We start from the raw sequence: 57,671 nt of genomic DNA on the forward strand, positions 1-57,671 counted from the left end.
TGCCTGGCTGTTGATCTTCAACGCCTGCGTCCAGGCCTCATAATCCAGATGGCCGAAGGCATGGCCGAGACTGTCGCCGTAGACCCCCGCATTGTTAATGAAAACATCGATCGGGGTGTCCCGCAGTGCCAGCGCCAAATTATCGATCCGTTTGAAATCGGAAACATCCAGGGCATGCACGGACACTCCGGGCAATTCGGCCAGACCGACCGCCGTATCCGGATGCCGGCAGCAGGCCAGAACGCGCCAGCCGTCCGCTGCATATTGCCGGCAAAACTCCAAGCCCAAACCCCGGTTTGCACCGGTCACCAATACTGTCGCCATGGTATGCCTCTCATCTTTTCTGCCGGGCCATAAGACCCGAGCCGTCTTTTACTTTAGAAATGGCCTGCTTTGAGAGGCATGGACCCAAAACAATACGCCCAATGGCCTCTCCTACGACAGAACCTTCACACCGCCCTGAATCGGGCAGGGCGATACTGTACCCTGCCCGCTCCAAGACCGTTAGAAATAATCCCAGGGATATTCCGGACTTAGGATGGGACGATAGCCTGCCGGCGCCGGAAAAGGTGCCGAGACAAACTCGTAAACGCCGATCAGTTCACGGGCCACAGTCATGCCGAGCCCCTTGGCCAGGCCCACCGGAACGCCGACCGCGCCTTGCGCCCGGGTTTCCTTGACGATGTTGCCCGGAATCTCAAGAAATCCGCAGGTCATTCCGGCCAGGCCCCGGCCGAATTTTTGCGCTGCCGTATGTGCGCTCGCTTCCGCCGACATCCCGATCGCCATCACGGCAACAATAACCATTGTGTAAACACGTAATTTTTTCATCGGTTTCTCCTTAATATCAAATAGATTTTTGTTATTGCTATTACACCTTATCGCCCTGCCATTATTTCATTCCCTCATGTTCCTGAAAAAATCCTGCACTGCTTCCGAACGAACTCACGAGAGAATGAAAAACAGGAGTATAGTTCTTTTTATCCTGAAACGGCTCTTTCACTTGAGGCGTGCCGTTCAATAATTTTTTCCGTAATACCCAAAGAAATATAAAAGAGCCCCAAAAATAATCCTTTTTTGGGTCCAAGCGTAATCATTGGACCAGCAGGCCGTATTTGCCGTTCATTCTCCCTGCTTTTACAATAGTGTCGATTAACGAATCCAGCTTTCTTCAAGCATGAATAAATCCAATCGCTACCGCCGTGAAAACAGGACGGGATTCCTCGAGCACATCGGCGCCGGTTATTACCGCCGGCTCGCCGGCAAAGCCGGAGACGAAACCGGAACAAAGACGCAGCCCGAAGAAGATAACTCCGGCGACGAAGCCCTGCATTTTTTAGCCGAGATCATCACCGACTACGCCGCGATCATTGCTTTCTGCATCGGGGCGGCTTGCAGCGTTCCGGCGGTCGTGCTGGAGTGGCGCTATGCCGGGCACCTTTCGGCCTATCATTACTTCGCCTTGCAAGCCGGCATCGGCCTGATCTTTCTGCTGATCGAACTCGTCCTGCTGTTCTGGCTCGGCTTGAAAACCGTGCACAGCGTCGCCTGTCTGACCCGGCACCACCGACTGGAAGACTCCGGCCTGATGCCCTGGGACGATACCGTCGCCAACCTGCTGGCCCGCGCGGCGCTGGAATTGCCCGATCCCGTGGTCAAATACCTCGGCATCGACCCGATGAAGTACGTTTCCAGGCCGAAGCTCCTGCTCATCGGCTTTCTTTATAAGCTCAAGGTCTTCCTTTCCAGCTTCGTGATCCGGGTGATTCTGACTCGCCTTGCGGGACGATTCGGCTTGCGCGCCAGTTTCAACTGGGTGGCGATTCCGGTCACCGCCGTTTGGGATGCGGTGGTGATGTACCGGGTCGTGCGGGAAGCTCGTCTTCGCTTGTTCGGCTACCGCCTCGCCGAATACCTGACCGAAGAAGCCATTACGCCCGATGTTTCCTCGCACTTGTCGCTGAAGGCGCAGGAAGGCGCGGTTCGAGCCATCGCCACGATGATGGTGCTCACCCAGAATCATCATCCGAACATGCTGATTCTGCTGCACCGGTTCAGCGAGCGTTTCGCCGTCCGGGACCGCGCCGATTTCGACGACTGGGAAGTTTTTCTGCAGGTGCTGCACGACGTATCGCCCGACGAGCGGCTGTTCCTGCTGGACTTGCTGTGCATTGCCGCCGCGTTCGACGGTCATTTGTCGCCGCTGGAGAAACGCCGCCTGCCGGAAGCCTTCGGCAGCGATACGGCTCATTACATGGAACGGATCACGGCATTGATCGATTGCCTGTCAAACGGCCGTCTGCATCAGGCGAAATCCATTTGCCGGCTTCACTCCGGACTTTCTGCGGCAACCGGTTCATAACAGTACTGACAAAGGGACGAGCGCCTCCGTCCCATCGCTGAACGAAGGCGCCACGGTTATTCCCAATCGAGCCCGTCCACCCGCTGGAATCCGCGCGGAAGAACGGAGCCTCGCTGCGCCCGGCTGCCCGAATAATGCTCGATGTCCTGCCCTTTCATCGTCAACTGGCGCTTGCCCGAAGTGACTTTCAACTGCCCGTGCGCAGGCATGGCTACCGCTGCGACGACGGCATCCTTGCCGGAAGCCAGATCGGCCGAGGGAATCTGAATCAGCTTGTTGCCCTTGCCTTTGGCCAGTTCAGGGATTTCCGCAGCGGAGAAAATCAAAAGACGCCCCTGCAGCGTGGCGACGGCAATCAGATCGGTTTCGCTTCGCATCGGCGCGGGCTTGACCACTTTGGAGCCGTCGGGCAGCGAGATCAATTGTTTGCCCGCCTTGTTCTTGCTGAACAACTCCTTCAACTGAACCCTGAAGCCGTAGCCGTAATTACTGCACAATAGATACCAGTCTTCGGGATTGCCGGCCAGAAGATGCACGAACAGCGATCGGGGCGGCGGATTGAGGCGTCCGGTCAACGGTTCGCCATGGGTTCTGGCCGAGGGCAGATCGTGCGTGGTCGTGCTGTAGGCACGGCCGGTAGAATCGAGAATATAGACAGGCTGGGTGGTCCGGCACCTGGCGGCGTCGAGAAAACCGTCGCCGGAACGGTAGTTCAGGCTGTCGACGTCGAAATCGTGCCCTTTCGCCGCCCGGATCCAGCCTTTTTGAGACATGACGACCGTCAGCGGTTCGTTGCTGATCAGCGCCGCCGTTTCCATCGGCTGAGCCGCTTCTCTCTCGACGATGGGCGAACGGCGATCGTCGCCATATTTCTCGGCGTCGCGCTCCAGTTCCTTCCGGATCAGCCTATTCAGCAGCCTGGGGGAACCCAGCGTCTTTTCGAGCGCGGCCCGCTCCTGTTGCAGTTCGTCCTGTTCGCCGCGTATTTTCATTTCTTCCAGCTTGGCCAGATAACGCAGCTTCAACTCGAGTATCGCTTCGGCCTGGACGTCGGTAATGCCGAAGCGGGCCATCAGCACCGGTTTCGGGTGCTCTTCGGTGCGAATGATCGCGATGACTTCGTCGATGTTGAGATAGGCGATCAACAAACCTTCCAGAATATGAAGGCGCGCCAGTACCTTGTCCAGCCTGTGCTGCAACCGTCGCCGGACCGTTTCGGTGCGGAAGGTCAGCCATTCGACCAGAATCTCCCGAAGATCCTTGACCTTCGGCCGGCCGTCCAGGCCGATCATGTTGAGATTGACCCGGTAACTTTTTTCCAGGTCGGTGGTCGCGAACAAATGCGACATGACCGCATCGACGTCGATGCGTTTCGATTTCGGTATCACGACCAGGCGAGTGGGATTTTCATGATCCGATTCGTCCCGGAGGTCCTCGATCATCGGCAGTTTTTTCGCGAGCATTTGCGCCGCGATCTGTTCCATCAGTCTGGCTCCGGACACCTGATAGGGCAACGCGGTGATGACGATGTTGCCGTCTTCCTGCTCGTATCGGGCGCGCATTTTGACGGAGCCGCCGCCGCTCATGTACATTTTCCGCAGGTCGTCGGCGGAGCTGACGATTTCCGCATCGGTCGGAAAATCGGGACCTTTGACATGAGTGAAAAGCTGCTCGATCGAGCTGTCGGGATCGTCCAGAAGCTGGATGCACGCGGCCGCGACTTCCCTGAGATTATGCGGCGGGATGTCGGTCGCCATGCCGACGGCGATGCCGGTGGTACCGTTCAGCAGCACGTTGGGCAGCCGGGCCGGCAGCAGCTCCGGTTCTTTCAAAGTGCCGTCGAAATTGTCGGTCCATTCGACCGTGCCTTGTCCCAATTCGCTCAACAAGGTCTGCGCATAAGCGGTCAGGCGCGATTCGGTATAGCGCATCGCGGCGAACGATTTCGGGTCGTCGAGCGAGCCCCAGTTGCCCTGGCCGTCGATCAGCGGATAACGGTAGGAAAAATCCTGCGCCATGAGCACCATCGCTTCATAACAAGCAGTATCGCCGTGCGGATGGTATTTGCCGAGCACGTCCCCGACCGTCCGGGCCGATTTCTTGTATTTGGCCAGCGCCGTCAGGCCCAGCTCCGACATCGCGTAAACGATGCGCCGCTGCACCGGTTTCAAGCCGTCGGCGATGTTCGGCAGCGCCCGGTCCAGAATTACGTACATCGAATAATCGAGATAGGCTTTCTCGGCGAAATTCTTTAGCGGCAGTTGTTCGAAATTATCTTGCATTCCCACGTGTAATCTAATCCTCCGGTAAGGTCAGGGTATTCGTAAAAGTCTTCGGGCTTTGTGCGCTCGAGAGGTCATCGGAATGAAGCCTCTCTTACTCGATTAAGTATATGATTGGCCAAAAAATCGTATAGTTTATCTGATCGTTGGTAAAAATCGGCCCGGTTTTACCGGGAAGGCTCAATTCTATTTCTACGATTTTCTAATCATTGCCCGAATCCTTCGAATCGATAAAGTATTGTACATTTTTTTATAAAGGACTCGCATGCGATTGGGCAAATCCTGTACCCAGGCGCGCGTTCAATGCAAGAGTGAAGGTCCGGCGGTTGCTGTAAAAGAATAACCCGGAACGGAAACCGGGTCTTTTCAGGCAGGAGATGCGGCTTGATGCCACGAACCGATCTATTGAGAAACGGAAACCAGATTATTGAAAAACTGCTCGGTGCACTTCGCCCAGGAATAGTTCAGCGCATGATTTCGGCAATCCCCGGCATCCAATTGCAGCGCCTCGTTAACCGCTTTTTTCAAATTATCGTCGAGCTTGCCGACTTTGTCGTTGATGATGACGTCCAAGGGGCCGGTGACCGGAAAGGCCGCCACCGGCACGCCGGATGCCAGGGCCTCCAGCATGACGATGCCGAAAGTATCGGTACGGCTGGGGAATACGAATACATCGGCAGCGGCCATGTATCGAGCCAAAGGTTCTCCTGTCTGAAAGCCGACAAACACCGCATCGGGAAATTTGCTTTTAAATTCTTTCAACTGAGGGCCGTCGCCCACTACGAGCTTGGTACCGGGCAGATCCAGCTCCAAAAAGGCTTCAATATTTTTTTCAACGGCTATTCTTCCGGCAAATAAGGAGATCGGGCGAGGCCGAGAAATAAAGTCTTTATCCCGCGGACGATACAAATCGGCATCGACGCCGCGCGACCAGCGCACCATCCTGTTTTTGAATCCCCAGCTCTGCAAATTGGCTTCCACCGACGGCGTGGCCACCATGACTTGTTGCGCCGGCGCATGAAACCAGCGCAAATAGCGATACCCCCAGGCCATCGGAATTTTAAAACGCAAATGCACGTATTCGGCAAACAAGGTATGGAACGATGTGGTAAACGCCAGTTTTCTAGCGAGACAGTAGCGCCTCGCCGCCACGCCTAGCGGCCCTTCGGTGGCGATGTGAATCCGTTGAGGTTTAAATTCGTTCAGTTCCCCGGCCAGTTTTTCATAACAGGCCACGGCCAGTCGAATGGAAGGATAAGTAGGGCAAGGGATGGTTTTAAATTGATCCGGAGTCACCAGTTTGACAAGATGTCCCGATTGTTCCAGAAGCGTACAGGTGTTTTTAATGGTGGTCACGACACCATTGATTTGCGGATGCCAGGCATCGCTGATGAAGGCTATTCTCAATGTCATATTGTTTTCTGCCGGATAGTGGATGGAAGCAACCCTGCCCTATCCGTATCCGTCGGTTATTCCGCTGCTTTCCGTCGGAATTCCCGGCATTCGGATCGGCATGATTTATTGCCGACTGTCCATGCTATAGAACAAATATGACTGTTTAATGAAAAGTTTTCTTTTGCTTTCGATATCGCCTATCCTCACTCTGACGGGCCTTGTCGCCTTTGTCGTCAACAAGCTGCCTGCGGGCAATAACTCCTGAAATCGAGGTCCGGAAAAATGTTGTCCATGATTTCCAGCGCCGTCAAGTAACGCTCGTCGATAGTGCCGTTTCGGAGGCTGTCGTAAAGATAATGGAATCTCGCCAGATGGTCGGTAATCCGTTTGTTGGCGTAGTCGATGGTGGTTCCCGATTTCATGATGAAGGGCCAGTCGGAAGCCTGCGCCAGCAATATCGACCGGACGGCCTGGTTCAATGCCCTTTCCTGCAAAGGACTGACCGAGATTCCCCGCAATTCGGCGACAAAATTTTCCATTATTGAGCCGGCTTTATGCAAATGGGGATAGATCCAGTCGTTGCTTTCATTGATCCAATAACTGTAATACCCTTGATCGCCCCAGGTTGAAGCCGACGGCGTCGCCGTCTGCAGCGGCGCCGATTGATCCAAATAATTGCTGCAACTGACCGTCCGGATTCCGTTATTTGCGTCGCCGACCAGTCTCAGTACGTGCTCCAGCCAATGCGGACCCTCGAACCACCAATGGCCGAAGAGTTCGGCATCGTAAGGAGCGACGATTATCGGCGTTCGATCCATTTCTCTGCTTAAGGCCTCGATTTGCTGCCGCCTTTTGTCAATGAAATCCTGAGCATGCAGCCTGGCCTTGGCCAGGGCCTGCCGGGGCCGATAAATCTCCTTGGCCGGACTCTCGCCCGTTACCCGGTGGTATTTGATGCCGGTATTGATCCGGGTCTTCCCTTCCAGCAGATACGGCGCCAGATAAGTCAGATCCAGATCGAAGCCGATGTCCCGGTAATATTCCCGGTAGTCGAAATCGCCGGGATAACCCTGCCTGGAACTCCAGACCTGCTGCGACGATTCGGGATCCCGGCCAAAAGCCGCCACGCCGTTACCGCAGTCCAACGGCGCATAAACCCCGTTTTCCGGAGGCTCGCCGGCATTGGTGAGACTGTGCGAGTCGACAAAAAAATAGCGGATCCCGGCATCCTTCAGGATGTTTTCCAGGCCCGGATAATAACCGCATTCCGGCAGCCAGAAGCCGGCAGGAGCAAAGCCCAGATTGGACTTGAACGTGTCGATGCCGACCTGAATCTGATTCCGCACCGCGGTTTCACTCATGCTGAGCAGGGGCAGAAAACCGTGCGTGGCTGCGGTCGTGATCAATTCCAGACGGCCTGATCGTCGATGCTCGTCAAACGCCGACAGTACATCGCAACCATAGCGATCCTGATAAACGCTCAAGGTTTTGAGAAAGGCGCGGCGGTATAGGCGCGCCAATTGCTGAAATTCCGGCTGCTGGCGCGTTCTGATGATTTCTTTTTCGGCCAGCTCCAGCAACCGGTGCAAATGCCGCACGTACCGGCTTTGCAATAATTCGTCGCGCAGCATGGAAATCAGCGTCGGCGACAGCGAAAGCGTCAGCCGATAGTCGACCTTGTCCTGCCGGAGTCGGTCGAGCACGGCGAGCAGAGGAATATAACACTCGGTAACGGCTTCGAACAGCCAGTTTTCTTCAAAAAAACTGTCGTGCTCGGGATGCCTTACATAAGGAAGGTGGGCGTGCAGAATAATGCCGAGAAATCCTTTTGCCATGGAAGTTAAATGCTTTCCTTGATTCCGAGGCCGGAGGCATTTTTCCATGGAAAATGGGTATCTTCGACCAAAGCCGGTTCCGGAATCAGTTGTATTCCGATGTCCCGCTCCTTGATGAGGTCGATAAACCGAGCGATCAGTTTTAAAGGATATCTGTTCCTGTCGACCGGATGCAGAAAATGAAGTTTGGCATACCACCCCTTGCCGATAGGTTGCCGTTCCGGTTCCTGAGTGGCGAGAAGTAGATCCATTAATCCGGATGCTGCAAAGCTCTCTTCATTCGTATGGGACGGAACAGGCAGACTCCCTTTCCGGGCAGCCGGTAATCTTATGGCGTTTCCCTCTTGGCCGCTTCTTTCATCCTGATCAGGGACGGAGATGATCTTCGAGTGCCCTCGAGGCACCCGTATAGGGTTCGAGCAAGCGTACACATCGAAGCCGTGATTGGGCAGCAATTTACCGAGCGCCGCCGAATAAGCGGCATCGTCGAGCGGTAACCGCACTTTTTGACGGGCATTCAGTTCACGAATCGGCACGTCGAACCAGACGTTCGAACGGCTGTCCCCGGAACTGCCGTGCGGTAGCCAGTAAATGCGAAGGATCAGGTCGTTTCCGACCGATGCCTGCGAGCGGGTCTGTCCATTGTTCGGGCCAATGTTCCAATACGCGTATAAATGATAGGGATCGACCGGTAAGAGAAAAAGCTCCGGTTTGGCAATTTCTTCTTTGGGAGGAAACCTCAGGCTGATTTCCCGGCTGATTTCGTACAACTCTTTCGCGGTCAGCCCCTTTGCCGCCTGCCACGGCTCCTTAAGGCTTGCTGTCAAATTCCCGGAAGATCTCCGGGAATAAGCTCTGACATCCTCCCGCTCGAGAAAAATGTCCTCCGCAACGAGCGAGACTTTGCTCGGCGCAAACCTGAGATTGATTTCCTGACTGATTTCACGCATTTCTTCCGGAGTAAGCTTAATTCGGGATTTCTGTCTCGCCTCTGAAAATGTCATTACCAGCCTTGAAGATCACCTTAATTACCTGGACTGTTCCTGTTTCCCTACCAAAGCAGAGACCGCCTCTCCGTCTCCGACGCTGGTTTTGAATAGAGGACTTCTCGGTGTAGAGATGGAAGATCCGTGTTATTATCCGCTCGGTTGCAAAAACTGTACCCTTTGATGATTTTTTTTGCAAGGCATTTTGGTGATCGACTATGCCCCGCTTGTCGCCTGCAATGCGCCTCAAAAAAATATTGACAAGTCTGTTTAACAAAATAGACTTTTCCATTCCTTTTAATTTATTGCATAAATGCCGGGACATGACGAAAAAAGAATATAAAGTAAAGCACGGAAATGCTTATCCTCCGGGGGCTAAAGCCAACGGAGGCGGCGTCAATTTTTCCATATTCAGTCGCCATGCCACTTCCGTGGAGCTTTTACTTTTCGAATCGGTCGACAGTAAACAGCCTTTTCAAACGATCAAACTGAAAAAGGACAGAAACCGGACTTTTTTTTCCTGGCACGTATACGTCAAGGATCTCGCTCCCGGCACCTGGTATTCCTGGCGGCTGGACGGTCCCAACCACGTCCGGGAAAGCGGCTTGCGCTTCGACAAACAGAAACTTCTGGTCGATCCCTGGGCAAAAGCGGTCAGCGACAAACATTGGGACCGGGGACTGGCCTGTCTGCCTGGGGACAATAGCCTCGCGGCCATGCGCGCCGTCGTGGTGGACGACCATTACGATTGGGAAGGCGACAAATGTCTGGCGATGAGAAGCCAGAAAGTCATCATTTATGAATTGCACGTGGGCGGTTTTACCCGGCATCCTTCCTCGGGCGTTAAAAACCCGGGCACCTTTGCCGGACTCATAGAAAAAATTCCTTATCTCCAAAAACTGGGCATTACCCATGTCGAACTGTTGCCGGTCATGGCCTTCGACGAACAAGACGTTCCTGCCGGAACCGCCGCCCTGGGACTAAAAAACTATTGGGGCTACAGCACTCACAGTTTTTTCAGTCCGCATCCCGGTTTTTGCGTTACGCCCGACCAGGGTTCGCATGTCAGAGAATTCAAGGATCTGGTCAAGGCGCTGCACAAAGCCGGCATCGGCGTGATTTTGGACGTCGTCTTCAACCATACCGCAGAATCCGGGCCCAACGGACCGGTCATCAACTTCAAGGGCATTGCCGGCAATATTTTTTATCATCTCGATTATCATGATAAAACCATCTTTCTGGATTACACCGGTTGCGGCAACACTTTAAACGCCAATCACCCGCTGGTAGCCCGGTTCATCATCAGTTGCCTGGAATACTGGGTCAGAGAAATGCACGTGGACGGTTTCCGCTTCGATCTGGCCAGCGCCATGGCACGCGGCGAAGGCGGAATGGTGCTGCACGATCCGCCGGTGCTCTGGGGCATCGAATTATCGGAACAACTGGCCAAAACCAAGCTGATCGCCGAAGCCTGGGATGCCGCCGGGCTCTACCAGGTGGGCAGCTTTCCCGGTTATCGCTGGGCGGAATGGAACGGCCGGTATCGGGATTCGATCCGGCGGTTTGTCCGGGGGGAAAAGGGCGTCATTCGGGAAGTGGCGACCCGAATCTGCGGCAGCAGCGACCTCTACGAAGACCAGGGCCGCCTGCCGATCAGCGGCATCAATTTTGTCACCTGTCACGACGGCTTTACCTTGTACGACTTGTTCAGTTACAACGAAAAGCATAACGAGGCCAACGGCGAAAACAACCGGGACGGCTGCAATCACAATCTGAGCGACAATTGCGGCGTGGAAGGCAAAACTAACAAACCGGAAATATTGAAGCTTAGAAGGCAACAGGTAAAAAACGTCTTTGCCATCGTGCTGCTCAGCCAGGGCGTTCCGATGCTGCTGGCGGGCGACGAGTTTCTGCATAGCCAACACGGCAACAACAACTGTTATTGCCAGGATAACGATCTTACCTGGTTGAACTGGGACATGGCCCGGCAAAACGCCGACATGCTGCGTTTCGTTCAGCAGATGATCGCGTTCCGGAAAAGGCATAATTCCCTCATGCGCCGTAATTTTCTCACCGGCGACCCGATCGAGGACAATCACTTGCCGGACATCTCCTGGCAAGGCATCAACTGGGACGATCCGGACACCCGAACACTGGCCTTTACTCTGGCCGGAACCGAGGTTGACGAACCCGACCTTCACGTCGTAATGAATATGTCCGACAGTATCCAGTTGATCGAACTGCCTTATATCCAGGAGAAAGTATGGTGCCTGGCGATTAACACCTCGTTGCCTTCGCCCCAGGACATTGTTCCCAAGGAAGAGCAACAGCCGATCGCCAGGCACCGCTATGAAGTCAATGCGAAGTCGGTCGTGGTTTTTGAAAACAGAAGCGGCTGAGCCGCCGACAACCGGACAATCGCGCCGGCCAGCTTTCATGGATCAATAACGGGCGGCTCGATTTTTCTCTTTATGAAACTGCGGAAACTTATCCGGAAATTTTCTTCCTCACTCCCTTGCGTGCGTTTCCAGATGAGCGTAAGGCGGCAGCGATTGCAACCGCAGGTCCTCGACCGGTCCGCCGACGGTGAAGTGATACAGACTCTGGAAAGCATTGTACTGAAGCCCGAGAAGGCCGTGCACGCCGTCGTCGAAGAAGCAACCGATGCCGGTGCCGCGCACGCCCGCGGCTTCCGCTTCCAGATAGAGCGCCTGGCCGATCAGTCCGGTTTCCCAGAACAAATGGCGGTAGCGCCAGGGCGCTTCGCTGACCGGCCGCTGAAATTCCGCAAGCATGCCCAGGCTGAACGCGCCGTCGCCGGCAATATCCTGATGGCAAGATAGGATTTTGGCGGCTCGCCGACAGTCGGCCGAAACCAAACGGTAGAGCGGCGGGGCCTCTTCCTCGTAAGTAACGGCCAGCCACTCGAACTCTTCCTGAATGGCCTTGCGCAAGCCAGGCTCCGCTTCGTGAGAACGGGGCAGCAGATATAAACCGGGCTCGAGACTTTCCACCCGGTGCACGAACAACAATAAGTGGACACGCGGCGGCCAGCGCCAGACGTCAAAGGGAATCGGGCGCGCCGCACCGACCGCACTCAGCATCCGTTCGAAATCGGCCTGAGGCAGATAAGTCACGGCATCGAAACGCTGCGCGCTGCGGCGTTGACGTAGAATGCCGGTAGCGGCCTTCGTGCAGGAGCTTGGGGTAAAAGAATGCGTGGGCGGCCGATAATCCGGCTCCCTGGTGCCCGGCTTGCGCGCCGCTTGTGCGACTTCGTCGATCACCGGCCAACGATGGCGGTGAAACCCACTGAGCCGGTCGGCGTGCCCATGCCATTCCGCCTGCCGGACATTCTCCAGCAAGTGCGCGACCGTCGTAGCCTCGGCCGTATCCTGGGCCATCCGAAGGCGGCAAATCAGATCGGGCGATTCTTCTTCCAGCTCGTGAAAGTCTCCGGGCCGGTCCAGTCCCAGCAAGCGGCTTAATTCCTCGTCGCCGCTTTCGGCCATCAGCTCCAAAGACCAGCCCAACACCGCGGCGGCATAGCGCAAAGCCCCCAGGGCATGGCCGATGTCGTGCTGACAATAGCGGTAGGCGCGTTCGCCGTACTTCCATGCCTCCCGCCAATGGATCGACGTCAGGGCGATAAAAAAATCATCGCTCGGCAGATTTAGGGAAAGATCGCAACGTTTTTCCAGTACATGATCGTGGCTTACATAATGATACACGCCGGCCGGCAAGAAGGAGTCTGCCGTATGGATGACGTAAGCTTCGGTAGGATGCAGATTGCCGCTCGACGGATTGCAGCGCAGCGCCCAGCGGTCGGAGCCGTATTGTTTCCAGGCCGACAACCCGAAGGACAGTTCCAGCAACAATCCCAGGCTCGACAGATCCAGCGGTCGACCGGGAAGAGTTGCCGAATGATCCAGTTGAGCGAACGGCACGGTCAGTTCCGCTCCGGGCCGCGGCAACGGTACTTTTTCGCAACCGGTAAAACGCCGGAACGGGTTCGGTTGATCGGACCAGTCCAGATACCCCGGCCCCGGCGCGTAACGCTCCGTATGATGCTTGCTGCGTTCGTGGTAGGTAAAAACCGTTGCCGCGGCCGATGTGGATGAATTCATCTTGTTCATGATCTTTCGTCTCATTGAATGCCGTTTGAGCTTCTTGAAGAAGCATTTTCTCGCCGTTCGAATTTACCGTATTTGACTAACATGCCCGGCAATAACAATAAATTCAGAACGGTCGACGAAACCAGGCCGCCGATGATGATCGTCGCCATCGGCCCCATTATTTCCCGGCCCGGATTGTCGCTGTTAAAGGCAATCGGAAACATGGCCAGGGCCGTCACCAGGCCGGTCATCAAAATGGACGGAAGCCGCTCCTGAGCCCCCTGAACGGCGGTGGCCAGATTCCAGCTTTTCCCTTCGACCTCGGTTAAATGCCGGTAATGCGACAGCAGCATGATACTGTTGCGCACGGTAATGCCGAACAAGGTCACGAAGCCGACCACGGAGCCCACCGACAACGTCGCCTGGGTCAGTACGACGGCAGCGACGCCGCCGATCAGGGCAAACGGCAAATTGCATAAAGTCAGGGCAACGTGCCGAACGCTGCCGATGGCCAGATAGATCATGATCAGAATGCCGATGCCGGCGAACAGGGAATGAATGATCAGATCCCTGCGCGCCTGAGCCTGTTCGACAGCGGCTCCGGTAAATTCCATGTAGCTGTCGCCGGCGATCGACTCGTCCCTTGACAGGCGGGATTTCAACGTTTGCATGAACGCATCGAGGTCTTGACCGATGACTTTACAAGTCACGGTTTGCCGGCGCTGCGATCCTTGATGAAGAATATTGTACCGGCTCAGCATGGGGTGAATATCCGCAATCTGCTGCATGGCTATCAATTTGCCTTCTTCGGTCCTGATCGGCAACTGCGCGAGCGATTCGGATTGTTCCCTAAGTTTCGGCGCAAGCGCCACAGCGATATCGATCACTCTATTGCCTTCGAATTTACGTCCGACCACCTCGGTTTCATAAGCGGCCCGCAAGGTATCGATCACCGCTTTGGGCGTGACTCCCCAAAATCTGAGCCGATCCAGATTCATGGCCACCTGGAGCATCGGTGTAGCGGGAGGTGAACGTACCTGCACGTCGGCAGCGCCGTCGATGCCGCTCATCAGTTTTGCAATCCGCCGGGCTTTCAGGTCCAGCTCGTTTAAATCACTGCCATAAATATTCACCACGACCGGGGCCGTATAGCCTGAAATGGTTTCATCGATCCGTTCCGTTAAAAAGGTGTTGGCCTCGAAAGAAATGCCGGGGAAATCGGTCAGAATTGCTCGAATGCGCTCTAGAATTTCTTGTTGCCCCGAGCCCGACAACGATTGCAGCCGCACTTCGTACTCGCTGTAATGGCTGCCGTAAGTATCGGCGCCCCGCTCGGCACGGCCCGCCCATTGCGATACCGACTCGATGCCGGGTATTTGCAAAAGCTGCGTCGTTAATTGTTTCCCGATCCGGATCGATTCCTGCAAGGAGGTGCCGGGAAGGCTGCTGGTGTGGACAATAAAATGCCCTTCCCGAAGATCGGGCAAAAACTGGCTCTTCAATGTCGTAAATCCGAACACCGCCAGGACGCAAGCGATCGCACAGCCGGCCAGGATCCAATAAAAGCGACGATACACGGCATGAATCGCTTTACGATAACGTGGCAGCAGATATCGAATCAAAGGCGGTTCGCGCATCTCTTTGGAAGATTTGGCCAGCAGTACATGACAGAGCGCCGGAGTCAGCGTCAGCGCGACCAGCAGGGAAGCCAAAATCGCCAGAATGTAGGAATAGCCGAGCGGCGCAAACAAGCGGCCCGCGACACCGGGCAAGGTCAATAAAGGCACGAACACCAGAGCCACGATAAAAGTGGCATAGACCATTGAATTTCGCACTTCCAGGGAAGCAGTATACACAACTTCATGCACCGGCCTCGGCTGGCCGGCAAGACGATTTTCCCGTAATCTGCGGAAAATGTTTTCGGTGTCGATAATCGCGTCATCGACCACTTCGCCCAGCGCGATGGCGAGCCCGCCCAGCACCATGATATTCAAATTGACGCCGGCTTCGAGCAGTACGATCACGGCGCTTACCAAAGAAACCGGAATGGCTAACGCGGAAATCAGAGCGGTACGAAAATTGTAAAGAAACAGATATAACACGACCAGTACAAACAAGCCGCCAATCAATAAATGTCCGGATAAATTCGAAAAAGACTTTTCAATATAATCGGCGGGCCGGAACAGATGAGGATAAAACGTGATGCCCTGGCGACGAAACAGACCGTCAAACTTCTCCAGCGCGGCTTCCACCTGCCTGGAAACCGAGAGCGTATTGGCGCCGTATTGCCCAATCACCATCAGAACGACGCCCGGTTTGCCTATAATTTGTGCTGCACTTATCGGCGGTTCGGGAGCATAGGCTATCGTGGCGATTTCTCCGAGGGTAACCGTACGGCCTTGATGGGATTTAACGATAATCTTGCCGAAGAGCTCGGGAGTCGTGGGAGCCCCGGTGACCTGCAGAGTAAAGCGTTGATTCTGATTTTCAATAAACCCGCCGCCCTGCAGGTGGCCGGCCTGAGCCGCAGCCCGAATAATTTCATCCAGAGAAAGGTTAAACCGATAAAGTTGTACAGGATCCACCTGGATCTGCAATTGCTGGACCGCTCCTCCGAATACATTGACGTCCGCTACGCCGGGAACGGCCAATAAATGCGGAACCAACGTTGCGTCGACCAGATTACGCAGCGCCATGAGATCCTTTTTATCCGAATTCAACCCGATGGTTAGGACGGTGGCCGAAGACGACGACAACGGCACCGCAATCGGCGTGATGCCGGGCGGCAAGCGTCCCGTCAAGGCGGCCAGCCGCTCGCTGATTAATTGACGATTGCGGTAGACCTCGGTATTTTCGGCAAAGTTGGCCGTGACAATGGATAATCCCTGAATGGACTCCGACCGCACCGTATCCAGGCCGATCAAGCCGCTGATGGACATTTCGATGGGGCGAGTGACCAATACTTCAACCTGCTCCGCTGAAAATCCCGGAGTTTCGGTTTGAATAATCACCTGCTTCGGTGAAAATTCGGGAAAAATATCCAGACCGGCCGAAGTAAATCGAAATACGCCATAAACAAGAATCAGTACGGCAAGCGCGATAACAACACCATAATAACGTATGGAAAAACGGACCAGGGCTCCCAGCATGTTTAAACGTTCCAATATCTGCAAGTCGTGAGACAGAATCTGAAGTACGGAGTGGTACTTTGTATGAGAAAAGCCCGTATGCAAACGGCCTTCTCATCAATGACTCATTATTGCAAACTCTCGTCAAGAAGTGTTATTTTTGCTTGATGTCGCAGTATGAGGATGCCGATAACCTGTCCCGGCTTCTGCTCTGTTTCGTAACAATAAAAGGTGTATAAATGGCCGAGGAATGCCAAAATATTTTTACCGATATTCCAAATCGGCTGTCCGAGGAATTTTTCGATATTCTCCTGAAGCGGGACCATGTCCATATAGAAAGAATTATTTCCAGGGGACACAAGACACCCGAAGGCCAATGGTATGATCAAGCTTGGGACGAATGGGTGTTATTGCTTCAGGGAGAGGCCGTTCTGCAATATGAACAGCCAATGTCTATGATCACGCTGACTGCCGGCGATCATTTGTTGATCCCCGCGCACACTCGGCATCGGGTGGAATGGACTCCTCCGGACAGGGAGACCTTTTGGTTGGCTGTTCATTTACACGATTCTTGAGTGTATTTCTGAAAAACCTGATATCGAAGCTTGGAGAATTTGTTCCGAACCCGGGCCGCCTAAAGGTTTTTTTTCAGGCGAAAAAAAAACCCAGGGAGCGGGAGCTCTCTGGGTTTGGGATTAAGCGCTTGGCGATTCCCTACTTTCGCACGACAACCTGTCGCACTATCATCGGCGCTAAGCGGTTTCACTTCCGAGTTCGGGATGGGATCGGGTGGTTCACGCTCGCTATGGTCACCAAGCAAACGGGTGCGGTTGACGATGCGGGTCAACCTTCGGCGGGGCTCTCGCCCGGCCTTGGAAATCTGTAACAGTCGGTTCTCTCGCTTCAAAGCGTCAGCTGTTCCTGAAGGTGTCTTCTTCAGTCCACCCAAACCGATTGGGTGTTATATGGTCAAGCCTCACGGGCAATTAGTACACGTTAGCTGCACCCATTACTGGGCTTCCACACCGTGCCTATCAACCTGGTGGTCTCCCAGGGCCCTTTAGGGGACTTCAAGTCCCAGTGAGATCTCATCTTGGGAGGGGCTTCCCGCTTAGATGCTTTCAGCGGTTATCCTGTCCGTTCATAGCTACCCGGCCATGCCACTGGCGTGACAACCGGAACACCAGAGGAACGTCCACTCCGGTCCTCTCGTACTAGGAGCAGCTTCCCTCAAATCTCAAACGCCCACGGCAGATAGGGACCGAACTGTCTCACGACGTTCTGAACCCAGCTCGCGTACCACTTTAAATGGCGAACAGCCATACCCTTGGGACCTGCTTCAGCCCCAGGATGTGATGAGCCGACATCGAGGTGCCAAACACCGCCGTCGATATGAACTCTTGGGCGGTATCAGCCTGTTATCCCCGGAGTACCTTTTATCCGTTGAGCGATGGCCCTTCCATTCAGAACCACCGGATCACTATGACCTACTTTCGTACCTGCTCGACCTGTCCGTCTCGCAGTCAAGCACCCTTATGCCATTGCACTCATTGCATGATTTCCGACCATGCTGAGGGTACCTTCGTGCTCCTCCGTTACTCTTTGGGAGGAGACCGCCCCAGTCAAACTACCCACCAGACACTGTCCCCACCCCCGATCAGGGGGCCAGGTTAGAACTTCAAATAAACCAGGGTGGTATTTCAAGGTTGGCTCCACCAGAGCTGGCGCTCCGGCTTCACAGCCTCCCACCTATCCTACACAAGTCGATTCAAAGTCCAGTGTCAAGCTATAGTAAAGGTTCACGGGGTCTTTCCGTCTAGCCGCGGGTATACTGCATCTTCACAGCAATTTCAATTTCACTGAGTCTCGGCTGGAGACAGTGTGGCCATCGTTACGCCATTCGTGCAGGTCGGAACTTACCCGACAAGGAATTTCGCTACCTTAGGACCGTTATAGTTACGGCCGCCGTTTACTGGGGCTTCGATCAAGAGCTTCGCTTACGCTAACCCCATCAATTAACCTTCCAGCACCGGGCAGGCGTCACACCCTATACGTCCACTTTCGTGTTTGCAGAGTGCTATGTTTTTGCTAAACAGTCGCAGCCACCAATTTTATGCTACCTTTCTCGGCTCCATGAGCAAGTCACTTCACCTAACAAAGGCGTACCTTATCCCGAAGTTACGGTACCATTTTGCCTAGTTCCTTCAGCCGAGTTCTCTCAAGCGCCTTAGAATTTTCATCCCACCCACCTGTGTCGGTTTCGAGTACGGCCACTCGTAACCTGAAGCTTAGAGGTTTTTCTTGGAAGCAGGGCATCAATTACTTCGTCGCTCCGAGGAGCAACTCGTCATCACTTCTCAGGATTGAGCGCCCGGATTTGCCTAAGCACTCTCCCTACCAGCTTAAACTACCTATTCCAACAGGCAGCCAACCTAGCCTTCTCCGTCACCCCATCGCAGTTACGACCGGTACAGGAATATTAACCTGTTTTCCATCGACTACGCCTTTCGGCCTCGCCTTAGGTACCGACTAACCCTGCGTCGATTAGCGTTGCGCAGGAAACCTTGGGTTTTCGGCGTCAGGGTTTTTCACCCTGATTATCGTTACTCATGTCAGCATTCGCACTTCCGATACCTCCAGCCGACTTCTCAATCGACCTTCGCAGGCGTACGGAACGCTCCTCTACCGCGCATCTTACGATGCACCCGTAGCTTCGGTACACTGCTTAGCCCCGGTAAATCTTCCGCGCAAGCCGACTCGACCAGTGAGCTATTACGCTTTCTTTAAAGGGTGGCTGCTTCTAAGCCAACCTCCTGGCTGTCTGGGCCTTCTCACATCGTTTCCCACTGAGCAGTGATTTTGGGACCTTAGCTGACGGTCTGGGCTGTTTCCCTTTTCACGACGGACCTTATCACCCGCCGTGTGTCTCCCGTGCTCGCACTTGTTGGTATTCGGAGTTTGCATCGGGTTGGTAAGTCGAGATGACCCCCTAGCCGAAACAGTGCTCTACCCCCAACAGTGATACACGAGGCGCTACCTAAATAGCTTTCGAGGAGAACCAGCTATCTCCGAGCTTGATTAGCCTTTCACTCCAATCCACAGCTCATCCCCATCTTTTTCAACAGATGTGGGTTCGGCCCTCCAGTAAGTATTACCTCACCTTCAGCCTGGCCATGGATAGATCGCCCGGTTTCGGGTCTAATCCCAGCGACTGAACGCCCTGTTCAGACTCGCTTTCGCTACGCCTCCCCTATTCGGTTAAGCTTGCCACTGAGATTAAGTCGCTGACCCATTATACAAAAGGTACGCAGTCACCCCACAAAGGGGCTTCCACTGCTTGTACGCATACGGTTTCAGGATCTATTTCACTCCGATCTCCTCGGTTCTTTTCGCCTTTCCCTCACGGTACTGGTTCACTATCGGTCAGTAAGGAGTATTTAGCCTTGGAGGATGGTCCCCCCATCTTCAGTCAAAGTTTCACGTGCTCCGACCTACTCGTTTTCACATCGAACCCATTTTCGTGTACGGGGCTATCACCCGGTATCGCTGGACTTTCCAGACCATTCCACTAATCGAATCGACGCTTAAGGGCTACTCCCCGTTCGCTCGCCGCTACTAAGGGAATCTCGGTTGATTTCTTTTCCTCCGGGTACTTAGATGTTTCAGTTCTCCGGGTTCGCTTCCAGCACCTATGTATTCAGTGCAGGATGACTTGCTGATGCAAGCCGGGTTTCCCCATTCGGACATCCGCGGATCAGGGTGTGTTTGCAAACTCCCCGCGGCTTTTCGCATGCTACAACGTCCTTCATCGCCTCTTACTGCCTAGGCATCCACCGTATGCGCTTATTCACTTGACCATATAACCCCAATAAGTCTGAAGTTATCAGTCAGCTGACATTTTCGCTTGTTCTGCTTGAGAACGGGTTCGTATTCCCTTCTACGGCTTCCCCATGCCGAGATTCCTTACGAATCCCACACGCTTCCCCGTATCCGTTCACTCGAACTCGTCAGTCACTTCACCGCAGTGATACGGCGTCATGACTTTGTTACAGATTTCCACTTTGTTAAAGAGCTATCGATACGTTTCTGCATCAATTCGATAAAGTCTTTTATCCGAAGTTACCCTTCGCAAAACCTTATGGAATTGATGGTGGAGCCAAGGAGGATCGAACTCCTGACCTCCTGCGTGCAAGGCAGGCGCTCTCCCAGCTGAGCTATGGCCCCAGTATTCCAGGTTCCCTAGCCCGTCTTCCGGTCTTTACATGCACTTGCTTGCGTTCATGCAAAGATGGTGGGCCTAGGAGGACTTGAACCTCCGACCTCACCCTTATCAGGGGTGCGCTCTAACCAACTGAGCTACAGGCCCAGGCTCATTTCTCTTAGATCAAAATAATTTGTTGTGGATGCTCATGACGCGTCGGGCGTCTTTGTAAGGAGGTGATCCAGCCCCAGGTTCCCCTAGGGCTACCTTGTTACGACTTCACCCCAGTCATGAATCACAAAGTGGTAAGCGCCCTCCCGAAGGTTAGACTACCTACTTCTTTTGCAACCCACTCCCATGGTGTGACGGGCGGTGTGTACAAGGCCCGGGAACGTATTCACCGCGACATTCTGATTCGCGATTACTAGCGATTCCGACTTCATGCAGTCGAGTTGCAGACTGCAATCCGGACTAGGACCGGCTTTGTGGGATTTGCTGACTCTCGCGAGCTGGCTGCCCTCTGTACCGGCCATTGTAGCACGTGTGTAGCCCACCCCATAAGGGCCATGATGACTTGACGTCGTCCCCACCTTCCTCCGGTTTATCACCGGCAGTCTCCCTAGAGTTCCCAGCCGAACTGTTGGCAACTAAGGATAAGGGTTGCGCTCGTTACGGGACTTAACCCAACATCTCACGACACGAGCTGACGACAGCCATGCAGCACCTGTCTCAGAGCTCCCGAAGGCACTCTACGATCTCTCACAGATTCTCTGGATGTCAAGGGGTGGTAAGGTTCTTCGCGTTGCATCGAATTAAACCACATGCTCCACCGCTTGTGCGGGCCCCCGTCAATTCATTTGAGTTTTAACCTTGCGGCCGTACTCCCCAGGCGGTCAACTTAATGCGTTAGCTGCGCCACTAATCTTATCAATAAGACCAACGGCTAGTTGACATCGTTTACGGCGTGGACTACCAGGGTATCTAATCCTGTTTGCTACCCACGCTTTCGTACCTCAGCGTCAGTTTTAATCCAGGGAGTCGCCTTCGCCACTGGTGTTCCTTCCGATCTCTACGCATTTCACCGCTACACCGGAAATTCCACTCCCCTCTATTAAACTCTAGCCCTCCAGTATCAAATGCAGTTCCCAGGTTAAGCCCGGGGCTTTCACATCTGACTTAAACGGCCGCCTACGCACGCTTTACGCCCAGTAATTCCGATTAACGCTTGCACCCTCCGTATTACCGCGGCTGCTGGCACGGAGTTAGCCGGTGCTTTTTCTATCGGTAATGTCAAGCTGCCGGGTATTGGCCGACAGGTTTTCCTCCCGATTAAAAGTGCTTTACAACCCTCAGGCCTTCTTCACACACGCGGTATTGCTGGATCAGGCTTGCGCCCATTGTCCAATATTCCCCACTGCTGCCTCCCGTAGGAGTCTGGGCCGTGTCTCAGTCCCAGTGTGGCTGATCGTCCTCTCAGACCAGCTATGGATCGTCGCCTTGGTAGGCCTTTACCCTACCAACTAGCTAATCCAACGCAGGCTCATCTGATAGCGCGAGGCCCGAAGGTCCCCCGCTTTCCCCCGTAGGGCGTATGCGGTATTAGCTTGAGTTTCCCCAAGTTGTCCCCCACTACCAGGCAGATTCCTACGCGTTACGCACCCGTCCGCCACTCGTCAGCGCCCGAAGGCCTGTTACCGTTCGACTTGCATGTGTTAAGCATACCGCCAGCGTTCAATCTGAGCCATGATCAAACTCTTCAGTTCAATCTTTGTTGCCACTAAATAAGATCAGTGACCAATCTTGGCTCGACGTCAGAATCAAACGTAAATGACTTGAATTAACGTAAGTTCTTGTGTCGAATGTTTTTCAACTGCTCCGACATTCATCACAAGCACCCACACAAATTATTTTGATCGTTTTGTTAAAGAGCGTGAGGTTTTCACCCCGTTGAGTCCGACTATTATAAAGACCTTTTGCAATATGTCAAGACTTTTTTCATTTATCGCCTCTCTCCGAAAACCTCTTCAGGAGAGGAGAAGCGAGCCGCCTATTATAACCCGCCATTTCATTTTGTCAACCACCCCGTCGACTTTTTTCGCCTTCCTTGAAGGCTTCCAATTCCTTCAACCTCCTGTCGAGCCGGCTATTATAACCAACCCAAAATCCCTGTCAAGACCTCCCTGCCTCTTTCTTCGGCCTCCCTGACCCCTCCCAGCTCACCACTGAAAGAAAGATGCGCATTATACGCAGCTCGACAGAAAGATCAATTTTTTTCTTATAATTTATTCGCAAGATCCGCGTTCAGCCAGTCCAAATATTTCGCAACCCCCTGTTTTACAGTAAGAAATTCTTTTTCATAGCCGGCTTCTCTTAAGCCCGAAATATCGGCCTGAGTATAACTTTGATAAGCGCCTTTCAGATGCTCAGGGAACGGAATGTATTCAATGACCCCTTCGCCATGCCAGTCAATGACCGCTTGCGCGACGGCATTAAAGGTTTCGGCTTTGCCGGTGCCGACATTATAGATGCCCCGGCGTTCCGGATGATCCCAGAACCACAGGTTCACGTCGACCACGTCGCCGACGTGGATAAAATCGCGCCTTTGCTCGCCGTCAGCCATGCCGTCGCTGCCTTCGAACAGCCGGGCTTTTTTTTGTTCGATGACCTGACGATTGAAATGATACGCAGTGCTGCTCATCGCCCCTTTATGCTGTTCCCGTGGACCGTAGACATTGAAATAACGAAAGCCGACGATCGGAATGGAAGTTTCCGGGAGGAGCCTGCGCACGTATTGGTCGAATTGAAACTTCGAATAAGCATACATATTGATCGGATGTTCGCACCGGCGATCCACCCGAAAGCCGTGACGGCCGCTACCGTAAACGGAAGCGGACGAGGCATAAAGAAACGGCGCATTCCTGGCGATGCACCCATCGAGCAGGCGCTTTGAATAGTCGTAATTGTTTTCCATCACGAAACGACCGTCCCATTCCGTCGTTGCAGAACATGCCCCTTGGTGAAAAACAGCCTTTATGTTCTTTAGAAAACCAGGGGTTTCAAACTTTTGGACGAATTCGGATTTATCGAAATAATCTGCAATTTCGAGATCGGCCAGATTAAGCATTTTCCGGCCGTTAGCCAGATGATCGACCAACACGATGTCTTTTTCGCCGCGATCATTCAGCGCCCGCACCAGATTACTGCCGATAAACCCCGCACCACCGGTAACTATGATCATCTATTTTCTCTCGCTTTGTTAATCATCGCCGTCGTCGATTGTCCGTCGACGAATTGCAAAATCCGGACTTCGCCTCCCGCCTTGACGACGCAATCGGCTCCGGCCACCTGATCGGGCGTATAATCGCCGCCTTTGACTACGACATCCGGCAACAAGCGGCAATACAAGCGTTCAGGCGTTTCTTCTTCGAACGCCACCACCCAGTCCACACAAGCCAGCGCCGACAACACGATCATGCGCTCCTGCAAACCATTGATCGGCCTCGATTCTCCTTTCAATTTTTTCACCGAAGCATCCGAGTTGACCGCCACGATCAAACGGTCTCCCAAAGCTTTGGCTTGCTCCAGATAGGTGACGTGGCCCGCGTGCAAAAGATCGAAACAGCCGTTGGTCATGATGATCCGCTCGTTATGGGCCTTTGCTCTGGCCACGATATGCATCAGTTCATCTTCGGACACGATGCCGTAGAGCAAATCCTTGTCGCCGTGCATGGCGCGCGTCAGCTCCTCCGGCGTTACCGTCGAGGTACCCAGCTTGCCGACGACGATGCCGCCCGCCAGATTGGCCAGATACATGGCTTCCGGCAACGGCAGATTTAAGGCTACGGCTAACGACATGACGGCGATGACCGTATCTCCGGCGCCGGTCACGTCGAACACGTCTTTGGCCCGGGCAGGCAAAGAATGCTCCTCGGTTTCCTGAATCAGCATCATGCCGGCTTCGCCCCGGGTCAACAAGACGGCTTGCAATTGACACCGCCGCAGCAGATCCCGGCCTTTTTCCAGCACGTCCCGCTCGCCGGCGCAAGTTCCGGCGACAGCAAGAAACTCAGCCAGGTTCGGAGTAATCAGGTCCGCTCGGGCATAGCGCCGATAGTCGTCGCCTTTCGGATCGACCAATACTTTCAACCCGGCCTGCTTGGCGGCGGCAATATAAGCTGTAACATCGGCCAGGGTTCCTTTCGCGTAATCGGAGAAAACAACCACGTCATGATCCGACAAATGCCGACGCAGCCTGGCCGTCAATTCGCCGGAGTCGAAGCCGATCGGCGTATCTTCAAAATCAAGGCGTATCAGTTGCTGATGCTGAGCCATGATTCGCAGCTTGCATATCGTGCGCGTTGCTGCCATGGTTAAAAAATCGCAGCGGACGTTTTCGGCCTCGAGCATTTCTTTCAGCAGAGCGCCTTCCTTATCGTCGCCCACGACGCCGAGCAGCGTCACCTTGCCGCCGAGCTTGGCGATATTGAGCGCTACATTGCCGGCCCCGCCGATTCGCTCTTCGCTGCTTTTGACTCGCACCACCGGCACCGGCGCTTCCGGAGAAATGCGCGCCGCGTGCCCGGACCAGTAGCGGTCCAGCATGACGTCGCCCACGACAATGATACGAGCCCGGCCAAAATCAGGCGCCTTAGCGATCATTTGGCACCTCCTGGACATACCTGTGATAAAGTCCTGGAATACAATAATGAAACCGAATGCCTCCCGCAAGCTTTCTTCCGGATCGTTGTTTCCCGATCAATGCCGCCAATTCGATGCGGTCGAAGCTTTGAATGGTATGTTTTCAAAAATTGCCCTCTCAAAATTAACGCGGATCCGTTTCATCTATCAGAATCTTTTCGTCCTGCCGGGAATGCTCGCTGAACTGCATCTGATACAACCTGGCATAAACACCGCCGCGCTGAATCAATTGCTGATGCGTGCCTCTCTCTGCGATGCGCCCATGCTCCATCACCAGGATCATGTCGGCGTTTTCTATCGTCGATAACCGATGCGCGATCACCAGCGTCGTGCGATTGCTCATTACCTTGTGCAAAGCCGCCTGAATATAGCGTTCGGATTCGGTATCGAGCGCCGACGTCGCTTCGTCGAGAATCAGTATCGGCGCATCCTTTAACAAAGCCCTGGCCAATGCCAGACGCTGCCGTTGCCCCCCCGACAGCTTGACGCCGTTTTCGCCGATTTCGGTATCGAGCCCCTGATCCAGCTTATCTATAAACTCCATCGCATAAGCATCGCGGGCGGCCGCTTCGATTTGCTCCCGGCCTGCGCCCGCCAAAGCGCCATAGGCAATGTTATTGGCGATCGTATCATTAAATAGTATGACCTGCTGGGTTACCAGCGCAATTTGCCGGCGCAGATTGGCCAGTTTATAACGGCTGATTTCGATCCCGTCGAGCAAAATTTCGCCGGCCTCGTGCGGATAGAAACGCAGGATCAAATTGGCCAGAGTACTCTTGCCGCCTCCGGATGCCCCCACCAAAGCGACGGTCTGGCCGGGCTCGATTTTAATGTCGATGTCCCTCAGAGCCCAATCGCTCGCGCCGTCGTACTTGAACGACAGATTTTTAAACTCCAGAGCCCCTTGGCTTCTTGTGACCTCGTAGTCGCCGGAATCCGCCTCGCCCGCTTCGTCCAGGATGACGAACAGCGATTCGGCCGCCACGATGCCTTTCTGAATTTCGCCGTTCGCATCGCTCAGTTGCCGGATCGGCCTTGGCAATAAAAACGCCGCGGTCAGATAGCCGACAAATTCGCCGACGCTGGCTTTCTGCATGAAAAACAGCGCCATGTACATCAGAAAAGACAGCGCGATCGCGATAATCAATTGCATCAAAGGGTTGTGTATCGCCAGCGTGGTGGCCAGTTTCAGCGACTGCTGCCGGTTATACAGGCTGCTTTCCAGAAAACGGCGGCGTTCGTAGGTCTCACCGCCGTAACTGCGCACCACGCGATGACCGCCGACCAATTCGGAAGTGATGTGGGTCATGTCGCCTATCGATTCCTGAATGCGCTTGCTGATCATGCGCAGCCGCCTGCTGACGTAGGTCACCAGCACGACGATAATCGGCGTTATGCCGACGAACACCAGCGACAACATCCAGTTGGTATAAAACAGATAAATGATCAATCCCACCGAGGTCAAGCCTTCGCGCACGAACGTGCGCACCGCGTCCGTGGTCGCCTTGGTCACTTCGCCGACATTGTTCGTGATCCGGGCGATCATGTAGCCGCTGTTGTTCGAATCGAAATAAGCGGTAGGCAGTTCGGTATACTTGTCGAAAATCTGGCAGCGCAGCGCATGAACCACATTGGTCGACACTTTGGCCAGAAAATAGTTGCCCAGATAAGCGCCGATTCCGTGAACGACGATCAAACCGCTGAACAGCAGCGGCAGATAATACATGCCTTCCCTCGCTTCGGTTTGCAGAGTGTCGATAATATGTTTGACCAGAGCCGCAAATAAAGTCTGGGTTCCTGAATAGAGCAGAAAGCCCATGAAACTGATCAGAAAAAGCCCGCGGTGCGGCCGGACATAAGCCAGCAGCCGTTTGTAGACCTGTGCACTGCCCGGTTGGTGGTTCTTTTGTTTTTTGGATTTCATCGTTAGGCCAAAGCCTTGGATTTTATGAGAGAAGGAGACAGATACTGGGAGATGCCTTTCTCGGCCATTGTCAGATCCTGTTTCTCCAGGCGTTCCAACAAGCGCCGATAGTTGACGTCCTGTCGGCTTTTATCATGGTGAGGATGCCATAAGTGCAGGACCGGCGCCGCAAACCGCCCTTCCTTGCGCCTGACGCCGGCATGGATCAGGCGGATCACCAGATCCGAATCTTCATAACCCCAGCCTTCGAACAGTTCGTCGAAACCGTTCACCTTGATAAAATCGTTTTTCCAGACGCCCAGATTGCAGGTCATCGCCTTCTGCCATTTTGCGGGCTGTAGATGCCGCAGCCGCCCCAGCGGCAATTTCATCAAGGCGGAGATCCGGTTTATTTTACCCAGAAGCCGCAACGGCAGAAAATAAAGCCACGGTTTCGAATAAAGCGGCAGCCTTTCGCCGAGCACCCGGTCCGTAAAAGCACGGCTCAGCAGAATCCGGTTGCCCGGAACAAAACAGCCGGCTTCCGCCAGGCGGCGGTGGGTCTCGACAAAATCCGGGCGCATCAGACAGTCGCCGTCGACAAACAGCAAATAATCGCCGTTGGCTCTGGCAGCGGCCTTGTTTCGGATCGTTCCAGCCCGGAAGCCCTGGTCCTCATGATGAACGTACTGCACCGGAATCTTTCCATTTTCACCATAGCGCCGGGTTTTTTCCAGATTGTTTGCGGACGACCCATCATCGGCGACAATGATTTCAAAATTCGGATCCGACTGGGCAAACAGGCTGTCCAGGCAAAGTGTCAACGCCTCGGGCCAGTTATAGGTAGTGACAATAACGGAGATCGGATTCATCGCTGAAGGGGGTTGCGAGTCTGTAATTCCAGCAGTTTGACGTATTTATAATAAGTGCCCTCGGCATTGGAAACAGCCAGCATGAATCCATGGCGTCCGTCCAGCACCGAAGCCTTGATGAAATAGGTGCGAATAAAGGTCCAGACGGCCTTCAGCACCGCTTTGCTCAAAGAAGAGCGGACGCCTTTTTGTGCCAGCACCCGAGCCCCCAGCGAGGAGTAGCTGTTGACCTTGTGCAATACCTCGTCCAGATCAACAAACGCATTGTGCAGCAACGGATTCTTGAGCCGGCCGGTTTCGCCTTGCAGCAGGACGCGTTCGTGCACCGCCGACTCGGTAAAGCGCCCTTTTTCGCGCCGAAAAAGGCGAAGCACATAATCCGGCCACCAGCCGCCGTGATGCATGGGCTTGCCGCAATAGCGGGACAACCGGGGAATTTCGAAGCCGCTGTAGCGCTCCGACCGGATCGCCCGCTCGATTTCGTCTCTCAACTCCGGAGTAACGATCTCGTCGGCATCGATCGACAACACCCAATCGCCACGGGCTTTTTCCAGGGCACGCTGTTTCTGGACACCGAATCCGGGCCAGTCGGTTTCGTAGACGTGAGGAGTATATTGCCAGCAAACGGCGACGGTTTCATCGGCACTGCCGGAGTCGAGTACGATGATTTCATCGGCCCAGGCCACCGATTCCAGGCAAGAACCGATATGCAGCGCTTCATTCTTGACGATGAGGATGACGCTAAGCATGCGGCACCCGAGCTCTTGCGTCCGCGCCGAGACCGGCGAAACACAAGGCGATCATCGCGATATACCAATGGCCTTCGGTATGGTCGAAAAGGGGCGTATTGAACAGACTGGTGATCAACAATGAAACAAGAAGACCCTGGGCCAGCCTCTTGTCCTGTTCGGGCAAGCCTCGCCAGCAATAAAACTGACCGGCAAAAAAAGCCGCATACGGAATCAGTCCGAACAAACCCAACTGAACTCCGATCATCATGAATTCGTTATGCGGATTTTGAGTCATCACCTTTTCTCCGACCGCCACCCGGCGGTACTCCCCGGCAAAACTGCCGGTTCCGTGACCGAACCACGGCTTCTCGACAATCAGCCTCAGGGAATGTTTCCAGAACGTATAACGCTGGCCCATGGAGGTGCTGGTTGGGTCCGACCGTTTCTGCAAATAGGACTGAGTATTGGCGAAGCCTTCATTGATCCTTTCGGCCTTCTTGGAAAATCCGAGAAAAAGCCCAAGAAAAACGACCAGCGCAAGCAGGACCAGCCAGCGTCCCTGCTTGTTCAAGCGCTGCACGGCGAACAACGCGATCAATACGAGCACGATCAATTGCCCGGTGCGTCCTTCTACCATAAAAAACAGATTGTACAGACACAACAAACTTCCGATTAAATAAAGTATCGCGTAACGGCCGCCGTCGTAAAATTTGTGCAAACAGTAAAAACAAAAAAAAGCAATCACAATGCCGTGAGTAATCCGGCTTTTAAGCGTCGGATCCCGGGGCTTGCCCGGGACCGCGGGCTCGCCCAATCTACTCAGGCCGAAAACATCCCAGTCGATCAAATAAGAAGCCAGCAGCGTGACGACCGAAGCAATGACGAACGCTGTCCAGGCCCAACTGCGATAACGGGGCGTCGTTAAAAAAGCCAACAGCACCGGCATAAAAACCAACTCCCGGTATTTCTTTATCATCGACACGGCCTCATCGGCCGTGGCGCTGCCGTAGCCTAATCCGATCAAAAAACAGCCGAATAATATCAGAGCCCAGGCCGCAACGGGCTGTCGCCTCAACAGCGCCGGAAGCCCCAGGAACTGAGCGGTCGCCAGCCAGAGCGCGCCGAGCACGGCCGATAGAATAATCGCCAGACTGGTGGAAAAATAGATTGCACCGATAAATAACGCCATCGCTCCGGCCGCCGCAATCGGCATGAATTGTCGTTGCAGAGGCTGAATCGGTTGTTCAATGAAATTCATATTGAGGTATTTCGAAGGGAATGATCTTCAATCGGACATTTTAACCTTAATCCCGCCTTCGTTGCGGCAATTTATTACAAGAGCGGACTCCAAAAGGCAGGACCGGCTTGCCGCCATCCTTCGTTGCCTCAGGCGACGGCCAGAATTTCGGCGATTGCCTGCCTGACCGTTTCGCTCGGCAAATTGTCCAGGCAACGGCTTCGGCTGTTTCGATGGCGGTCGCATCCTTCCTGATGGCAAGGCACGCATTCGGCTTCGCCCTGAATGAAGCGGATGTTGTTTACCCGCTGGCTGCCCTTTTTCCGAAAAGGATTGCTGCGCTGCCGATAACCGTACGGCCAGGGCGCCCATTTGACGGGATTGGTCGGCCCGTACAAAGCGATGACCGGGACGCCGACCGCAGCGGCCAGATGAGTGATGCCGGTGTCGGGGCCGATAAACAATCGGGCGCCGGCGATAAGCCCGCCGAGTTCCGCCAGAGAAAGCCGGCCCGCCAGATTGACGGCGCCCGTTGGCAGCCGGTCGGCAATGTCCGAAACATACTCGCGCTCCTCGTCGGCGGGACCTCCGGACAAGACCACCGTCAGCCCCCGGCTGTTCAGATAACGGCCGATTTCCACCCAGCCGTCGACCGTCCAGCGCTTATAGGTCCACTGCGGATAAGGATGGAGCACGGCATAGGGCGCGGCCGGTCGCATCGACTCATAACCTTCAGTTAATTTTCTTCCGGTTACCGTTTGAGGCGGCACCAGCTCGAAGCAGCACGGTATCTCCAGCAATTCGGCCAAGCGCAAATGCTGCAGAACGGTATGAGTATTGAAGTCGTCGAATTCGGTCCAGCGCGCCATGAACAAACGCTTCCACCAGCCGGCCGACTGCCGTGATGGTACCGCGCCGATTCTCGCCGGCGCCGCGATCAGTCCATACAAAAACGGGCGGTCTCCGGTCTGAGTAACGACAGCCAGGTCATAACGCCGAAACAAAGTCCGGAATAAGTTCCGGTAATCGGACCTCTCTGGCCGGTTGGGCGTGGCGATGACGTTGTCGATATCGGGATTCCCTTCCAGCATGGCGACCGTATTGCGGTAGACCAAGACGTCCAGTCGGGCCTTCGGATAAGCGCGGCGAATGGAACGAATCAGCGCCGTCGTCAGCAACACATCGCCCAGATAACGCATCGCGATGATCAGAACTCTGTCCGGAGAAATCGGTAGGCCTTCAGCGCGGCTCATTCGGTAAACGCTCCGGCAGAGAAACGCAAGGTGATTTCTTGGACGAGCACACAACCATTCTCCAAAGTTTATCTTCTCAATTTACAACCCGAAGGCCCAACCTGCATCCGAACGGAGTCAAGCGAGTATTTCCCGAACGGAAATAAACGAGCAGCCATTGACTCACTGATCGTTTCCCGCCCCTTCCAATGCCGTTTTGCCTGCCTTGCTCCATTTCAGTTTGCTCCGGAGGACGGTCATACCGTTCAACAGAGGCCTCGCGCCGCCCAGGGCAACGGCATCGACCAGGCAATACCAAGCCGCCACGCCGCTCGGTGGATTGCCTTGCGGCAGGTTCAGTACGGGATCGATGGCGGCCCATTTCCAGGTGCCGACGGCAGTGCCGATCAACTCCAGCCAGGTAGTAATGAAAAAAGCCGCCAGATAAACCATCGGCGAGCGGCCTTTGAACAGATAAATCAGAAAGACGCAAAACAACAGGGCGCCGACCGAATCGCCCTGTTCCGCCCAGCCGCTGATTCCCCAGAACGACCACGCACCGCACACGACCACGACCACGGCGGCAATGGCTCTGGCGTGCGTTAAAAAAAAGCCGGAGCGCGCCAGAGCGACCGCGGTCAAATACACCATGCCATGGCCCGGCGGCACATAAGCCGGGACATTATGAAACCGATAAGTGTAACCGCCCATGAAAGGAGAGGCGAAATGCTCGCCGATCGTCGCGAAAGCGACGGCAATGGCCACCTGCATTCTTATTTCCCTGTTTTCGCCGAGCAGCAAGCCCAGCAAGAACAGCCAGGCGCAAACGCCCAGGACATTCTGTTTTTCGATGCTTCCGTTCGCGTCGCTCAGCAAACAGATGGCTACGCAAACAAAAGTCAATGCCGCGATAAAGTAATCGCGTTTTCGATGAGAAAAATCACCATTTTTTTGCGGAAAATGCCGTAGCACGAAGACCTCGGTGGTTATATCTTATTAGAATTGAACAACATCGCGCTCTAGCGGCGCTTTTTTATTTCCGGCTCAAACGAGCAGCCAGGCTATCGCCGCATATCTGCCCAGCTTGCCTAGAAAAATAGCCAGACCGCCCGAGACGAGCGGCATCCTGAGCCATCCGCCGGCGAAGCAAAAAGCATCGCCGATAACCGGCAGCCACGAAAATAAAAGGACCCAGACCCCTCTTCTCCTGACGATTGCCAGCGCTTTCCGATTTTTTTCGGATAACAAAGACGGGAGCGGCGCTTTTTTAGCGGCCATGATCCCAAGTCCCCACGTAGTGAAGGCTCCGAGAGTGTTCCCCAGCGTGGCGATGAGCACCAGGGACACGGCTTGCTGGGACCTTTCGGACACCATATACGCTAAAACGGCCTCGGAGCCGCCCGGGGCGAGGGTGGAAGATATAAACGAGCTGATAAAAAGGCCGCCCATTTCAGGCCAGAACTCATGCACCACAATAATGTCTTTATAAAAGAGGAGCTATTCCGTAACCCATGAACCCATCATTATACGGTCTACGGCCGGTAAAAAAAACTGGAGGCCGACCGGCAGCTTGAGGGCTTATGCAAAAAAAATCCCTTGCTCTTAAATATAGAGACAAGGGATTTTTTCATTGGCGGGAAAAATTCAGCTTCCCGGCAGCATCTTGGATTTATTGGAAAATATCCGCTTGAACAATCGTGAAATCTGCTTGACTGCAAATTCAATCAGATTCCGCAACATTTCAAATGTATAAGCAACGGCTTCCGAAGCGCTCATGCCCTTGAATTTTCTGGCCAGGTAAGGCGTCAGCAACAAGCCGATCGCCAGCCCAATGACGGTAACTCCGGAAATGCCGGAATCCTGCGCCGGTGCCTGAGGCTGTGCTGCGGGCGGTTGGGCTGCGGGAGCCGACGGTGCCGGAGCCGCTACGGGCAGCGGTTCTTCCACTTTCTTCGCCGCCAGCGTTTTCAAATCGGCTTTATAATCGTCGGTCAGAACATAAGCGGTCACGCCGGGAATACTGGGCAGATCGCCCGCGCCCTTGCCCACCTTGAGCTGCGCTTTCATGCCTTTTTCCATATGCTGGGCAATATCGCAATGCACCAGGTAGGTTTGATCGCCCGGCGGCAGAATCAGCGTGCCGGAGATTTTGGCCGGGCCTGTAATTTCCAGATGGAACATGCCTTTCGGATACAGGTATTTGGGCAAGCCGTGCATCATCCACTGATGGCGGATATGGTCCTCGTTGACGAAATGAACGGTCAATTTCGTGCACGGCTTGAAATTAAATTCTTGGGTATCGAAAGCAAACATCCGGCCCGGAAATTTTTCGGCGTACTTATGACCCGCGTGAACCGTAACCTCTTTGGTTTCCGATATGCTGTCGCAACCGCCGGGGAGCTTGTCCGGATTCTGACCCATGACCATGCCGCCCCCCATGTCCATCAAGTGCCCGTCGCCATGATCCATCAGCATCGCGTCATGATCTTCCAATTCCTGTGCCGTCAGCGGAGCGGAAAATCCTGCGATCAGCACGCCCACCAACAATAACTTCACCATCATTTTTTCCTCTGTATTTCGATAAAACCTATGAGCAATCGAACTTGCGAATCGAATGTTCGCAATTTCAAATAATGCAAATTAGAAACCACAAACTGTATTTTTATCCCTAAAACACATAGAAAAAGCCAAGCTTTCAGACTCCCTCATTCAGGCACATTCCTTCTTTCCTAATAAACTCCAAGCCTTGCCCGGCGGGCAAGAAACCCGAGCTGACGCCATGCATTCAGCTCGGGCATTTCATTCAGCTTTTGGCTTTACGCAGCAATCCGTCGATTTTGTTTTTAAACGAGGCATTGGACAAATACAACATGTACAGGCCGGCAAAGCCGAACAACAGATACAACAGATAACTGGTCGTCGAGGTCTTCTCGCCGGCACCGGCAGTAAAACTCATGTGAGCATCCAGACGGTCGCCTTGATCGGGAACCAGAGTAATATGAATCAGATACTTGCCGGGCGCGGGTACGCCATTGGGCAAATCCAGGTTCACGGTACCGGATTTGTGTTTTTGCGCCGGCATGAAAAACACGCGCTGGCCTTCCGGCTCTTTGGTCACTTCGAATTCGATTGACATGTTTCTATAGCGCATATCCTGATAATCGAACACCAATTGGGTCGGAGTCGCAGCGCCGGGCAGACTACCGCAAAATTCTTCGGCCGGATACGATTTAGGCTGATAGGCCGTGTAATGGATCCAGTGCGACGGCTCCAACTCGAATTTGCATTGGTCGGTATCGGTACCGGCCGCGCCGCCATGCGCCCAAAGCGTCGCGGAAAAAAGCAGGGCGGACAGTCCAAGAAGACCCTTCGTCAATAATTGCACTTTGTTCATATTACCTTCCAGTTTTGATAAAATTATTATTATAAAAATAAATAAAAAGCTCTATCATGCTTGGGCTAATTCAAAATAACCTTAAATTGACTATAGTCAATAGCAGAAAACCCACTCTAGCACATCAAAACCGACAAATAAAGGAATAGATGAACTACTGCCGTCTCCGCTAGAAAAATAATCAGCACCTACTAATGCACGGATTGCGCTCTTGCCATCCTTGTGCCCATTTCGTAGACTTAAGCCAAATATCAGCCACTGGAGCTCCCAAAACATGTCATCTTTGACTACCTCGAAAGCTTGGACTGCATTACAAAATCATTTCAACCAGGTCCGCGATCACTCGATGCGGGAAGCTTTTTCCAAAGACAAGGATCGCTATAAAAAGTTCTCGCTCAAGTTCAATGACATTATTTTTGATTTCTCCAAAAACCGAATCACCGACGAAACACTGCGTTTGCTGATTGACCTGGTCAACGAATGCGAGCTCGGCGCCAAAATCAACGCCATGTTTTCCGGCAAGATCATCAACACGACCGAGCACCGCGCCGTTCTGCATACCGCTTTACGCAACCGGAGCAATTATCCGGTCTATTTCCAGGGCCGGGACGTCATGCCCGACATCAACCGGGTGCTGGCTAAGATGCGAACCTTTTCCGAATCGGTTCGGTCGGGCGAATGGAAGGGCTATTCGGGCAAAACCATCACCGACATCGTCAGTATCGGCATCGGCGGCTCGGGCCTGGGACCGAAAATGGTAGCCACGGCGCTCTCGCCGTACAGCTCCAGCTCTCTGAAAGTCCATTTCGTCTCCAATATCGACCAGACCAACCTGGTGGAGGTGCTCCAGCCTTTATCGGCCGAAACGACTCTGTTCATCATCGCCTCCAAGGTTTTCAATACTCAGGAAACCATGATGAACGCCAAATCGGCGAAAAACTGGTTCCTGGACCGGGCGAAGGACCCCCAAGCCATCGCCAAACATTTTGTCGCCATTTCGACTCACGCCGACAACGTCGCCGAATTCGGCATCGATACCGAAAACATGTTCGAATTCTGGGACTGGGTGGGCGGGCGCTATTCGCTCTGGTCCGCGGTCGGCTTATCGATCGCTCTGTCCATCGGCATGGATAATTTCGAAGCCTTGCTGCAGGGCGCTCACGAAGCCGATCTTCATTTCCGCAATACGCCTTTCGAGTACAATATTCCGGTCGTCATGGCGCTGCTCGGCATCTGGTACAACAACTTCTTTGAAGCCGACTCGCATGCGGTCATCCCTTACAATCAGTCGATGATCCATTTGTCCGACTATCTGCAGCAGCTCGATATGGAAAGCAACGGCAAAAGCGTCACGCTGAAAGGCGAGCGCGTCGATTACAGCACCGGCCCCATCATCTGGGGGCAACCCGGAACCAACGGCCAGCATGCGTTTTTTCAATTGATCCATCAGGGCACCAAACTGATTCCCTGCGATTTCATGGTGGCGGCCAACAGCCACTACCCTCTTCCCGAGCATCACGACATCCTGGTCTCCAACTTTCTCGCCCAGCCGGAAGCCCTGATGAACGGCATCACCGCCGACGAAGTCAAAATGCAGTTGACGCCCGAACAACAAGCGAACCCGGTCCTGGTGGCCTCCAAAGTCTTCGAGGGCAACAAGCCGTCCAGCTCCTTCCTGTTTAAAAAACTGACTCCGAAAACGCTCGGTTCCCTGCTCGCGTTCTACGAGCACAAGATCTTCGTTCAAGGCGTAATCTGGGACATCAACTCTTTCGACCAGATGGGCGTGGAACTGGGTAAAGTACTGGCCCGGGTCATCCTGAAGGAACTGAAAAACAACGACGAAATCAGCAGCCACGACTGCTCGACCAACGCCTTGATCAATGCCTACAAACAGTTTCGCGAGTCCTGAGGCCGGCTCACTTCGTTTTCAATCCCCTCGGGTTTAATGATCCTCTAAAGCGAGGTTAACGCCTCGCCTTGAAAAAATCCTTCAGCAGGCTCGAACACTCCGCCTCCAACACGCCCCCTTCCCAGCCGACTCGGTGATTCAAAAAATCGGCCTCCACCAGGTTAAGCGCATGGCATACGGCGCCGCGCTTGGGATCGAAAGCGCCGAACACCAGACGCTTGATGCGCGCGTGACTGATGGCTCCCATACACATCACGCAAGGCTCCAGAGTCACATACAGAGTCGCATCGACCAAGCGGTAATTTCCTATCGACGATCCGGCGCTGCGCAGCGCCATGATTTCGGCATGGGCCGTGGGATCGCAAGTCGTAATGGAGCTGTTCCAGCCCTCGGCGACGCACCGACCCTCTTTAACCACGAGCGCCCCGACCGGAACCTCTCCCTGTTGCTCCGCCCTCTCCGCCAGACGAATGGCATGGCGCATCCAGGCTTCATCGGCGGCCGGAGTTATTCCCATTCAATCGTCGCCGGCGGCTTGCCGGAAATATCGTAAGTCACCCGGGAGATGCCCGGCACTTCGTTGATGATGCGCCGGGAAACCAGATCAAGAAAATCATACGGCAAATGCGCCCAGCGCGCCGTCATGAAATCGATGGTTTCGACCGCCCTCAGCGCGACGACATAGTCATAGCGCCTGCCGTCGCCCATGACGCCCACCGATTTGACCGGTAGAAACACCGCGAAAGCCTGACTGACTTTCTGATAAAGCTCGTGCCGGTACAGCTCCTCGATGAAAATGGCGTCGGCCTGGCGCAACAGATCCGCATATTCCTTTCGAACTTCGCCGAGAATCCGGACTCCCAGTCCCGGCCCCGGAAACGGATGACGATAAATCATATCGGCCGGCAGGCCCAATTCCAGTCCGAGCTTCCGGACTTCGTCCTTGAACAGCTCGCGCAGCGGCTCGACCAGTTTCAGCGTCATGTTGTCCGGCAGCCCGCCGACGTTGTGATGCGATTTGATCAAATGTGCCTTGCCGCTCTTGGCGCCGGCCGACTCGATCACATCCGGATAGATCGTGCCCTGGGCCAGCCAAAGGGCATCGGTCAGTTTCGCCGCCTCCTCATCGAATATCTCGACAAACAGGCTGCCGATGATCTTGCGTTTCCGTTCGGGATCGGCCACGCCCTTCAACGCTTCGAGATAACGCGATTCGGCATTGACCCGGATGACCTTGATCCCCATGTGCTCGGCGAACATGGCCATGACCTGGTCGCCTTCGTTAAGACGCAGCAGCCCCGTATCGACAAAGACGCAGGTCAACTGATCGCCGATCGCCTTATGCAGCAGCGCGGCCACCACGGACGAATCCACGCCGCCGGACAGTCCCAGCACCACCCGGTCGCTGCCGACTTTGGCCCGGACCGCATGGATGCTGTCTTCGACGATGTTGCCGGGATTCCATAAGGCATCGCAGCCGCAGATGTCCAGAACGAAGCGGGCCAGAATCCGGCCGCCCTGCTTCGTATGCGTCACTTCGGGATGAAACTGCAGGCCGTAGAAACCTTTCTCTTCGTGCGCAATGCCGGCAATCGGCGCGCCGTCGGAACTGGCGATCAGCTTGAATCCTTCCGGCAGCGTCACGACGCGGTCGCCGTGGCTCATCCAGACGTCCAGAAGACCGTAGCCTTCCCGGGATACATGGTCTTCGATGTCGGCCAGCAGTTTCGAATGGCCGCGCGCACGGATCTGGGCGTAACCGAACTCCCGGTGATCGGACGATTCGACCTTGCCGCCCAATTGTTCGGCCATGGTTTGCAGGCCGTAGCAAATGCCGAGCACGGGCACGCCGGCTTCAAAAACAGCCTGAGGAGCTCTGGGCGTCTCGGCGCTGGTTACGGTTTCCGGCCCGCCCGATAAAATGATGCCCTTGGGAGCAAATTTGATGATGTCTTCGGCGCTGTCCTCGCACGAGAAAATTTCGCAATAAACGCCGATTTCCCGAATGCGTCGGGCGATCAGTTGCGTATATTGCGAACCGAAGTCCAGAATAAGAATCCGGTCGCTATGAATATTGATGGATTGTTGCTGCATGTCGACAAAGCTCGATGGTTGTGATCTATAAAAAACAAAGGGCTCGGTGGGAGCCCTTTGTTTGCGTCCGCCGGAACAGCGGCGTTGTCGTTTCTTCGGGAAGCTCTTCCCGGAGCCTCAACCGCGCCGCGGCTGTCAATCCAGACGGTAGTTCGGCGCTTCCTTGGTAATGGTCACGTCATGCACGTGGCTTTCCCTCATGCCCGCGCTGGTGACGCGCACGAACTGGGCCTTTTCATGAAGCGCCGCGATCGTCTGGCTGCCCGTATAGCCCATGCTGGCGCGAATGCCGCCCAGCAATTGATGAATCACGGCCAGCAGGCTGCCTTTGTATGGCACCCGCCCTTCGATGCCTTCCGGCACCAGCTTTTCGGCCGAATCGGCATCTTCCTGAAAATAACGGTCACTGGAGCCTTGCTGCTGCGACATCGCGCCCAGCGAGCCCATGCCCCGATAGGACTTATAGGAACGACCCTGGAACAGTTCCGTCTCTCCGGGCGCTTCTTCGGTACCGGCAAACAGCCCACCCATCATCACCGAATAAGCACCCGCCGCCAGCGCCTTGGCAACGTCGCCGGAATAGCGGATGCCGCCGTCGGAAATCAGCGGTACTCCCGTGCCTTTCAACGCCGTGGCGACATTGCTAACCGCGGTGATCTGCGGCACGCCGACGCCGGCGACGATGCGCGTGGTGCAGATGGAGCCGGGGCCGATGCCGACCTTGACGCCGTCGGCGCCCGCTTCGACCAAAGCCAGCGCCGCATCGGCGGTTGCGATGTTGCCGCCGACGACCTGCACGGCGGGATAATGCTTTTTAATCCAGCGCACCCGGTCCAGAACCCCTTGCGAATGGCCGTGGGCGGTATCGACGATGATCACGTCGACGCCGGCCGCCACCAGAGCCTCCACCCGCTCTTCGGTACCGTAGCTTGTTCCTACGGCGGCGCCTACGCGCAGCCGCTCCTGTTCGTCCTTGCAGGCCTGCGGATAATCCTTGGCTTTCTGGATGTCCTTGACGGTGATCATGCCGCGCAAATGAAAATTGCCGTTGACCACCAGGACTTTTTCGATGCGGTGTTTATGCAGCAGCGCAATCACTTCCTTGCGATCGGCATTTTCGCTTACCGTAACCAGACGCTCCTTCGGAGTCATCACTTTCGATACGGGCTCGTCAAAGCAGGTTTCAAACCGCAAATCCCGGCTGGTCACGATCCCGACCAGTTCGTCGCCGTCCACCACGGGGACGCCGGAAATATTCTTCGAGCGGGTCAGTTTGATGACGTCGCGGATGCTGACGTCCGGGCCCACGATGATCGGATCCTTGATGACGCCGCTCTCGTATTTCTTCACGTGATGAACTTCCCGCGCCTGCTGCTCGGCCGTCATGTTCTTGTGAATGATGCCGATGCCGCCTTCCTGAGCCATGGCAATGGCCAGGCGCGCTTCGGTCACGGTGTCCATCGCGGCCGAAACCAGGGGAATGTTAAGAGTGATGTCCCGCGTTAACCGCGTCTTCAGTTCCACGTCGCGTGGCAGTACGGATGAGTGCGCGGGCACCAATAAAACGTCGTCGAATGTGAGCGCTTCCTGTATTATTTGCATAAACCGCACCTATCAAGCATTTAAATAACCGAGCATTGTATAATAAACTAACGGGTAGTTTCCAGCTCTTTTAAACTACCGGCTTTCGATCCTTTCCTTCAGCAGTAATCTCACCGAAATCGCAACCAATTTTACACACAATTACTAAAAAACTGCCAAGTTTGAGGACATTACCCGTCGATCCGGAAAATAGGCCGACAAAGTCTTGTTTATTCATTAACAGAGCACTTCGGTCCGGCAGAGTTCAGACGAATCACCTTTCTTATGAGCAGCTTTCCATAAAGTTTCTGAATTTCTGCCGGCACGTCTTGGGATCCATTCCTGTCCATCTTCTTTCAACGACTGTTTTCATCGGGTTGACCTTGTCGGAGGTCCCTGCCACTTGGCCCTTTTCGATTGAAAAGCCCCAGCTTATCCTCTATCCTACCCGTAGCAGCCCGCCTAATAAGTAAAATCCACATAACTGCAGAGGAGACTCTATGAAGATTGGTGTACCCAAAGAAATCCATCCAGGTGAAAAACGCGTAGCCACGACCCCGGAAGCCACCGAACAACTGATTAAGCTGGGTTTTACCGTGGCGGTCGAAGCAGGCGCCGGCGCCGCGGCCGACATCTCCGACGAAGCTTATCAGGAAGCGGGCGCTGAAATCGTCAAGGATGCAAAAACGGTATGGACCGAATCCGATATCGTCATGAAAGTTCGCGCGCCGGAAGTTCATCCCGAATTAGGCATCGATGAAGCCGAGCTTCTGCCCTACGGCGGCCGTCTGATCAGTTTTATCTGGCCGGCGCAAAACGAAGCACTGATGCAGAAACTGGCCGCAAAACAAGCCACGGTGCTGGCGATGGACAGCGTGCCCCGGATGTCCAGGGCCCAAAAAATGGACGCCTTGAGTTCCATGGCCAATATCGCCGGATACCGGGCCGTGATCGAAGCCGCCCAGCACTTCGGCCGCTTTTTTACCGGACAGATTACCGCGGCCGGCAAGATTCCTCCCGCCAAAGTGCTGGTGATCGGCGCCGGCGTCGCGGGTCTCGCGGCGATCGGAGCCGCCAAGGGCATGGGCGCGATCGTCCGGGCTTTCGATACCCGTCCCGAAGTGAAAGAACAGATCGAAAGCATGGACGCCGAATTCCTGATGCTGGATTTCGAGGAAGACGGCAGCGGCGCCGGCGGCTACGCCAAAACCATGTCCAAGGAGTTCATCGAGGCGGAAATGGCTCTTTTCGCCCGTCAGGCGATGGAAGTGGACATCATCGTCACGACCGCGCTGATTCCCGGCAAACCCGCCCCGCAATTGATCACCAAAGGCATGGTGGAATCGATGAAACCGGGCAGCGTCATCGTCGATCTGGCGGCCGAACAGGGCGGCAACTGCGCCTTGACCGAAAAAAACAAAGTCGTCGTCAAACATGGGGTCACCCTCATCGGCTACACCAATCTGCCCAGCCGTCTGGCCAATCAGTCCAGCCAGCTTTACGCGACCAACCTCCGGCACCTGCTGACCGAACTCTGCCCCGAAAAGAACGGCATCATCCACGTCAACATGGACGACGAAGTCATTCGCGGCGCCACCGTCATCCACGACGGCAAAATCACCTGGCCGCCGCCTCCGCCCAAACTGTCCGCCGCGCCCGCGCCTCAAACCGAAGCGCCGGCGGTCAAAGGCGTTGCTGCCGAGCCCTCGAAATCCATCGTTCCGGCAACCGTCAAACCGTTCATCCCGTTGGCCCTCGGTGCGCTTGCCCTGTTCGGCATCGGCTCGGTGGCTCCCACCTCGTTCATGTCTCATTTTACCGTCTTCGTTCTGGCCTGCTTCGTCGGCTATCAGGTCATCTGGAACGTCACTCCGGCGCTGCACACGCCCTTGATGAGCGTCACCAACGCCATCAGCGGCATCATCGTCATCGGCGCCCTGATCCAGGTTTCGGCGCCCGGACCGGTAATCAGCATCCTGGCGGGATTGGCCATCCTGATCGCTTCCATCAACATCGCCGGCGGCTTTCTCGTCACTCGCCGCATGCTTGAAATGTTCAGAAAATAATCAGGGAGAAAATGATGTCGCAAAGTTTAGTCACAATGTCCTACATTGCCGCTACCGTTCTGTTCATTTTGAGCCTGAGTGGATTAAGCAACCAGGAAACCGCCCGCAGGGGCAATTATTACGGCATGCTGGGAATGAGCATCGCCATTCTGGCCACCGTGTTGAGCCCGGCGGTCACTTCCTACACCATTCTGCTCGTCGCTCTGCTCATCGGCGGCGCCATCGGAGCCAGGGCCGCGATCAAAGTGGAAATGACGCAAATGCCCGAGCTGGTCGCGATCATGCACAGCCTGGTCGGCATGGCCGCGGTTCTGGTCGGTTTCGCCAATTTCATGGACACGTCCAGCCCCTTGTCCGGCGTTGAAAAAACGATCCACGAAACCGAAATTTACGTCGGCATCCTGATCGGCGCTGTCACCTTTTCCGGATCGGTCATCGCCTTCGGCAAGCTCAGCGGCAAGATCGACGGCAAGCCGGTGCTGTTGCCGGCCCGTCACTGGCTGAATCTGGGCCTGCTGATCGCGGTCATCTTCCTGGGCCGGCTGTTTCTGCAGCAGGCCGAAACCGGCGGCGGCACCCTGCCCTTGCTGATCATGACCGCCATTGCCCTGGCTTTCGGCGTGCACATGGTCATGGCCATCGGCGGCGCCGACATGCCGGTCGTCGTCTCAATGCTGAACAGCTATTCCGGATGGGCGGCCGCGGCCACCGGCTTCATGCTCAGTAACGATCTGCTGATCGTCACCGGCGCGCTGGTCGGCAGCAGCGGGGCGATTCTGAGCTACATCATGTGCCGGGCGATGAACCGCAATTTCATCAGCGTCATCGCCGGCGGCTTCGGCACCGGCACGGGCGGCGAGGCGGCCGTGGTCGAAGGAGAAGTCACCCCGATCGACGCGGAAGAAACCGCGCAACTGCTGCTGGCGTCGAAAAACATCATGATCATTCCCGGCTACGGCATGGCGGTGGCTCAGGCTCAACATACCGTCAACGAAATCACCAAGCTGCTGCGGGAAAAAGGCAAAAAGGTGCGGTTCGGCATCCACCCGGTGGCCGGGCGCATGCCGGGACATATGAACGTGCTGCTGGCCGAAGCCAAGGTGCCGTACGACATCGTTTTCGAAATGGACGAAATCAACGAGGATTTCCCTCACGTCGACGTCACCATGGTGATCGGCGCCAACGACATCGTCAACCCGTCGGCGCTGGACGATCCCAACAGCCCAATCGCCGGCATGCCGGTTCTGGAATGCTGGAAAGGCGGCACCACCGTCGCGATGAAGCGGAGCATGGCCTCGGGTTACGCCGGCGTCGGCAATCCTTTGTTCGTGCTGGAAAACACGCGCATGCTGTTCGGCGACGCCAACGTCATGCTGCAGGCCGTGCTGAAAGCCTTGAAAGGCTGACGGAACAACTCGCCCTGGAGATTGCCGTCTTCAGGGCGAATTTTTCAACCGACACCGATGTCTATCGGCTACCGGGTCGGCTCTCCCTGCGGGCGGCCCGACTTCCAGGATGAGTTTTCTTCGGCTTGGCTGGTTTCGAATACACTCCGGGCCGTGCCGGAATCGCCGGCGAACAGACCCGCTCTCAAGCCCGGAACGATGCTATGACCGATCCAGACTTCAGTACTGCCGTCACGGACTCTCGTTTAACCAGAAAAACGATGATCCTGTACGCCCTACCCCATTTGACCGATGCGGTCATGACCCTGCCGATGGCGCTTTTTATCCCGGCGTTTTATGCCGGAGAGTTGGGACTGCCTTTGGCCGGCGTCGGCGCGATGATTGCCGTTTCCCGAATTGTCGATCTGATTGCGGACCCACTCATCGGCTTCGCCAGCGACCGTTTGCCGACGCGCTGGGGACGGCGCAAGCCGTGGCTGGCCGCCGGCACGCCGCTCATTCTGCTGGCGACCTGGAGGCTGCTGATACCCGGAGATAACGTATCGCTCCCTTACCTGATGATCTGGGCCTGCCTTTTGTCGATCGGCTATTCGATGTTCGATCTGCCCTATAAATCCTGGGGCGCGGAGCTGTCGACCGACTATGCCGAACGCTCCCGAGTCACGGCCTGGCGCGAGGGGTTCAAAACGACAGGCCAGATTCTATTTCTGGTCCTATTGATGGTTATGGAAAAGACCCACCTTCACGGCGACCGCGAGCAACTGCGGGCGCTCGCGCTGATGGCGCTCGTCGGCCTTCCCGTTCTGACCGCAATCACGCTGGTCAAGGTACCGGAAAGGACGGCCGATAAACTGACCGGGCCAGTGGTGATGGGCTGGTCTTCCCTGACTCTGCTGTTCAAAAATCGGGCCTTCCTCAGAACCGTCGGGGCGATTGTATTATTCGGTTCGGCATTGATGATTCAGGTGACGCTGCACAAACTGGTGCTGACTCATGTATTCGGACGGCCCGAATGGTTCGCGCCGCTGCTGTTGGGAGAAACGCTCGCTTCGCTGTCCGCGATGCCGCTGTGGGTTCGCCTTTCCGACCGCATCGGCAAGCACCGGGCGGTAACGATCGCCGCGCTTTCGATCGGTTTCTGGAGCCTGCCGTTCCCCTTGCTCGGAGCCGGCGATAGGCTTTGGTATAGCCTTTTCATCGTGCTGCGCGGCAGCGGCCTGGCCGCGATATTTTTCCTGTCGAATTCGATCGCCGCCGACGTCGTCGACCAGGACACGCTGGAGAGCGGCCGGCAACGGACGGGGCTGTTTTTCGCCTTGTGGGGCATGGCCATCAAACTGGCCCTGGCGCTGGGCGTGATGATGGGCACCGGCTTGCCGGCCCTGTTCGGCTTTCTGCCTGCCGAAACAAGGCATAGCCCGGAATCGATCACGGCGCTGCTGTTCATTTACGGCTGGCTGCCGGGATTGATCATGTTGCTGGCGTTTCCGTTGCTGTGGCAGTTTCCGATCAACCGATCGTATCAAAGGATCCTGCGCGCCCGGATCGAGGATCGGCGTATTTTATAAACGGCAACGAATCGTTTCACCGAAAAACCGAATCCGTTTTTCAAGCGAAAAGGCTAAACTTCATCCGCTCGAATCCACAGGCTCCTGAAATATTTCTGAGGATGGTCTTTATCTTTAATGTCCTTGCAGGGGATGCCTTTCATTCTCTCAATCGTCCCGTCGTCGCTGAGAAGTTGAAACCGGCTGTCCCGCTCCGGATAAAACAAAACGCTTTCCGGACGAAAATCCGACGGCCATCCGGCTATTTCAATGAGCTCCGGAGAGTCGTTTTTCCGCCCGGACCATTGATAAAGAGAAAAATGACCGCTTCCGTCGTAAGCGCCGGCAATCAGGAGAAAGCGATTTTGCTTCTTCCAATACTCAATGCTCCGGATGCCGAGGCCGTTTAAATCCAGTTCGATCGGCTCGCCGAACACGGCGCGGGCGTTTTTCTTCTCGACCAATTCTTTCGGATTGGTCAGCAGCAAAAGCAGGGCTTTGCCTTCGGGAATGGGATTTCGAAAACCGATCAATAGTTTTTGATCGGGCGTTGCGGTCAATCCTTCGATGTTCAATCCTCCCTGTTCCTTGGGAGGCAATTTTTCCGCGGCAGCAAGCCGATAGGGCTCAAGCCGCGGATCTTCCAGCATGTCCTCGACCAGCCGGGTATAGGCATGTCCTACCTGCTTGAAGCATTTCGCGTCATTGTCACGAGTGAGCTTATTGGCAAAAAACTGATGCCGTTCCGGCCTCGATTCGCCTTTTTTATTTCTTCCGTGCGAAGTAATCCAGTAGATCACTCCGCCAATTTGAGACGCCCCTTCGATATCGACTTCTTTCTTTTTGGGGTTGTTGTCGAAACAATCGTTGAGATCCCGGCCGGATATCCCGAAAACCGGCTCTCCCGATAAATCCGAACGGTAGACTTTCAGGATGTTGTCCTCGTCGTTGGCCACAACGAAATGCCGTTCATCGACAGCGACGGCCCCGGAGGCGTCGCAGATGCCGGTGTGTTGCAGTTCTTTCTCGACGCAGAATTGGAGTTTTTTCATGGTTGTTGCTCTCTTGATTTACGGTAATCAGCCTGATTCATGCCCTTTAAGGCATCTCGCCCGGAATACTTTGGCTGACTGCGAACAAACAGGTAAAGCCCGGCCTTGTCCTAACGGTTAACCGCTCTAAAAATGCCTGACATTTTTACCGGCTGGCCTTATATAATGGACCGTCTCTGTTTCAACTCATTAGGTTTTCCAATGAAAAACAATTTCATTCCCTGTCTTTTGTTCCTGTGCTTCAGTGCTCCCGCCCTGGCCGAAAAGGTCGGCTCCGTCGATACCGAATTCAAATGGCTCGGCCCCGACAGCAAAATCGTCATCGAGTATTTCGACGATCCGGATGTGGCCGGAATCACCTGCTACATCAGCCGCGCCGTAACCGGCGGTATCTCGGGAGCGGTCGGCGTGGCCGAAGACACTTCCGATGCGTCGTTGGCCTGTTATCAAACCGGAGCGGTCACGCTTTCGGACAAGATCAAGTCCGGCAAAAGCGACGGCGACAACGTCTTTAAAAAACGCACGTCCTTGATATTCAAATCGATGCAGGTCGTCCGGTTCTACGATAAAGCGCACAACGCGCTGGTGTATCTGGTGTACAGCGACCGGGTCCTGAAAGGCTCGCCGAAAAACAGCGTGACGGCGGTGCCGATTCAGGCCTGGCGTTGATCGTTTTTCCGCCCCAGCCTTAAAGTCGGCAATGATCCTCAAAACAGGCAGGGTAAAAGCGAATATTGATCGCCCATGATGCATAGACCGAGTGTTCGATTGTTGTAGGTTGCGGTCGGCGATAGCCAACCCGACACGAAGCCCATTCAATGCCGGGTTACGAACGATGCGCAACCAGACCTACTAACTTATGCCGGCACTTTTTTGGGCATCAGATACCACAGAACAAACGCTATCAGAAACAACCCCGGCACGTCGCCCACGAGATTCGCCCGGTCCGTCTCGTCCATCAGCGCGTGAATCAGCATGATGCCGCCGTGCACGATGCTCGACCAGACCGTAAACCCGATCAGGCTGCGGTTGGCCAGAGGATCGGACGCAGCTTTAATCAAAAACACGCCCAGCGTCGCGTAAACGCCCATGATCATGTGTTCGTATTCGGGCTGGGGTGGCGTCCAGCTCCAGCCCGACGGCCACAGCCACATCATCAGCAACGGAACCCCCACGACAAAAACGCCGCCGATAACGTAAAGAGCGATTTTCAAAAACTTGAGTTTTTCTTCGTCTTGCATAGGATTCTCCTCTTCCGGTTTTAGAATGACTGCCAATGGATGGTACGGATTTGTTATTTTCTTGCACCGGAGTAGCTGGTGCAACTTTCTCCTGCGGAGGAGGTTACCAAACGGTTCGGCGTCCGTAAATAGGGCTATAGGGCTAACGAAGGAAGCCCGTCATTCGTGGCGTACTCGCGAACGCCAGTAACCCGGCAACCGCGCGTGATGTGCCAGAGCAAAGACCACAATGCCGTCTTGCTCGGGCCGGTAGATGACGGAGAACGGAAATCCTTTGACGAACACATGACGCGTACTGGACGCCGATGGCGAACCCGCTTGGGGAAACGCGAGCGCCCTCGCAGTCGCTTCTTCGACCGCCGCAGCGAAACGCTCTCCCAAACCCGGTTGGGCTTCACTATAATAAGCCACCTCGGCAAGAAGCTCGTGGCGTGCGGCGGCGATGAAGCGAACCCGTTTCACCGGGCAATGCGCCTGGCCTCAGTAAATACATCCTCAGCCGAATAGGTCTGGGCTTCCTCACGGTCATAGGCTGCAACCCTCTCCTCGATCTCAAGATTCCAGGCGGCCTCAATTTCCGACAAGGGTGTTTCACGCAGCGATTCCAATAGCACCTCGGCGAGCCGGGCTCGCTCGTCTGGCGATAACATCCGGGCTTGCTGTTCAACTTCGGCAAATGTGATTGACATGGTCATTTCTCTCGTGATGGCAACGGTTGAATTTTATACCCTATACAGTCTGTATGGTATAGCCGCTAACGTAAAGATCATCGGCGGAGCATTAGCGGAGTCCGCTGGAGTGTTGAGTTAGAATGGAAATTTAAGCAATTCCTCCACTGTTAAACCAATATCTTTAGCGATTTGCCGAAGTAAAAATTGGTGAAATATCAGGCCCTGCATGAAACGATACTGTTGTGCATCTACCGTCAGGAAGATGAAATTGTTTATGTGCCCTCTGCCGGACTTTTGTAAATCCCGGCATTTCAAACAAAGCGACAATTTCGCGAGGTTTAAGAACAGGTACATTTCCCATTTTCAAGCAACAACATTTTGAGCCAAGTAGGGTACGCACTGCGTACCTTTTTGGTGTTTGATTCATTGGCAAGATTTAAAAATGGTACGCAATGCGTACCCTACCTGGCTTCATTCTTCATATCATTATTGCCCAATTAATAATTACAAGATTTCTATATACCTTCGCGACTTTAAGCCAAGTATGATATACGGGCAAATGGCAAAGAAGCATTGGATCGAGCACAGATGTACTGTGCCCCTCCAGCGCCAATAAAAACCGACAGTACTACAGCCCAACTTGCTATGAATTTTAAGTTGAATTTATTCATAGTAACCTCCTTGGTTTGAAGTGCTATGGGTACATTATGGTGTTCATTGTTAGTGGGAATTCCACCCAGCATTCGGACGGTTTTTTCAGTCACATAAATTCTTTGATATTCAAGACTGATAGAACTCTCGGTCTTCTCGCTCCAATGCTCCCTTATAAAAAAGGAGGCTCAAACTCTACGCATTTATACATTTATATAATATACGTGCTGGTGAGAGCGGCATTATAGAAAAAAGAAAAGCCCAAGCTGTAATAGCCTGGGCTTTGTCATACGGCTCAGCCCGAATAGGAAGGTCTGTCCGTACGGCTCATCGTCCATGACTGTATTCCATAGTTTAAGCTCACCCATTAGGCAGGGGGGCCACGCACCGAACAAATCGTTACACGAGACCTAAGTCTTTACGCCTTTTAACGCCTATCTCGCTGTTTTACCCGGAGGCCGTGCCACCTAACGCTTTAAGGTGAATTCCGGGTCGCTCAAAAGTTTGGTCAAAACAACCTCCTTTTCCTGATTGAGCCCAAATACAATGGGGATAAGATTGCTTTTTTCAAGCTTGACTATCTCAAAAAATAAAATTATAAACTCGCACAGGTTGGGTTGCGCTTTTTTTTGTAACCCAACATTTGTGCAAGTAGCCCGGATAAAACGCAGTGAAACCCGGGATAATCGAAGCCTCCCCGATTATCCTAGATTCCACAAAGCTCCATCCGGGTCACTTGCTGATCAATTTAAAAATTAAAACAGATCATTTCAAAGCTCCCTCGTCGCACTAAACCGGATATCCGGCCACCTTTCCTCGGTCAATTGCAAATTGACCCGGCTACTCGCCAGATAAACCAGAAAACCGCCGCCGTCTTCGGCCAGGTTATCGAACGCTTTCTTCTTGAATTCCTCCAGCTTGGCGGGCTTGTCGGAACTGACCCAGCGCACCGTGGAGATCGACACGGCATCGTAAACGCATTCGACGTTGTATTCGCTTTTGAGACGATAGGCGGTCACGTCGAACTGCAGGACGCCGACCGCGCCCAGGATCAGATCGTTGTTTTTCAACGGTTTGAAAAGCTGGGTCGCGCCTTCCTCGGTCAACTGCACCAGGCCTTTTTGCAGCGCTTTGCTTCTAAGCGGATCCTTTAACACCACGCGCCGGAACAATTCGGGCGCAAAATACGGAATGCCGCCGTATTTCAGCGTTTCGCCCTGGGTGAAGGTGTCGCCGACCTGGATCGTGCCGTGGTTGTGCAGGCCGATGATGTCGCCGGGATAGGCTTCTTCGACGTTTTTCCGGGTGTCGGCCTGGAACGTGATCGCGTTGCCCACCTGAATGCTTTTGCCGAGACGAACATGGTGGATCTTCATGCCCTTGTCGAATTTGCCGGAGCAGACCCGCAGGAACGCGACCCGGTCCCGGTGCGCCGGATCCATATTCGCCTGAATCTTGAACACGAAACCGGTGAATTTGTCCTCTTCCGGCAACACGGTGCGCTGCTCGGCTTCTCTGGGACGCGGCGGCGGCGCCAGCTCGGCGAAAGCGTCAAGCAACTCCAGAATGCCGAAATTGTTGATCGCCGAGCCGAAAAACACCGGCGTCAGCTCGCCTGCGAGATACTGGTCCAGATCGAACTCGTGGCTGGCGCCTTTGACCAGGTCGATCTCGTCGCGCAGTTCCTCGGCCTGGTACATCAGCAATTCGTCCAACTTGGGGTTGTTCAGGCCTTTGATGATTTCGGCTTCGGCGATGCGGCCGCCGTGCTGCGGGCTGAACAGATGGATTTCGTCCTTGTACAGATGATAAACGCCCTTGAAGCGCTTGCCCATGCCGATCGGCCAGGTCATCGGCGCGCATTTGATCTTCAGCACCGTTTCCACTTCGTCCATCAGCTCGATGGGTTCCCGCCCTTCCCGGTCCAGCTTGTTGATGAAGGTGATGATCGGCGTCGTGCGCAGACGGCAGACCTCCATCAGATTGATCGTCCGTTCCTCGACGCCCTTGGCGACGTCGATGACCATCAGCGCCGAGTCGACCGCGGTCAGCGTCCGGTAGGTGTCTTCGGAAAAGTCTTCGTGGCCGGGCGTGTCGAGCAGGTTGATGATGGCGTTGTCGTGCTCGAACTGCATCACCGAGGTCGTCACCGAAATGCCCCGCTCCTTTTCCATTTCCATCCAGTCGGAGGTGGCATGGCGCGCGGCTTTTCGGCCTTTGACCGAACCTGCGAGCTGAATCGCGCCGCCAAACAGGAGAAGCTTTTCGGTCAGCGTGGTTTTTCCTGCGTCGGGGTGTGATATGATGGCGAAGGTGCGCCGGCGCCTGAGTTCTGAAAGTGGTTCTGACATGCCTGTGACTTGCGGATAGCTGAAAAAACTTTGTATTATAACGAATTTTTCGGCGCCAGGCATGGACAAAATAACAAGGAACAAGGTAAGCACATGGAAAAGGCCGAACGTCCTTAACCCACCATGAGGTACAGCCAATGTCCAGAATTCAATCGCCACCCATTCAAAGCCCCGCGGTGCTGATTCCGGTCGATCCCGCGATTGAGGCGTATCAGCGCAGCCTGCTCGGCCGCACCGATCATCCGGCGTTAGCCGAGATGGAAACGCGGGCTCAGGAAAACGGCTTTCCCATCGTCGGCCGGCTGGTCGGGGTTTTCCTTGAGACGATGGCAAAAACGATCAATGCCCGCCGCATCTTCGAATTCGGCAGCGGCTACGGCTATTCGGCGTACTGGTTCGCCAAAGCGGCCGGACCCGAAGGCCGAATCGTCTGCACCGACGGCGATCCCCGCAATCAGGAACTGGCGCAAGGCTATCTCGGCTCCGCCGGGCTATGGGATCGCATCGAATTTCACACCGGTCTGGCTCAGGACGTCTTCGAGCGGACCGGCGGCCTGTTCGACATCTGCTACAACGACGTCGACAAGGGCGATTATCCCGAGGTCTGGCGCATGGCCAGAGACCGCATCCGCCCCGGCGGGCTTTACATTGCCGACAACGTGCTCTGGCACGGCCGCGTGGCGGTGACCGACTGCGTCGACGTGGTTCCCGGCTGGACCGAAGCGATTCTGGAGCACAACCGGCTGATCTTCAACGATCCCGATTTCGATGCTTTCATCAATCCGACCCGGGACGGAGTCGTCGTTGCACGAAAAAAATCCGCCTGAGCGCGGCCTGCTGCGGCGGGCGCTCCTGATTTTATGGCTTTTCGCCTGTTGCCGGAGCGGCTTTGCCCACAAGGCCAGCGACAGCTATCTGATCCTGAGTGTATCGCCCCACCGGATCGAAGGCCAGTGGGACGTCGCCTTGCGCGATCTGGATTACGCCCTCGGTCTGGACGTCAACGGCGACAGTAAAATTACCTGGGGCGAGTTGCGCAGTAAACGCGATGCGGTCACGGCTTACGCGTTCAGCCGCCTCGTCATCGACGACGGCCGTTCGCCCTGTCCGATCCGTCCGCACGGCTATCGGGTCGACGCCCATAGCGACGGCGCCTATTCTGTTTTGCAGTTTAGCGTGGACTGCGGCAAGAAACTTCAGTCCCTCGGCATCGGTTATTCGCTGCTGTTCGACCTCGATCCCCAGCACCGCGGCCTCTTGCGCATCGATTACGAAAACACGTCCTCCACGGCGGTCTTAAGCCCGGCCAACCGCAAGCAGTCCTTCGAACTGAGCCATGTCAGTCCCGGCGCCGCGTTCCGGCAATATCTTGTCGAAGGCATCCGGCACATCTGGGCCGGTTACGACCATATTTTGTTTCTGCTGAGTCTGCTGCTGCCTGCGGTACTTCTGCGCGAAAACGGGCGATGGCAGCCCAGAGCCCCGTTCCGTCCCGTTTTGATCGACGTGGTGAAAATCGTCACCGCCTTTACCGTGGCACATTCGATCACCTTGAGCCTCGCCGTGCTGGACGTGATCGCCCTGCCCTCGCGCTGGGTCGAGTCGGCCATCGCCGCCTCGGTGATCCTGGCCGCCTTGAACAACGTGTTTCCCGTGGTCGACAAGACGCTCTGGCTGGTCGCCTTTCTGTTCGGGCTGGTGCACGGCCTGGGCTTCGCCAATGTGCTGAAAGACTTGGGGCTGCCTCAAAACACGCTGGTGCCGGCTCTTTTGGCGTTCAACCTGGGCGTGGAAATCGGCCAGTTGACCCTGGTCGGAGGCTTTCTGCCGGTCGCCTACGGGCTCAAGGAGTCCGCATGGTACCGCAAATGGGTAGTGACCGCAGGGTCGCTGGCCATCGCCGCGATCGCCCTGGTCTGGCTGCTCGAACGCTCGATCGATTTCAAATTATTCAGCATTTAGGACTCATGCCGTCGCATTGCAACACGACTCCCGAACGAAAGCCATTCACCTGTTTTCTTGCGCTTTATTGTCTGGCTTCCGCCGTTTTCGCCGTGCCCTACGTTCCGGCGAGCGACGATCAGGTGCTGGAAACCCTGCCTCAAACCGTTGCATCGCTTCGCCCCGATTTAAGGAACTTGCGGGCGGCCCTGGCCGCCGATCCCAAACAGCCCGGTCCGGCCGTCAAGCTGGCCAGGGAATATGTCGAACTCGGCAAAGCCGAGGCCGATCCGCGTTATTACGGCTATGCCCAAGGCTTGCTGCAACCGTGGTGGCAGAGCAAGGATCCGCCTTCGGACGTACTGCTGCTGCGCGCGCTGATTCTACAGAATCGGCACGAGTTCGACGGCGCGCTTCAAGACCTGGACAAGCTGCTGCAACGGCAACCGGACCGCAGCGAAGCCTGGCTGGCGCGCGCAGTGATTCTGCTGGTCCAGGCCCGGTACCCCGAAGCCCAGCAAAGCTGTGCGGCGCTGATCAACTTCGACGATACCTTGCTTGCGGCCACCTGTCTGAGCCAAGTCGGCAGCCTGATGGGCCACGGTCTTGAAAGCTACCGGTTCCTGACTGAAAGCCTGCACGAGGCCAAGGCAATCTCTCCGGAGCAGCGCCAATGGACGTTGACGGTGCTTGCAGAAATGGCCGCCCGGCTCGATAAAAACGAAGAAGCGGATCGATATTTTATCGAAGCGCTCCACATACGCCGTCCGACCGCGTATTTGCTGGGCGCTTACGCCGACTTTCTGCTCGACCGCAACCGCGCCGAAGAGGTTGTGGAACTGCTGGCGGGGCATATCCGCATCGACGCGTTGTTGCTCCGCCTGGCGCTGGCCAAACAGCAACTGGCTGCCGGCGATTTACCCGAACTGATCAATACGCTGCAAGCCCGTTTCGCCGCCGGCCGGCTGCGGCAGGAAAACCTGCACCAGGGCGATGAAGCGCGCTTTGCGCTGCACTTGTTGAAGCAGCCGGATAAAGCCCTGAAGCTTGCGCAGGCTAACTGGCGGTTGCAGAAAGAACCGAAGGACGCCCGTATTCTGCTGGAAGCGTCGATCGCGGCCAATGAGCCGAACGCGGCGGAGCCGGTACTCGAGCTACTGCGGCAAACCGGCATGGAGCATGCCCAGCTCAAACGGCTGGCGGACCGGTTAAAAAATATAAAAGGATAAAAGAAGGCAGGATTCAGCGTACTCGGCCCGCTGAATCCTGCTCACGGGATTTAGACCGGTTCGTGCCTGCGGCAGCAGCGGCGGCTCAGCCAGATGCCCAGGCCGACGATGACGGCCAGGACGATCAAGCCGGGGATCAGGACATACTTCATCAGATACGGCCAGCAATCGGGCGGCGGCGTTTGCGGCCGCGCCGGCCAGGGCTCGGCCAGATACGGAAATTCGTTCAGGAACGGCTTGTCGTTGACCGTGGCTCTCGGCCATTGTTCCGTGTCGATAAAGGCGTTTTCCTGAAGCGGGCAATCGCCCTGGTTGCAGGTCAGCAAGGCCACGTCGTCGGTCAAACGGCGTCCGTTCGGAAATCCCGGCGCGAACTGACTGGTGTAAATCATCACGTCGGGCACCCGGTCGTAATGGCGAATCAGCAAACCGCTAAGCTGATTCAATTGCGCAATCGGCGGCAGGCAGGCCAGCAAAAAGTCCTGAAGTTTTTTCCGGGATTCCGCCTTTTCATCGATCAGGGCCACGTGCTTGCTGGGATGCACGGTATTCAGTATGTCGAAACGTCCGAGCTGGGTCCGGTTGGAGCGTCCGACGTGATCGATCTGATCCCCGGTTTTGGCATCCTTGGAGGTGCCCCAGAGCAGCCAGGTCTGTTGACCGGCAGGGAACGAGGATTTGGGAATGCTCATCACCATCGTCACCACGTTGACGTTAAAAAACCGGGGAAAAATGAAAGGATCGTCACGAACGCCCGTATACAGCCTGACATTCTCGGGATTCTTCAAGCCGATAATGTTTTTATCCTTGAGCGTGGCATCGTTGTTCAGATGGATGGTGATGATGGCATCGTCCGCTATGCCTTCCGGATTGACGATGGTGCCGCCGTAGCGGGCGCGGTCTTCGGCGTTATCGAAACTCAGCTTGCTGTGAAAATCGAAGTGGACCGCGTACTCGTAAGGCTCGAAATTGTAAGGAGGCGCCGCCGTCAGCGAGCGCCGGACGTTGAACACGACGATCATGTTGTCGCCTTCCGGATAAAAAAACAGCCCGGTGATATTGGGCTCCTGCGTTTTCGGATCCAGGTTCATCGGATCGGCATGATCCGAAGCCCGGCCTGCCAAAGGCACCAACAGCAGGATAAACGCAAGAAATAAGATTCGCGCATGGAACATAACAACTCCTTATCATCGAATTGATTTTTATTATTGGCGACAATCCAGGCAGCAAATACTGGAGCTTCTTGTCATCTCCGGAGATTGAGTTCGAACGGGCGGCAGAAAAACTCGCGGACTCGACCGTTAATACTATACCCGGAGCGGGGATCATACAAGGTGCTAGGAGGCTGATTTGGATGATTTTTTTATATTTCATTTTTACATGGAAAGCTATAACCAAAAGAGACCGGTCTCTAAAAATTGAAAACTGGTTAAGTAAAAGACCAGCTCTTCTGAAATTATAAGTAAGGAATAAAAGTGAATTGTTTATAAAAAACCTGCCGTAATGGTTGCCAGTTAGTCATTTAGTACAGAACACATTGGAAAAGACAGATAATAAATATAGACTAAGCTCAGCTTTTCAGGCTCTTATCATCCATCCATAGGACTTTACCGCCTCCGAAGCAGCCTTAGCTGCCCAGGCAACACTATCCTGCGGACGATTTGCGGATGGTAAAGCGGTAAAGCTAAGAGACATGGAACAGAAAAACGATTAAAGGCTCATAATGAAAGCTATTTCAATATTTAATAATAAAGGTGGCGTTGGTAAGACGACCCTTACTTTTCATCTTGCACATGCACTCGCTGCAATTGGGCATCGAACGCTAATTATTGATTTTGATCCTCAGTGCAACCTAACAATCCTTGGTATGGATGAAGAGGATTTACACCAGATATGGCTGGAAGAAGATGATTTTATTGAAGATTTCCAAAATTCACGAAACAAATTAGCGCCGAACGATTTTGAAAATTTAGTATCTGCCCCTAGATCAATTCATTTCCATCTGAAACCAACAGAAGATGGAGTTGCCGAAATCGGCCGTCTACCCCCCCCCTACCCTTTGTCTACAAATCTGGACCTTATTCCTGGCAGGTTAACCATGCATTTGTATGAAGAAAAAATCGCTAGTCGGTGGAGCTATGTGTATCAGGGAGACCCCCTTGCCGTCAGGACAATTACAAAACCACGGGAATTGGCTGAAAATTATGCACGACAGCATGGATATCAATTCGTGATAATGGATACTTCTCCGAGTCTAGGCACACTGAATAAGGTAATAATTTCAACCACAGATGGCTTTGTAATTCCTTGTATGCCAGATATGTTCTCTCTTTATGGAGTTCGAAATATTGGAAATGCATTATCCGTATGGAAAAAACAATTCGATACAATATTTCACTTATTATCGGATGAGAAAAGAAAATCTTTTCCCACAAATTATGTTCGACTTTTAGGTTTCACTATATATAACGCAAAAAAATATTCTAATTCAGACACTTGGGATCTAGCCACCGCGCACTATAACTACGCGCTCCAAATACCTGACGCGATTGAGCGTTTCATTAAACCAGAAATTCGTAATCATATTGAAAGTTCTGTTATGGCGAAGCCAATTGGAGCTAAAGCTATTATGCACACACATAATACTCTCCCCGCCATGGCTCAGAGATATCATCTTCCAATGTGGGAAGTCCCACACTTCAGTCAGTTAGACCCCGGCGACCGAAATACAGTTATGGGAAATAGGGCAATCTACGAGGCAACGAAAGGCAAATACATAGAATTTGCAAATGATCTGTTAACTAGGATGACTTCTTTAGACTGATTTACATGGACAAGACTAATTCAATTGAGCATGCCCTTTCGGCATATAACGATAAAAAACATGAGCTATCGCTTTTCATGGAAGGCATTGCAAGATGGTTTCTAACTAATCCAAAATTTACTGGAATGGAGTTACCGATAGTTCATTCTGTAAAAATGCGATTAAAGGACCCTGACCACCTTAAAGCAAAACTGGAGCGTAAGTGGAAAGATGATGATCCGATTACTCCAGATAATTTATTTGAAAGGGTGACTGATCTTGCTGGAGTTCGTGTCTTACATGTATATCAAGACCAATTTCCAAAGATTCATGAGGAAATATTACGGAAAGTTAATGGTTTAAAAGATTGGTATTTACCCGAAGTCCCACGTGCTTATACTTGGGACCCAGAATCGCAGCGTTTTTTTGGCGATAAAGGCATTAATGTCTCGATTAAAGAAAGCTTTTATACAAGCGTACATTATTTAATTCGACCCAGAGTAGATTCGCCAATATGTTGCGAAGTCCAAATACGCACGCTTTTTGAAGAGATTTGGGGCGAAGTTGACCACGCCCTAAACTATCCAGAACCATCAGGTAATCTACCTTGCAGAGAACAGCTACGAGTATTAGCAAAATTAGTTGGCGCTGGGAGCCGTTTAGTTGACTCTATATTTCGAAGTCATGAAGGAAATGTATAATCAAGCTTGTATGTTTTTTTATATTATAGAGATTCAATCAACGAAAGTGCTTTT

The 57,671-nt window shown here is 54.4% G+C and carries 43 protein-coding genes, 2 tRNA genes and 3 rRNA genes (2 of these 48 cut by a window edge); 13 read left to right on the forward strand and 35 right to left on the reverse strand.

The features are described from left to right. Both A3OW_RS0110585 and A3OW_RS0110590 read right to left on the reverse strand, forming a co-directional pair. Window positions 1-324, reverse strand: the 5' end (the start) of a protein-coding gene (locus A3OW_RS0110585) for an SDR family oxidoreductase (RefSeq protein ID WP_020563417.1). The gene continues 360 nt to the left of window position 1, outside the view; only the first 324 of its 684 coding nucleotides appear in the window; its start codon is at window positions 322-324; the stop codon falls past the left edge of the window. 180 nt (window positions 325-504) lie between these two features. Beyond that, the gene (locus A3OW_RS0110590) at window positions 505-831 is read right to left on the reverse strand and encodes an exosortase system-associated protein, TIGR04073 family (RefSeq protein WP_020563418.1); all 327 of its coding nucleotides are present in this window, start codon (window positions 829-831) and stop codon (window positions 505-507) included. 346 nt (window positions 832-1,177) lie between these two features. On the opposite strand from A3OW_RS0110590, the gene A3OW_RS0110600 reads away from it, so the two are divergent. Continuing rightward, window positions 1,178-2,362 (forward strand): LBF_2804 family protein, encoded by a 1,185-nt coding sequence (locus tag A3OW_RS0110600; RefSeq protein WP_020563420.1) that lies wholly within the window; start codon window positions 1,178-1,180, stop codon window positions 2,360-2,362. A 56-nt stretch (window positions 2,363-2,418) separates the two neighbouring features. On the opposite strand, the gene parC is transcribed toward A3OW_RS0110600, so the two are convergent. The 4 genes from parC to A3OW_RS0110625 form a co-directional block, all read right to left on the reverse strand. Continuing rightward, a complete protein-coding gene (gene parC, locus A3OW_RS0110605; RefSeq protein ID WP_020563421.1) occupies window positions 2,419-4,644 on the reverse strand; it encodes a DNA topoisomerase IV subunit A in 2,226 nt (741 codons plus the stop codon). A gap of 402 nt (window positions 4,645-5,046) precedes the next feature. Continuing rightward, a complete protein-coding gene (locus A3OW_RS0110610; protein WP_020563422.1) occupies window positions 5,047-6,057 on the reverse strand; it encodes a glycosyltransferase family 4 protein in 1,011 nt (336 codons plus the stop codon). Window positions 6,058-6,272: 215 nt separating this feature from the next. Then, window positions 6,273-7,874 (reverse strand): glycoside hydrolase family 57 protein, encoded by a 1,602-nt coding sequence (locus A3OW_RS0110620; protein WP_026223490.1) that lies wholly within the window; start codon window positions 7,872-7,874, stop codon window positions 6,273-6,275. Window positions 7,875-7,879: 5 nt separating this feature from the next. Further along, window positions 7,880-8,824: a DUF4912 domain-containing protein gene (locus A3OW_RS0110625; protein WP_020563425.1), complete on the reverse strand. Its 945-nt coding sequence runs from the start codon at window positions 8,822-8,824 to the stop codon at window positions 7,880-7,882. A gap of 359 nt (window positions 8,825-9,183) precedes the next feature. On the opposite strand from A3OW_RS0110625, the gene glgX reads away from it, so the two are divergent. Continuing rightward, window positions 9,184-11,259: a glycogen debranching protein GlgX gene (gene glgX / locus A3OW_RS0110635; protein ID WP_020563427.1), complete on the forward strand. Its 2,076-nt coding sequence runs from the start codon at window positions 9,184-9,186 to the stop codon at window positions 11,257-11,259. A 108-nt stretch (window positions 11,260-11,367) separates the two neighbouring features. On the opposite strand, the gene A3OW_RS0110640 is transcribed toward glgX, so the two are convergent. Then, window positions 11,368-12,987 carry a SagB/ThcOx family dehydrogenase gene (locus A3OW_RS0110640; RefSeq protein ID WP_033412430.1) on the reverse strand — a complete coding sequence of 540 codons (1,620 nt, stop codon included), beginning with the start codon at window positions 12,985-12,987 and terminating at the stop codon, window positions 11,368-11,370. 20 nt (window positions 12,988-13,007) lie between these two features. Beyond that, complete coding sequence (locus tag A3OW_RS0110645; RefSeq protein ID WP_020563429.1) at window positions 13,008-16,124, reverse strand: efflux RND transporter permease subunit; 3,117 nt, start codon at window positions 16,122-16,124, stop codon at window positions 13,008-13,010. 218 nt (window positions 16,125-16,342) lie between these two features. Here A3OW_RS0110645 and A3OW_RS0110650 point away from each other — a divergent pair, with 218 nt between their 5' ends. After that, complete coding sequence (locus tag A3OW_RS0110650; protein WP_020563430.1) at window positions 16,343-16,678, forward strand: cupin domain-containing protein; 336 nt, start codon at window positions 16,343-16,345, stop codon at window positions 16,676-16,678. Between the two features lie 126 nt (window positions 16,679-16,804). On the opposite strand, the gene rrf is transcribed toward A3OW_RS0110650, so the two are convergent. The 16 genes from rrf to A3OW_RS0110730 form a co-directional block, all read right to left on the reverse strand. Beyond that, window positions 16,805-16,920, reverse strand: a 5S ribosomal RNA gene (gene rrf, locus A3OW_RS0110655). A gap of 148 nt (window positions 16,921-17,068) precedes the next feature. After that, window positions 17,069-19,960: ribosomal RNA gene (locus tag A3OW_RS0110660) — 23S ribosomal RNA — on the reverse strand. 291 nt (window positions 19,961-20,251) lie between these two features. Next, window positions 20,252-20,327 (reverse strand) — tRNA-Ala (locus A3OW_RS0110665). A gap of 65 nt (window positions 20,328-20,392) precedes the next feature. After that, window positions 20,393-20,469, reverse strand: a tRNA-Ile gene (locus tag A3OW_RS0110670). A 64-nt stretch (window positions 20,470-20,533) separates the two neighbouring features. After that, window positions 20,534-22,067 (reverse strand): 16S ribosomal RNA (locus tag A3OW_RS0110675). Together the 16S, 23S and 5S rRNA genes with 2 tRNA genes alongside form the textbook arrangement of a ribosomal RNA operon. Before the next feature lie 512 nt (window positions 22,068-22,579). Beyond that, a complete protein-coding gene (gene rfaD, locus A3OW_RS0110680) occupies window positions 22,580-23,542 on the reverse strand; it encodes an ADP-glyceromanno-heptose 6-epimerase (RefSeq protein ID WP_020563431.1) in 963 nt (320 codons plus the stop codon). Further along, a complete protein-coding gene (gene hldE, locus A3OW_RS0110685; RefSeq protein ID WP_020563432.1) occupies window positions 23,539-24,963 on the reverse strand; it encodes a bifunctional D-glycero-beta-D-manno-heptose-7-phosphate kinase/D-glycero-beta-D-manno-heptose 1-phosphate adenylyltransferase HldE in 1,425 nt (474 codons plus the stop codon). Before hldE ends, rfaD begins: the two co-directional genes overlap by 4 nt. A gap of 163 nt (window positions 24,964-25,126) precedes the next feature. Then, window positions 25,127-26,926, reverse strand: coding sequence for a lipid A export permease/ATP-binding protein MsbA (msbA, locus tag A3OW_RS0110690; RefSeq protein ID WP_020563433.1), 1,800 nt, complete (start codon window positions 26,924-26,926; stop codon window positions 25,127-25,129). Between the two features lie 2 nt (window positions 26,927-26,928). Then, window positions 26,929-27,777 (reverse strand): glycosyltransferase family 2 protein, encoded by an 849-nt coding sequence (locus A3OW_RS0110695; RefSeq protein ID WP_020563434.1) that lies wholly within the window; start codon window positions 27,775-27,777, stop codon window positions 26,929-26,931. Beyond that, window positions 27,774-28,526, reverse strand: a complete 753-nt coding sequence (locus tag A3OW_RS0110700; protein WP_020563435.1) for a glycosyltransferase family 2 protein — start codon at window positions 28,524-28,526, stop codon at window positions 27,774-27,776. Before A3OW_RS0110700 ends, A3OW_RS0110695 begins: the two co-directional genes overlap by 4 nt. Continuing rightward, on the reverse strand, window positions 28,519-29,766 hold the full coding sequence (locus tag A3OW_RS0110705) for an O-antigen ligase family protein (RefSeq protein WP_020563436.1): 1,248 nt from the start codon (window positions 29,764-29,766) through the stop codon (window positions 28,519-28,521). The genes A3OW_RS0110700 and A3OW_RS0110705 overlap by 8 nt, the downstream gene beginning before the upstream one ends. A gap of 128 nt (window positions 29,767-29,894) precedes the next feature. Continuing rightward, complete coding sequence (gene rfaQ / locus A3OW_RS0110710) at window positions 29,895-30,998, reverse strand: putative lipopolysaccharide heptosyltransferase III (RefSeq protein WP_020563437.1); 1,104 nt, start codon at window positions 30,996-30,998, stop codon at window positions 29,895-29,897. Between the two features lie 162 nt (window positions 30,999-31,160). Then, complete coding sequence (locus A3OW_RS0110715; RefSeq protein WP_020563438.1) at window positions 31,161-31,949, reverse strand: hypothetical protein; 789 nt, start codon at window positions 31,947-31,949, stop codon at window positions 31,161-31,163. Between the two features lie 72 nt (window positions 31,950-32,021). Continuing rightward, window positions 32,022-32,426, reverse strand: coding sequence for a YqaA family protein (locus tag A3OW_RS0110720; protein WP_020563439.1), 405 nt, complete (start codon window positions 32,424-32,426; stop codon window positions 32,022-32,024). A gap of 195 nt (window positions 32,427-32,621) precedes the next feature. Continuing rightward, window positions 32,622-33,536 carry a cupredoxin domain-containing protein gene (locus tag A3OW_RS0110725; RefSeq protein ID WP_020563440.1) on the reverse strand — a complete coding sequence of 305 codons (915 nt, stop codon included), beginning with the start codon at window positions 33,534-33,536 and terminating at the stop codon, window positions 32,622-32,624. A gap of 244 nt (window positions 33,537-33,780) precedes the next feature. Next, window positions 33,781-34,371, reverse strand: a complete 591-nt coding sequence (locus A3OW_RS0110730) for a hypothetical protein (protein WP_020563441.1) — start codon at window positions 34,369-34,371, stop codon at window positions 33,781-33,783. Between the two features lie 274 nt (window positions 34,372-34,645). Here A3OW_RS0110730 and pgi point away from each other — a divergent pair, with 274 nt between their 5' ends. After that, complete coding sequence (pgi, locus tag A3OW_RS0110735) at window positions 34,646-36,283, forward strand: glucose-6-phosphate isomerase (RefSeq protein ID WP_026223491.1); 1,638 nt, start codon at window positions 34,646-34,648, stop codon at window positions 36,281-36,283. A gap of 55 nt (window positions 36,284-36,338) precedes the next feature. Here pgi and tadA read toward each other — a convergent pair whose 3' ends face one another. The 3 genes from tadA to guaB all read right to left on the reverse strand — a co-directional run bounded on the left by tadA (window position 36,339) and on the right by guaB (window position 39,979). Then, window positions 36,339-36,800, reverse strand: coding sequence for a tRNA adenosine(34) deaminase TadA (tadA, locus tag A3OW_RS0110740; RefSeq protein ID WP_020563443.1), 462 nt, complete (start codon window positions 36,798-36,800; stop codon window positions 36,339-36,341). After that, the gene (guaA, locus tag A3OW_RS0110745) at window positions 36,791-38,377 is read right to left on the reverse strand and encodes a glutamine-hydrolyzing GMP synthase (RefSeq protein ID WP_020563444.1); all 1,587 of its coding nucleotides are present in this window, start codon (window positions 38,375-38,377) and stop codon (window positions 36,791-36,793) included. The genes tadA and guaA overlap by 10 nt, the downstream gene beginning before the upstream one ends. Window positions 38,378-38,512: 135 nt before the next feature. Then, window positions 38,513-39,979: an IMP dehydrogenase gene (guaB, locus tag A3OW_RS0110750; protein WP_020563445.1), complete on the reverse strand. Its 1,467-nt coding sequence runs from the start codon at window positions 39,977-39,979 to the stop codon at window positions 38,513-38,515. A 479-nt stretch (window positions 39,980-40,458) separates the two neighbouring features. Here guaB and A3OW_RS0110755 point away from each other — a divergent pair, with 479 nt between their 5' ends. From A3OW_RS0110755 to A3OW_RS0110765, 3 genes are all read left to right on the forward strand, one after another. Then, window positions 40,459-42,024, forward strand: coding sequence for a Re/Si-specific NAD(P)(+) transhydrogenase subunit alpha (locus tag A3OW_RS0110755; RefSeq protein ID WP_020563446.1), 1,566 nt, complete (start codon window positions 40,459-40,461; stop codon window positions 42,022-42,024). Window positions 42,025-42,038: 14 nt separating this feature from the next. Then, a complete protein-coding gene (pntB, locus tag A3OW_RS0110760; protein WP_026223492.1) occupies window positions 42,039-43,430 on the forward strand; it encodes a Re/Si-specific NAD(P)(+) transhydrogenase subunit beta in 1,392 nt (463 codons plus the stop codon). Window positions 43,431-43,633: 203 nt separating this feature from the next. Next, window positions 43,634-44,998, forward strand: a complete 1,365-nt coding sequence (locus A3OW_RS0110765; protein WP_157385873.1) for an MFS transporter — start codon at window positions 43,634-43,636, stop codon at window positions 44,996-44,998. 53 nt (window positions 44,999-45,051) lie between these two features. Here A3OW_RS0110765 and A3OW_RS0110770 read toward each other — a convergent pair whose 3' ends face one another. Further along, the gene (locus A3OW_RS0110770) at window positions 45,052-46,029 is read right to left on the reverse strand and encodes a DUF3616 domain-containing protein (protein WP_020563449.1); all 978 of its coding nucleotides are present in this window, start codon (window positions 46,027-46,029) and stop codon (window positions 45,052-45,054) included. A gap of 201 nt (window positions 46,030-46,230) precedes the next feature. Here A3OW_RS0110770 and A3OW_RS0110775 point away from each other — a divergent pair, with 201 nt between their 5' ends. Then, entirely contained in the window at window positions 46,231-46,698 is a 468-nt protein-coding gene (locus A3OW_RS0110775; protein ID WP_026223494.1) for a CreA family protein, read from the forward strand. A gap of 188 nt (window positions 46,699-46,886) precedes the next feature. Here A3OW_RS0110775 and A3OW_RS0110780 read toward each other — a convergent pair whose 3' ends face one another. The 5 genes from A3OW_RS0110780 to A3OW_RS0110805 all read right to left on the reverse strand — a co-directional run bounded on the left by A3OW_RS0110780 (window position 46,887) and on the right by A3OW_RS0110805 (window position 50,943). Beyond that, window positions 46,887-47,270, reverse strand: coding sequence for a DUF6632 domain-containing protein (locus A3OW_RS0110780; protein ID WP_020563451.1), 384 nt, complete (start codon window positions 47,268-47,270; stop codon window positions 46,887-46,889). Window positions 47,271-47,429: 159 nt separating this feature from the next. Continuing rightward, on the reverse strand, window positions 47,430-47,732 hold the full coding sequence (locus A3OW_RS0110785; protein WP_020563452.1) for a type II toxin-antitoxin system RelE/ParE family toxin: 303 nt from the start codon (window positions 47,730-47,732) through the stop codon (window positions 47,430-47,432). Further along, a complete protein-coding gene (locus tag A3OW_RS0110790; RefSeq protein ID WP_020563453.1) occupies window positions 47,729-47,959 on the reverse strand; it encodes an addiction module protein in 231 nt (76 codons plus the stop codon). Before A3OW_RS0110790 ends, A3OW_RS0110785 begins: the two co-directional genes overlap by 4 nt. A gap of 163 nt (window positions 47,960-48,122) precedes the next feature. Next, window positions 48,123-48,368 (reverse strand): type II toxin-antitoxin system HicA family toxin, encoded by a 246-nt coding sequence (locus A3OW_RS29075; RefSeq protein WP_198291309.1) that lies wholly within the window; start codon window positions 48,366-48,368, stop codon window positions 48,123-48,125. Between the two features lie 994 nt (window positions 48,369-49,362). Next, entirely contained in the window at window positions 49,363-50,943 is a 1,581-nt protein-coding gene (locus A3OW_RS0110805; protein WP_020563456.1) for a peptide chain release factor 3, read from the reverse strand. A gap of 137 nt (window positions 50,944-51,080) precedes the next feature. Here A3OW_RS0110805 and A3OW_RS0110810 point away from each other — a divergent pair, with 137 nt between their 5' ends. The 3 genes from A3OW_RS0110810 to A3OW_RS24710 are packed head-to-tail and all read left to right on the forward strand — an operon-like array spanning window position 51,081 to window position 54,113. Next, entirely contained in the window at window positions 51,081-51,770 is a 690-nt protein-coding gene (locus A3OW_RS0110810) for an O-methyltransferase (protein ID WP_020563457.1), read from the forward strand. Next, window positions 51,748-52,905: a HupE/UreJ family protein gene (locus A3OW_RS0110815; protein ID WP_020563458.1), complete on the forward strand. Its 1,158-nt coding sequence runs from the start codon at window positions 51,748-51,750 to the stop codon at window positions 52,903-52,905. The genes A3OW_RS0110810 and A3OW_RS0110815 overlap by 23 nt, the downstream gene beginning before the upstream one ends. A 5-nt stretch (window positions 52,906-52,910) precedes the next feature. Next, window positions 52,911-54,113, forward strand: coding sequence for a tetratricopeptide repeat protein (locus A3OW_RS24710; protein WP_020563459.1), 1,203 nt, complete (start codon window positions 52,911-52,913; stop codon window positions 54,111-54,113). A gap of 50 nt (window positions 54,114-54,163) precedes the next feature. On the opposite strand, the gene A3OW_RS0110825 is transcribed toward A3OW_RS24710, so the two are convergent. Beyond that, a complete protein-coding gene (locus tag A3OW_RS0110825; RefSeq protein ID WP_020563460.1) occupies window positions 54,164-55,288 on the reverse strand; it encodes a DUF4331 family protein in 1,125 nt (374 codons plus the stop codon). 548 nt (window positions 55,289-55,836) lie between these two features. Between A3OW_RS0110825 and A3OW_RS0110835 the strand changes: the two genes are divergently transcribed. Both A3OW_RS0110835 and A3OW_RS27100 read left to right on the forward strand, forming a co-directional pair. Next, the gene (locus A3OW_RS0110835; RefSeq protein WP_020563462.1) at window positions 55,837-56,937 is read left to right on the forward strand and encodes a ParA family protein; all 1,101 of its coding nucleotides are present in this window, start codon (window positions 55,837-55,839) and stop codon (window positions 56,935-56,937) included. Window positions 56,938-56,942: 5 nt separating this feature from the next. Then, window positions 56,943-57,617 (forward strand): RelA/SpoT domain-containing protein, encoded by a 675-nt coding sequence (locus tag A3OW_RS27100; RefSeq protein ID WP_083918195.1) that lies wholly within the window; start codon window positions 56,943-56,945, stop codon window positions 57,615-57,617. Between the two features lie 23 nt (window positions 57,618-57,640). Here A3OW_RS27100 and A3OW_RS0110840 read toward each other — a convergent pair whose 3' ends face one another. Then, a protein-coding gene (locus A3OW_RS0110840) for a hypothetical protein (protein ID WP_020563463.1) crosses the window boundary here: on the reverse strand, window positions 57,641-57,671 show its end. The gene runs 302 nt beyond the window's last position; 31 of the gene's 333 nt are visible here — the last part of the coding sequence; its start codon lies beyond the right edge, outside the window; its stop codon occupies window positions 57,641-57,643.

The sequence above is a fragment of the Methylosarcina fibrata AML-C10 genome (genome assembly GCF_000372865.1).
Lineage (GTDB): Bacteria > Pseudomonadota > Gammaproteobacteria > Methylococcales > Methylomonadaceae > Methylosarcina > Methylosarcina fibrata.

Excerpts from the sequence above, each read along its gene's own strand:
- pntB (WP_026223492.1), top strand. The coding sequence starts at position 42,039 with ATGTCGCAAAGTTTAGTCACAATGTCCTACATTGCCGCTACCGTTCTG.
- A3OW_RS0110720 (WP_020563439.1), bottom strand. The coding sequence starts at position 32,426 with ATGGGCGGCCTTTTTATCAGCTCGTTTATATCTTCCACCCTCGCCCCG.
- A3OW_RS0110590 (WP_020563418.1), bottom strand. The coding sequence starts at position 831 with ATGAAAAAATTACGTGTTTACACAATGGTTATTGTTGCCGTGATGGCG.
- glgX (WP_020563427.1), top strand. The coding sequence starts at position 9,184 with ATGACGAAAAAAGAATATAAAGTAAAGCACGGAAATGCTTATCCTCCG.
- A3OW_RS0110620 (WP_026223490.1), bottom strand. The coding sequence starts at position 7,874 with ATGGCAAAAGGATTTCTCGGCATTATTCTGCACGCCCACCTTCCTTAT.
- A3OW_RS0110695 (WP_020563434.1), bottom strand. The coding sequence starts at position 27,777 with ATGAATCCGATCTCCGTTATTGTCACTACCTATAACTGGCCCGAGGCG.
- A3OW_RS29075 (WP_198291309.1), bottom strand. The coding sequence starts at position 48,368 with ATGAATCAAACACCAAAAAGGTACGCAGTGCGTACCCTACTTGGCTCA.
- tadA (WP_020563443.1), bottom strand. The coding sequence starts at position 36,800 with ATGGGAATAACTCCGGCCGCCGATGAAGCCTGGATGCGCCATGCCATT.
- A3OW_RS0110790 (WP_020563453.1), bottom strand. The coding sequence starts at position 47,959 with ATGTCAATCACATTTGCCGAAGTTGAACAGCAAGCCCGGATGTTATCG.
- A3OW_RS0110725 (WP_020563440.1), bottom strand. The coding sequence starts at position 33,536 with ATGGTGAAGTTATTGTTGGTGGGCGTGCTGATCGCAGGATTTTCCGCT.
- A3OW_RS0110770 (WP_020563449.1), bottom strand. The coding sequence starts at position 46,029 with ATGAAAAAACTCCAATTCTGCGTCGAGAAAGAACTGCAACACACCGGC.
- guaB (WP_020563445.1), bottom strand. The coding sequence starts at position 39,979 with ATGCAAATAATACAGGAAGCGCTCACATTCGACGACGTTTTATTGGTG.
- rfaQ (WP_020563437.1), bottom strand. The coding sequence starts at position 30,998 with ATGAGCCGCGCTGAAGGCCTACCGATTTCTCCGGACAGAGTTCTGATC.
- rfaD (WP_020563431.1), bottom strand. The coding sequence starts at position 23,542 with ATGATCATAGTTACCGGTGGTGCGGGGTTTATCGGCAGTAATCTGGTG.
- parC (WP_020563421.1), bottom strand. The coding sequence starts at position 4,644 with ATGCAAGATAATTTCGAACAACTGCCGCTAAAGAATTTCGCCGAGAAA.
- msbA (WP_020563433.1), bottom strand. The coding sequence starts at position 26,926 with ATGAAATCCAAAAAACAAAAGAACCACCAACCGGGCAGTGCACAGGTC.
- A3OW_RS27100 (WP_083918195.1), top strand. The coding sequence starts at position 56,943 with ATGGACAAGACTAATTCAATTGAGCATGCCCTTTCGGCATATAACGAT.
- A3OW_RS0110730 (WP_020563441.1), bottom strand. The coding sequence starts at position 34,371 with ATGAACAAAGTGCAATTATTGACGAAGGGTCTTCTTGGACTGTCCGCC.
- hldE (WP_020563432.1), bottom strand. The coding sequence starts at position 24,963 with ATGATCGCTAAGGCGCCTGATTTTGGCCGGGCTCGTATCATTGTCGTG.
- A3OW_RS0110805 (WP_020563456.1), bottom strand. The coding sequence starts at position 50,943 with ATGTCAGAACCACTTTCAGAACTCAGGCGCCGGCGCACCTTCGCCATC.
- A3OW_RS0110600 (WP_020563420.1), top strand. The coding sequence starts at position 1,178 with ATGAATAAATCCAATCGCTACCGCCGTGAAAACAGGACGGGATTCCTC.
- A3OW_RS0110625 (WP_020563425.1), bottom strand. The coding sequence starts at position 8,824 with ATGCGTGAAATCAGTCAGGAAATCAATCTCAGGTTTGCGCCGAGCAAA.
- A3OW_RS0110755 (WP_020563446.1), top strand. The coding sequence starts at position 40,459 with ATGAAGATTGGTGTACCCAAAGAAATCCATCCAGGTGAAAAACGCGTA.
- A3OW_RS0110835 (WP_020563462.1), top strand. The coding sequence starts at position 55,837 with ATGAAAGCTATTTCAATATTTAATAATAAAGGTGGCGTTGGTAAGACG.
- A3OW_RS24710 (WP_020563459.1), top strand. The coding sequence starts at position 52,911 with ATGCCGTCGCATTGCAACACGACTCCCGAACGAAAGCCATTCACCTGT.
- pgi (WP_026223491.1), top strand. The coding sequence starts at position 34,646 with ATGTCATCTTTGACTACCTCGAAAGCTTGGACTGCATTACAAAATCAT.
- A3OW_RS0110825 (WP_020563460.1), bottom strand. The coding sequence starts at position 55,288 with ATGTTCCATGCGCGAATCTTATTTCTTGCGTTTATCCTGCTGTTGGTG.
- A3OW_RS0110610 (WP_020563422.1), bottom strand. The coding sequence starts at position 6,057 with ATGACATTGAGAATAGCCTTCATCAGCGATGCCTGGCATCCGCAAATC.
- guaA (WP_020563444.1), bottom strand. The coding sequence starts at position 38,377 with ATGCAGCAACAATCCATCAATATTCATAGCGACCGGATTCTTATTCTG.
- A3OW_RS0110640 (WP_033412430.1), bottom strand. The coding sequence starts at position 12,987 with ATGAATTCATCCACATCGGCCGCGGCAACGGTTTTTACCTACCACGAA.
- A3OW_RS0110810 (WP_020563457.1), top strand. The coding sequence starts at position 51,081 with ATGTCCAGAATTCAATCGCCACCCATTCAAAGCCCCGCGGTGCTGATT.
- A3OW_RS0110645 (WP_020563429.1), bottom strand. The coding sequence starts at position 16,124 with ATGCTGGGAGCCCTGGTCCGTTTTTCCATACGTTATTATGGTGTTGTT.
- A3OW_RS0110705 (WP_020563436.1), bottom strand. The coding sequence starts at position 29,766 with ATGAATTTCATTGAACAACCGATTCAGCCTCTGCAACGACAATTCATG.
- A3OW_RS0110775 (WP_026223494.1), top strand. The coding sequence starts at position 46,231 with ATGAAAAACAATTTCATTCCCTGTCTTTTGTTCCTGTGCTTCAGTGCT.
- A3OW_RS0110765 (WP_157385873.1), top strand. The coding sequence starts at position 43,634 with ATGACCGATCCAGACTTCAGTACTGCCGTCACGGACTCTCGTTTAACC.
- A3OW_RS0110650 (WP_020563430.1), top strand. The coding sequence starts at position 16,343 with ATGGCCGAGGAATGCCAAAATATTTTTACCGATATTCCAAATCGGCTG.
- A3OW_RS0110780 (WP_020563451.1), bottom strand. The coding sequence starts at position 47,270 with ATGCAAGACGAAGAAAAACTCAAGTTTTTGAAAATCGCTCTTTACGTT.
- A3OW_RS0110700 (WP_020563435.1), bottom strand. The coding sequence starts at position 28,526 with ATGCTTAGCGTCATCCTCATCGTCAAGAATGAAGCGCTGCATATCGGT.